Raw genomic sequence first — 55,332 nt, forward strand, 5'->3', positions numbered from 1 at the left:
CGGCCAAGGAAAGCCGAACTCCTTGCGCGTCCGTGCCTATCGGTCCGATCCGGAGGGCGGGTTGCTTGGGCCGCTAAATGCGACCCACTTCGCCGTCGGCGAAGTGCAAGGCCAGCATAGCAGGCTGCTATACTCGAACAGCGGGCGCGGTGCGGAAGTTACCAATCGTCCCCTGTTCAACCCGGTCGCCTTCGATCGCACGCGTTTCGAAGGCGATCTTCCATCCGGATGGGACGCGGAGCTTTATCGCAACGGAGAATTAATTGCATTTAGCCGTTCGACCGGATCGCAGCGCTATGCATTTGAAGACGTGCCGCTGCTCTACGGCGACAATCGGTTCGAAATCGTCACTTATGGCCCGCAGGGACAGCAGCGAAGCCGCTTGGAGTATCTAAACGTCGGGCAGGAACAGGTGCCGCCTGGCCAAACCTGGTACTGGGCGGGCATCAATCAGCCCGGCAAGGATATGCTGACCGGAATTGTTGACCGCGACGATGGAGGTGGCTCGGATCATCTGCCCGGCGATTTCAGCCGGCCGGATCTTCAGGCCGCCGTTCAGGTGGAACATGGTCTCAGCAAGCGAACGTCGGTCGGCATGCTGGCCACGATGCTGCTTGCGGGCAATGAGAAGCTGACCTTTGTCGAAGGATCGGTGCGCCAGGCAGTAGGGTCCGCCCTTGTAGAGGCGGCGGTCGCTCGCGAAGCCAAAGGCGGGATGGCAGGCCGGATCCAGGCGGTCGGCCAAATCGGCGCCTCCAGCATTAGCGCTGATGCGCTGATCGCGGAGGATTTCATCATCAACGGCAAGCGCGAACTGCGCTATCGCGACGCCCGTCTATCTCTCGATTCTCCGCTCAACATCGGCAGGCAGCAATTCTCGGCCCATGCCGACATGCGCTATATCGAACGAGGGAATTTGAAGTCGCTCAACGCCGCCGGGCGTTTGTCCACCAATTTCAATGGGTTCAACCTGGCGACCCAGGTCGACTGGCAAAATTGGATGGGCCCAAGCCGGTCCAATAAAGACCGAATTGAAGTTGGGCTGATCGGATCCGGTCGAATACGCAATGTCAGGCTTCGAGGTAAGGCCGCGTGGGAGTTTGGCGCGCGCAGTCGATTAAGGGTAGCAGAGCTCAGCGCCTATTGGTCGGCTTCCGATAAGGCGGATTGGGAAGCCGCCATCGGGTATGACGCCGAAATGGGTCGCGGTCGTGCGCGGCTGTCGCACGTGCGGCAATTCAGTAGCCTGGCCGCCGCGGCTTCGGTCGAAGCAGGGACGGACGGAAGTATTGCCGCAGGCCTGAACCTCAACTTCTCGCTCGACTCCTCACGCGGCGGATTCAAGCTCAGCAACCAGCGCCTGGCGACGACCGGAACCGTCGAAGCGCGCGTCTATCGCGATGTTAACGACAATGGGGTGCGGGATGGTTCGGAACCGTGGGAAGCAGGTGCCCTGATCACCACCGGACAGCGCGTTTCGGACGAGGAAACAGATAAAAGCGGGACCGTTCGCGTTGGCGGGTTGCAGCCCTTCCAAGCGATCGCGGTTGGAATCGACACGTCGAGCCTATCCGATCCGACACTGACGCCGAGGAAGGCGCTGCAGGTAGTTGTCCCGCGCCCGGGTGTCGCCGCTCAGCTGGAAATTGGCCTGGTCGGCGCCGGCGATGTCGAAGGTGTGCTGGTCAAGGATGACGGAAGCGGGTTCGAAGGGCTGGACATCGAGGTCGTCAACGCAGCCGGCAAGGTCATCGGCACGGCGCGAAGCGACTATGACGGCTTCTTCCTGTTCGAGCGACTTGCCTACGGCAGCTATTCGTTCCGGCTGGCCCGAGACTCTGCCGAAGCGGCCAGGGTCGAGCGCGCCATCGATGCGAGCGCAGAAATAAGTCCGGATAGGACCGTTATTCGCCTCGGTGCGATCCGCGTCCATAAATTGGCGCAGCTCGCATCCGCAGGTGGCGGCAATTCCTCCTTGGGCAGCCCTCATTAACCATAAAGTCGTGCGAGACGACTTTTGGGTTTGCGGCATAAAGCCTAGGAATTTCAGAGATATGAGCATGAAAACATGCAATTCCCGGATTGCATTGGTTTTCATGCTGGTGCGGTCGAGAAGACTCGAACTTCCACGGGCTTTCGCCCACAACGACCTCAACGTTGCGCGTCTACCAGTTCCGCCACGACCGCACTCGTGAAAAAGCAGCGCTGGGCTCAGCGCTGCCCTGGGTAGGGCGCGGCCTCTAGCAAAGCAAAACCATGGTTGCAACGCCTCATGCTGCGCGGGCGATTGGTCCATTTTGAAACATTGGTAAACAAGACGCTAACCATGGGGCACGCATCAGGATATGACGTGCTTCATGCTAGGACCGCTCGCCCTTCTCATGGCCTCGGCCGCATCCGCTTCGGCTGGTCCGCAGGCCGATGAGCGTTCCTCATCCTTTCAGCCTTCAGCGAGCGTGACCGCGCAGGCGACCGCTACCATCCGGGTGATTTCCGGTGTTCGCTTCGGGGCCGACCATCTCGACCACGACAGTCTGGGGACCAGGCGGAAGGCGCAGCTTACTGATTCCGCGGGCAACGCTCGCGACGCAGAATTGCTGGAATTTCAATAAGTTAGGTGGATTTATCCACCAAGGGTAACCGTCAGCTCGTCGCCTCCGGTAGGAACGTCGACTTCAGCGCTGTTGAAGCTGGCGCTGGTGCGCGGGGCGAGTGCCCGGGCGGGCGGCGGTATGGTCCAGCGATGAACTACTCGCTTGCTCTGCTTGTCGCGCAACTCGGCAATGATCGGCGGTACCGTCTGCTCCCGGTCGGTCGGATTGATCACGCGGCCGCTGATCGCCACCAGCTCATTCCCGCTTTGCAGTGCCTGGCGGTCGCTGGTGGTGATCATCAGCTGCAATGGGGTCGATCCGGCCTGTGCAAGGCCCGCCCGTGCCTTCCATTCCGGCGGCGCGAAGAACCAGAAGGCCGCCGCCGCGGCAACGACCAGAACCAATAAGCCGAGGATCAGGCCCCAGCGACGGGGCGACCGCCCACCCTCATCCTCAATGGGCGCGTAGGCTGCGAAATCATCTTCCTGGGTCTCTGCGACGGGTTCTGGCTCGGGCGCGGACAAGGGCACGGAGCCCTCGTCAGACGGCGACGCGCGCCATTCATCGGCGATCGCCGGAGCTTCCTCCATTGCCACTTCGTCGGGCCCCGCCGGCTCGGCGAGCGCGATGGTAGATTCCGCCGGTTCCGGCGAAACCGTGCCCCATGGAGATTCTTCTCCTTCGCTCGAAGCCGGCTGAGGCTCGGCGGCGATCGTTCCTTGCGCGGCCTCGGATTCAGGAACTTCGGCAACGGGTTGCTCGAACTGGTCGGACGCGGGCTCTGGCGGGCCGCCGAAGTCGACCATGCCGTCGCTTTCCGGCTCCCCCGTCGATGGGTCGGGGTCCTGGTGCCAACTATGCTTGCACGACGCGCAGCGCACCTGGCGGCCGCCTGGCGGGATGGCGCCATCCTTGACGACATATTTGGTGTCGCATGCGGGGCAGGTGAGGATCATTCGGGTCGGAGCCTCCCGGAAGCAGTTAACGGACTTAAGCAGCAATGGTCATGCCTTGGCAAGGCGGCCTGCGCCGTGCCACACCTGTAAGGGGTCGAAACCCGTGGGGGCAGGGAGCGAAGATTGACGGGGACTATCGTCGAATTCGACCGGGTAGGTTTGCGCTACGGAACGGGCGCCGAGGTATTGCGCGACCTCGACTTCCGCTTGAACGAAGGCGGCTTCTATTTTCTCACCGGCCCGTCGGGCGCCGGCAAGACGTCGCTTTTGAAGCTTCTCTACCTTGCCCAGCGGCCGACGCGCGGGCGGATGTCGCTGTTCGGTGACGAGCTCAGCCAAGCTTCGCGCGAGGCGCTTCCGGCCTATCGCCGGCGCATCGGGGTCGTCTTCCAGGATTTCCGGCTGGTCAGGCACTTGTCGGCATTCGACAATGTCGCCCTCCCGCTGCGCATTTCCGGTAGATCGGAGGAAGAGATCGAAGGTCCGGTGCGCGAAATGCTCGCCTGGGTCGGACTTGCCGATCGCGCCAGCGCCCGCCCGCCGACCTTGTCGGGCGGAGAGCAGCAGCGGGTGGCGATCGCCCGTGCCGTGATCGCCCATCCCGATCTCATCATCGCGGACGAACCGACGGGCAACGTCGATGCGGCCATGGCCGAACGCATCCTCCACCTGCTCACCGCCATGAACCGGCTGGGGACGACAGTCATCGTTGCGACCCACGACGTCGGCCTGATCGCGGCAACACCAGGCGCTCAGCTCATCCGGCTGGAAAAAGGCGTGCTGGTCGATCCAACCGGGGCGCTGAAGCATCCGCCGGCCATGCCCAGGGCGGGAAGGCCACTGTGAACCAGATGTTCGCAACCGACGCTGAGAAGCGGCTTATCCCGTCGAGCGGAATGCGAGGCCCCGTCCCGCTGCTGATTGCGATCATGACCTTCGTCATCGTCGTCGTTGCCGCCGCCGGCCTCGCGCTTTCCAATACATCGTCGGTGGTGAAGGCCGGCGTCGAGAATCGCTACTCGATCCAGATCGCCGACGGTTCCGCGAAAGCTCCGGCGGCAATAGCGGCGGCACGCAAGATCCCGGAGATCACGCGGGTCGAACAAGTCGCGCCGGAGGATCTGCGCCGAACCCTGGAACGGTGGCTTGGCCCATCGGCGAGCGAAGCCGACCTGCCGATGCCGGCCATTATCGATGTCGACCTTCGCACCGGCAGCGATGCAGCCAGGGCCAAGCAATCGATCGAGGCCGCCGTCCCGGGCGCGCGCTTCATCGCCCATCGCACCAGCCTCGAGCCGCTGCTGAACGCGCTTCGGGGTCTAACCCTGCTTGCATTGGGATTGGTCTTGCTGATCGCGCTGGCGAGTGCGGCAGCGATCGTGCTCGCGGCTCGCGGCGCGCTCGATACGCATCGTGGAACCATCGATGTCATGCACGGTATCGGAGCCGAAGATCAGCAGCTTGTCCGGCTGTTCGTCCGGCAGATCGCGATCGACGCACTTTCGGGCGGAGTGGCCGGCGCGGCCGCCGCTGGCCTCGTCATCGCCCTGATTGTCGGCGGTGCCGGCTACGCCACCCTGCTGTCGGGTTCACCCCCGCTCGACTGGAATGACGCGCTGCTTCTGTTGCTCCTTCCGATTGCGATTGCGCTGCTGGCGACACAGGTTGCAAGGGGCGCGCTGATGCGGGCATTGCGCGAGCGCTTATGATTGCCCGCTTCCTCGCCTTTCTAATGGTGCTTTACGCCCTCGGCTTCGCCCTGTTCGCTGTCACCCTGGGCACGCCCGCCGCTGCCGACACGCCGAAGGTAGACGCGATTGTCGTCATTACCGGCGGTAAGGGCCGGATCGAACATGCGGCCAGCCTGCTCGCCGACGGCAAGGGCAAGCGCCTTCTGATTGCCGGCGCCGATCCTTCGGTGCGCAAGGTGGACCTGGTCCGTCGCCTCGGCGGCAAGGAAAAGCTGTTCGACTGCTGCGTCGACCTCGGCTCGGAATCGGTCGATACGCGGTCCAATGCGGAAGAAGCCAATCGCTGGCTGGAGCGACGGAAGTATCGCAGCATCCGGCTGGTGACGAGCGACTGGCACATGCGGCGGGCTCGCTACGAGTTCAATCGGCAGCTAGACGCGAATATCAAGATCATCCCTGATGCCGTTAAGACAGAGCCCAATTTCATGACCCTGTTCGCCGAATATAACAAATATCTGCTTCGGCGGCTCAGCGTCTGGCTGGACATCTGATGACCTGGCTCCGTTCGCTGCTGTTCGCGCTGCTCTTCTACCCGGGCACGCTGATTTATGTCCTGACGGTGATTGCCGTCGCGCCGATCGGGGATCGGCCCGTGCAAGCGGTCGTCCATGCCTGGTCGGCCTTCCACCACTGGCTGGTCCGGAACATCGTCGGCATCCGCATGGAGTGGGACGGCGAGATTCCGGACGGCGCCTATCTCATCGCGGTAAAGCATCAATCGATGATGGAAGCGGTCGACACGCTTCACTTCGCCAATACGCCGGTCGTGGTGATGAAGCGGGAGCTTACCGTCATCCCCTTGTTCGGCTGGGTGACGCGACGTTACGGAGTGATCGGCGTCGATCGCGATGCCGGGGCGAGCGCGCTTCGAGCGATGATGGCCGAGGCGAAGGCGGCGATCGCCGGCGGCCGGCCTGTCCTCATTTTCCCGGAGGGGACGCGCGTTGCCCATGGCGAATCCCCGCCGCTGCAGCCGGGCTTTGCCGGTCTTTACCGGGCGCTAGGCCTGCCTGTCGTGCCCGTCGCGCATGACGTTGGCCGGCTGTGGCACAAGGGCTTTTTGAAGCGGTCGGGAACGGTTCACTTCAAGGTTGGGGAAGTTATCCCTGCCGGTCTGAAGCGCGACGAAATCGAGCGTCGCGTGCATGAAGCCATCAATGCCCTCAACTAGGACCGAAGGCTCGCACCCAGTTTCTCCGCCGCCGCGACAACCTTCTTCGACACTTCGGTGATCTCCGCGTCGGTGAAGCTCTTCTCGCCGGGCTGCAACGTGATCTCAACCGCAAGGCTGAGGCCCTGCTCGCCCTCATAGCGATCGAACAGCCGCGCACAGGTGATCAGCGCCTTGTCGGCACCGCGGATCGCACGGACCAGATTGTCGGCGGCCAGGTCAGCCGGAACCATGAACGCGAAATCCCGGGTGATGGCTTGCAGCAGGGGCGGCGAATAGGCCGTCCTTGCCCGCTCGGTCGCACGCGACGCCGGGATTGCATCGAGGTAGATTTCCGCCGCGACCGTGCCGGTCGGCAGGTCCAGCGCCTTGGCGACGCGCGGGTGAAGCTCGCCAAAGGCGGCAAGAATGTTCTTGCCCAGCCCAAGCGTTGCCGACCGGCCCGGGTGCCAGGTTTCGCCAGCGCCCATGGTGAGCTGCAGGTTGGCGGTTGGCGCTCCGGCCGCGTCGAGCAAGGCCAGCACCTCTGCCTTGGCGTCGAACGGGTCGAACCCGCGGGCCTTGCCGTCCTGCCAGTTGCGCGGTGTCCGGTCGCCGGCCAGCAGGATGCCGACCGTCGGCCGCTCGGCATCCGCAAGATAACGCCGTCCGACTTCGAACAGGCGGATGCTGGTCGCGCCGCGATCCGCGTTGCGCCGAACGGCTGTCGCAAGACCCGGCATCAGCGACGGGCGCATATGCTTCATTTCCTCGCTGATCGGGTTCGCAAGGACATGCGGCGCACCACCGAACAGCGCCGCCTCTTCGGCGCCGATGAAGCTCCAGGTAACGGCCTCGTCGAGGCCACGGGCGGCGGCGGCGCGGCGAACCCGGCGCTCGATCATCTGGCTGCGGGTTGCGGTCGGCCGGGCCACGCCCTCGGCGCGCGGCAGGGGGGCGGCAGGAATCGCGTCATATCCGATGATCCGGGTCACTTCCTCGACCAGGTCGGCAGTGCCCTCGATGTCGCGGCGCCAGCTCGGGACGATTGCGTCGCTGCCTTCGATACGGAATCCGAGCCGCTCCAGGATCTTCTGCTGCTCGTCGACCGGGACTTCGATGCCACCAAGCGCAGCAGTCCGGTTCGGATCAAAACGCACGCGCCGCGGCTCGACCGGCGGCTCGCCTGCACGGGTCAATCGGCTGGCCTCGCCCCCGCAAATGTCGAGGATATGACCGGTAAGGATCGCCAGCCCGTCGTCGAGGAAGGCCGGATCGACTCCACGCTCAAAGCGGCTGCGCGCATCGCTGGTCAGCTGCAGCTTCTGCCCCGTCCGCGCGATATTGTCTGGCGTGAAATAGGCGATCTCGAGGAGCGTTTCGGTAGTCGTCTCGCTGACCCCCGAATGCTCGCCGCCCATGATCCCGCCAATGTCGTGGACCTGGGCGTCGTCGGCGATCACGGTCATCGTGCCGTCGAGCTCATATTCCTTTTCGTTGAGCGCCAGCACCTTCTCGCCATCCTTGGCGCGGCGGGCACTGACGGCGCCCCGTAGCTCGCGAAGGTCATAGGCGTGCGCCGGCCGGCCAACGTCCAGCATTACATAGTTGGTGATGTCGACCAGTGCTGAAATCGGCCGCTGGCCCGCGGCTTTCAACCGCTGCTGCATCCAGTCCGGTGAGGCGCCATTAGTAAGCCCGCGTACGGTCCGGCCGTAGAATGCCGGGCATCCTTCCGGATCGTCGATGCGGATCTCGACCGGGTTGTCGAAGCTTCCCTCGATCGCCGGAATGTTGAGCGGTTTCAGTTTTCCGAGACCGGCCGCCGCGAGGTCGCGCGCGATGCCGCGAACGCCCATGCAATCCTGCCGGTTCGGGGTGATGGCAACGTCGAACACTGCGTCGTCCAGCCCGGCAAAATCGGCGAAGCTGGCTCCAACGGGCGCATCGGCGGGAAGCTCGATAATCCCGTCATGATCTTCGCCCAGCTGCAGTTCGCGCGCGGAGCACATCATACCGTTGCTTTCGACGCCGCGGATCGCCGCCTTCTTCAACGTGAAGTCGCTGCCCGGAACATATGTGCCCGGCCCCCCGAACACGCCGACCAGACCGGCCCGCGCATTGGGTGCGCCGCAAACGACCTGCAGCGCTTCGCCGTCGCCACTGTCGACGGTCAGCACCTGCAGCTTGTCGGCCTGCGGATGACGTTCCGCCGTAATGACGCGAGCAACCCGAAACGGGCGCAAGGCCTCGGCGGGGTTGTGGACGCCTTCGACCTCCAGCCCGATGCGGGTCAGCGTTTCAGCGACGGTGAGGGCATCCGCCTCGGTATCGAGATGGTCCTTCAGCCAGGACAGGGTGAACTTCATGCGCCGACTCCCCCGCTGAGCGTGGGTACGTCGAGGAAGCGGAACCCGTAATGCTTCATCCAGCGAAGGTCGCCGTCGAAGAATGCGCGCAAATCGTCCATCCCATATTTGAGCATCGCCAGCCGATCGACGCCGGTGCCGAACGCGAAACCCTGCCATTCGTCAGGATCCAGGCCGCAGGCGGCGATCACCTTGGGGTGGACCATCCCGCTGCCGAGGACCTCCATCCAGCCTTCCGATCCGCCGACGACGCGGCGGCCCTTTTCCATCGACCAGCCGACATCGACCTCGGCCGACGGTTCGGTGAAGGGGAAGTAGCTAGGACGCATCCGAAGCACGACGTCATCGCGTTCGAAGAAGGCCTTGAGGAAGGTCTCCAAGGTCCATTTGAGGTGGCCGAGCGTGATCGCCTTGTCGATCACCAGCCCCTCGATCTGGTGGAACATCGGCGTGTGCGTCGCGTCGCTGTCCGATCGATAGACGCGGCCCGGCGCGATGATCCGGATCGGGGGCTGCTTCTTCTGCATCGTCCGGATCTGGACCGGCGATGTGTGGGTGCGCAGGACCATCGGCGCGCCGTCCTCGCCCTTCTCATCCATGTAGAAAGTGTCCTGCATCGCTCGGGCAGGATGCGTCTCGGGAATGTTGAGCGCGGAGAAGTTGTGCCAGTCGTCCTCGATCTCCGGCCCCTCCGCGACCGAGAAGCCAAGGTCGGCGAAAATCTCGGTGAGTTCGTCCATCACCTGGCTGACCGGGTGGATCGAACCGCGGGGCGCTTCGGCGGACGGCAGCGACAGGTCGAGCCGCTCGGTTGCCAGCCGCCGCTCCAGCTCGGCGCCTTCCAGCGCAGCCTTCTTCGCGGCGATCGCATCCGTCACCGCTTCGCGAAGCGAGTGGATCTTCGGCGCCTCGGCAGTGCGCGTGTCCGCATCCATCTTGCCCAGCGATTTCAGCAACTGGGTGATCTCCCCAGACTTGCCGAGTGCGGCGACCCGCACGCCGTCAAGCGCGGCAAGATCGGCGGCGGCGGCGATTTCCTGGTCGAAACGGGCCTGGAGCTGCTGGACGGACACGTGAAGTTCCTTGGGATTAAACGTCGGCGGGCTTAAGCAGGATATGGGGGGCAAGCGCAAGGAGTAGCGCCATGAGCGATGGCTGGCCGGCCTTTGATGTTGAACGCGATTCCCCGACCTTCGCCTTGCTCCATCTCGCCAGCCAGATGCTCGGCAAGCTGCGCGTCGCCCATGCCCCATGGGCCAACCATGGCTGGCACGTCACTTTGGCGCCGGTGGCCGAGGGGCTGGTCATGCCGCCGATCGCGGCGGGCGGAAGGCGGTTCGAACTGGTGCTCGACCTGTGCGCCCATGCCATCGTGCTCCGGACCAGCTCGGGATCGCGCGATGCGATTCCGCTGGAAGGCACTAGCGTTTCCGGCATTCACAGCGCCCTGATCGCGATGCTCGACCGGAACGGCCTTCCGTCCAATTTCAACGGCCGCCCGAGCGAATTGCCGGACGCCCTTCCCTTTGCCGAGGATGAAGCTCCGCGCGGCTACAATCAGGATTCCGCCGAGCGGCTCCGCGATGCGCTCGCACGGGTCGTGCCGGTGTTCGAACGCTTCCGCGCGGGCTTCCTCGGCAAGGCTAGCCCGGTCCATTTCTTCTGGGGCAGCTTCGACCTGGCGGTAACGCGCTTTTCGGGCCGGGAGGCGCCGCAGCATCCCGGAGGGATTCCAGGGCTGCCCGACCGGATCACCCGCGAGGCCTATAGCCATGAAGAATCGAGCGCCGGCTTCTGGCCGGGCGGCGTTACCGCCGCGGATCCTATCTTCTACAGCTATGCCTATCCGGAGCCGAAAGGCTTCCGCACCGCTGCGGTCGATCCGGCAGCCGCGAGGTTCGACGAGACGCTTGGCGAATATGTGCTGCCCTATGACGATGTGCGGCGCTCGGCCAATCCCGAGGCGGAGCTGATGGCTTTCCTCCAGTCCAGCTACGATGTGGCCGCCAATTTGCTCCATTGGGACCGGGATGCGCTGGAGCGGGAAGTCGCCGCGCCCTAGCTGACGAACGGAAAGGGCGAGATCGTCTTTTTCGTCCGGTCGACCGCAAGCATCCGACCCGCAGGCGGGGTCGCGCGATAAGCGCAATCGATCCGTGGACAGATTGCGCAGGCGGGGCCGACCGGCGTGACCGGCGCCTTTTCCAGATCGTAGACGTCGGCGCAGCTGAGCTTGTGCGCGTGCCGGATGTCGCAGCCCAGCCCGATCGCCAGCAGGCTCGCGCCCAGCTCCGTCTTGATCGGCCGATCGATGGTCCGCGACACGGTGAAGTAGCGGTGGCCGTCCGGCGTCTCGATCAGCTGCGTGACCGCCTGCCCCGCCGTCTGGAACGCCGTGTGCAGATTCCATCGCGGGCACGTTCCGCCGAAGCGGGAGAAGGGGAAGTTCTCACCGGCGTATCGCTTGCTGATGTTCCCCGCCGGGTCGACCCGAAGCATGAAGAAGGGCACGCCGCGCGCGCCGGGGCGATTGAGCGTGGTCAGGCGGTGCGCCACCTGTTCGACATTGGCTCCATACTCCCCGCACAGCCGATCGATCGAGTAGCGATACTGCTCGGCGCTGGCGAGGAAGCGGCCATAGGGCATCATGATCGCGCCGGCCGCATAATTGGCGAGGCTCATGTGCAGCAGCTGGCGAACGCCTTCGTCCGGCGGCGCGGCCTCGGCCACGATTTTGTCGAGCACGTCAGCGAATTCGATCAGCGCCAATTGATAGGCGAGCGCGAAGGTCCGGTTTTCGGGCCGCAGCTGCGACGAGATCAGGAATTGCCGCCGGTCGGCATCGTAGAGTTGGCTGACATTGCCGAGCTCCGCCTGCGGAACGACGCGCGCGGCAATACCCCAGGCTTCCTTCAGCCGGCGCCGCATCGGCTCCGACATGGACAGCGGATCGCTTAGCGCGCCGCCCAATGTCTCGGCTGCTGCTTCAAGGTCGGGATAATGGTTGCGATGCTGCTGGATATAATCGCGGACCCAATTCTCCGGCGTCACCACCGACCGAACGTCGCCAGCGTTCGCAATCTCCGGGTTGCGGGCGGCTTCCTTCAACGCGGTATAGAGCCGCGCGATGGCATCGGCGACGGCTGGCGCATTGTTGGCAAGCTCGACCAGCTCGTAGCGCGGCACGCCGAGATCGCTGAGCAGGACATCGGAGAATATCTCGGCCAGCGCGTCAGGCCCGGTCTTCGCACTACCGCCATTGGCCGCGAAGCTGCGGACATCCACCTCATATTGCTCCGCCAGCTTCAAAAGCAGCGCGGCCGTCACGGGCCGCTGGTTGCGCTCCAGATGGTTGAGGTAGCTCGGACTAATCGCAAGGCTCAGCGCCATGTCGGTCTGCGACATTTGATGATCGCGGCGGAGGCGGCGGAGGCGGTGGCCAAGGAACAGCTTGCTGGACATTTCCGAAGGTCTGTCAATTTCGCCCAGGGATCACAAGTCAAGTTGTGACAATTCGACGCTTTTTGCCGGTGCCTCTCGGTAGCGACCTGTGTTTCTCATCCATGCATGACCTGGGTTCGCCCGCTGGAGAGATGGCATGACAAGTTTTGACCAATGCGTGATTGCACCCCCCGGACGCTTCGACGGGATCGAACGCCCCTATTCGCCCGAGGATGTGCTTCGGCTTCGCGGATCGGTTCCGATCGAGCATAGCCTGGCCCGGCGCGGCGCGCTGAAGCTGTGGGAATTGCTGAAGCGGGACGAGCCCATCCGGGCGCTGGGCGCCGTCACCGGCAACCAGGCAATGCAGATGGTGCGCGCAGGATTGCAGGCAATCTATCTCTCCGGCTGGCAGGCGGCGGCCGACGCCAACACCGCCGGCGCCATGTATCCCGACCAATCGCTCTATCCGGCCAACACGGGCCCTGAACTGGCCCGCCGCATCAATCGGAGCCTGCAACGCGCCGACCAGATCGAACATTCGGAAGGCGGCGTTCAGCGCGATTGGTTCGCGCCGATCGTCGCCGATGCCGAGGCCGGCTTCGGCGGCCCCCTCAACTGCTTCGAGATCATGAAAAGCTACATCGAGGCGGGCGTCGCCGGGGTTCATTTCGAGGATCAGCTCGCATCCGAAAAGAAATGCGGCCATTTGGGCGGCAAGGTGCTGATCCCCACCCAGGCCGCGATCCGAAACCTCGACGCGGCGCGGCTGGCGGCGGATGTCTCCGGCGTTCCGACCATCCTCGTCGCGCGGACCGATGCGGAGAGCGCGCGGCTGATCACTAGCGATGTCGACGAACGCGACCGACGCTTCCTGACCGGCGAGCGAACGCAAGAAGGCTTCTTCCGGCTGAAGGAAGGGTCCGGCCTCGATCATTGCATCGCGCGCGGCCTCGCCTTTGCGCCGCATGCCGACCTTCTCTGGTGGGAAACCAGCCATCCCGACCTGAACGATGCCCGGATCTTCGCCGAGGCAGTGCACAAGCAATATCCGGGCAAGCTGCTGGCCTATAATTGCTCGCCCAGCTTCAACTGGAAGGCCAAGCTGGACGAAGCGACGATCGCCAAGTTCCAGCGCGAACTCGGCGCGATGGGCTACAAGTTCCAGTTCGTCACCCTCGCCGGCTTCCACAGCCTCAACCATGGCATGTTCGAGCTTGCGTCCGGCTATCGCGATCGCGGCATGACCGCTTACTCCGAGCTTCAGCAGGCCGAGTTCGACAGCGAAGCAGCCGGCTACACCGCGACCCGCCACCAGCGGGAAGTCGGCACTGGCTATTTCGACGCGATCGCCACCGCCATTTCGGCCGGCCAGGCGTCGACCACCGCACTCGGCGATTCCACCGAGGCGGCGCAGTTCGCCCACGCTTAGGGAGACAGACGATGACGACACGCTATTGGGTTCTCGGCGGCGAATATCGGAACTGCCGCTTCGATGAGGTCGTGCCCGGAACCGAGGAAATCTCGGGGCCCTTCCACGATCTCCATCGCGCCCGGACCGAATGGACCCGCCTCACCTTCCGCGACCGGCTTGGCGCCACTACACGCTATGTAATCACCCAGGAGGCGATGCGCGGATGAGCAATGTTCTCGATCGGCCGGTGGCGGTTGCTTCCCATTCCCCGCTGCCCGGTGCCGACGAAATCCTGACGGACGGTGCGCTTGGCTTTATCGCGGAGCTTCACGAACGGTTCGATGACCGGCGGAAACAGCTGCTGGCTGACCGGATCGAGCGGCAGAAGCGGTTCGATCGCGGAGAGCTTCCCGATTTCCCGCCAGAAACGGCGCACATCCGCGAGTCAGATTGGAGAATCGGATCGATTCCGGCCGATCTTCAGGACCGCCAGGTCGAGATCACCGGGCCGACCAATGCCAAGATGGTCATCAACGCGCTCAACAGCGGCGCGAAGGTCTTCATGGCCGATTTCGAGGATGCGACCGCGCCCACCTGGGACGAGCTGATCCGGGGCCAGATCAACCTCAGGAACCGCTGGCTCGGCAGGCTCCGCTTCACCGACCCCGCCACGGGCAAAGACTATGCCATCGGCCCGAATCCGGCGGTGCTGATCGTCCGTCCGCGCGGTTGGCACCTCATCGAACGCCATGTCACGGTTCGGGGCGAACCGGTCTCGGGCGCCTTGTTCGATTTCGGGCTCTATGTCTGGAATTGCGCAAAGGCCGCGCTCGAGGCCGGTTCAGGACCCTATTTCTACCTTCCCAAACTCGAAAGCCGGTTTGAGGCCGCACTTTGGAGCGACGTATTCGAGTTCACAGAGGAGTGGCTCGGCCTCGACCGTGGGACGATCAAGGTAACCGTGCTGATCGAAACGCTACCGGCAGCGTTCGAGATGGACGAGATCCTTTACGAACTGCGGGAAAATATCGTCGGCCTCAACTGCGGCCGATGGGATTATATCTTCTCCTATATCAAACGCCTCGGCCGCTCTCCCGACCGGATCACGCCCGACCGGTCCGCGATGACAATGGATAAGGCGTTCCTCGCGGCCTATTCGCTGCGGCTTGTTGCGACCTGTCACCGCCGTGGCGCTTTCGCGATGGGCGGCATGTCGGCATTCATCCCGGTGAAGGGCGATGACCGCGCCAACTCGGAAGCGATCGCCAAGGTTCGCGCCGACAAATTGCGTGAAGTCGGCAACGGACATGACGGCACCTGGGTCGCTCATCCGGCACTGGTTCCCGTCGCTCTTGATGCATTCCGGGAAATGCACGGCCCCAACCAGTTGTTCTTGATTCCAGAGGAAATTCCCACGCGGCATATGATGCTCGCACTGCATCAAGGAGCACGGACCGAGGCGGGCGCCCGCGAAAATATCCGCGTCGCGGTCCAATATATCGCTGCGTGGCTTGGGGGACGCGGCGCGGTGCCGCTCTACAATCTGATGGAAGATGCGGCGACCGCCGAGATTTGCCGGGCCCAGCTTTGGCAATGGCTGAGGTTCGAAGCGCCCTTCGATGACGGCCGTCGTTTCAGCCGCGATTTATTCGAAGACTGGCTCGCCGAGGAACTGGCGGCGTTGGGTGATGTGCCGAACCTGAAAGCCGCCGCCCGGCTGCTCCATGAACTGGTCACCGACGACGAGTTCGAGGAGTTCCTGACACTCCCCGCTTACGACTTGTTGGCCTGATCGGATTCCATGATTCGGCGCCCAAACATCATCAGGATGAATACGAACCAGGCTGCCGCCGCGATGAACCCGATGACGAAAACCAATGGCCAGCGTACCCAGCCAATCGGGAGCAGCCAGGCACCATAGGTGAGGGCCGACAAGACGAAGACCATCGCGCAGATCTTGAGCCAATCGAGCAGTGGGAATCCCGGAAATCCGGTCAGTTCTTCGATCGGATCGGTCGGCAGGAACACATCGGGCCCCTGCGGATCGTAAAGGACGAGCTCATGTTTCCTGGCCAGCGCGACGATCGCCGTAATGACCGCGTCGTCGGCACCCCAGCGGACTTCAACCGAAAGTAACCGGTCAGTCTGGTAGAATGGCATCTCGGCCCAGGGATCGCCGCCCTCGACACCGCGAATTTCGCTGAGCGCCTCCGGCTTGTAGCGGCTCCGCTCCTCCTCGGACATTCGGGCGACCGTCTCTTCGTTGGAGAGGTCGCGCCACGGGTAAAGGCGTCTCAGTTCCTCGGCAACAACGGCAATGTCACCGCTCGGCTCGAACGCGCTGTCGTCTTCCGTTTCGTACCAGGCCTTGAGCAGTTGCTGCGCATCGTCGGGATCGTCGACGACCGGCGCCTTCCACAGGATCAGCGTCATGCTCATGGCGCGACGCTAGTCCGGAGCGGGCGCAACGAAAAGGGCGCCGGGATTTCTCCCGACGCCCTCCTTTGTCTCGTAAGCCGGAGTGCTTACGCCGCCTTGGGCAGCGCAGCCTTGGCTTGAGCGATGATCGCGCTGAACGCTTCCGCTTCGTGCATCGCGATGTCGGCCAGGACCTTCCGGTCGAGGTCGATGTTCGCAAGCTTCAGCGCGTGCATGAACTGACCATAGGTCAGTCCTTCGGCGCGAACCGCCGCGTTGATGCGCTGGATCCACAGGGCGCGGAAGCTCCGCTTCTTCACCTTGCGGTCGCGATAAGCGTACTGCCCGGCCTTTTCGACGGCCTGGCGGGCGATACGGATCGTGTTCTTGCGACGGCCATAATAGCCCTTCGCATTCTCGAGGATCCGCTTGTGCTTGGAGCGGGTGGTTACACCCCTCTTGACGCGTGCCATGTCTCGCTAGCTCCTTAGTTGAGGCCGTAGGGGGCCCAGAGCTTGACGCGCTGCGTATCAGCGTCGGCAAGCACTTCGGTGCCGCGGTTCTGGCGAATATATTTGGCGTTGTGGCTGATCAGCCGGTGACGCTTGCCAGCGACGCCATGCTTGATCTTGCCGGTTGCCGTGAGCTTGAAGCGCTTTTTGACGCCGCTCTTGGTCTTGAGCTTGGGCATTTTCGTCTCCTTGTTGCCCCACTGGGGCGACGTTATCGAACAGCCACGGCAGCCCTTACTGGCCGGGCCGTTCGTTTTTCCAACTATCTGGAAAGCCGGGCGCCTATAAGGGCAGGGCGCGAAGATGGCAAGGAGCGAGTCGAATGGACACGGATCTCCAGGAGCCTGATGGCGGACTGACCCCGCATCTTGCGATTGGCGGCGGCCGAGCCGCGGAAGCGGCCGAGTTCTACAAGAAAGCCTTTGGTGCCGAGGAACTGATGCGCCATCCGGCCGACGACGGGCGGCTGATGCATGTGCATCTGAAGGTCAATGGATCCTCGTTGATGATGCACGATCATTTTGCCGAACATCATAGCGGGGCGGACCTGCCAGCGCCTTGCGGGGTTATGCTCCACCTGCAGGTGAATGACGCCGACGCATGGTGGAACCGCGCTATCGCTGCCGGCGGAAATGTGGTGATGGAGCTTGCCGACCAGTTCTGGGGCGACCGCTATGGACAGCTCAGGGACCCGTTCGGTCACACATGGTCGATCGGCGCACCCAGCCAGGCGCCGCAGGAATAAGGGAGCGACAGGTTTGGTAGGCGATCCGGAAATTCAGGCATTTTTCGACGAACCGACCAATACCGTCACCTATCTCGTCTGGGACCCGGACAGCAGGCATGGCGTCGCGATCGATCCGGTGCTGGATTTCGATCCTGCAAGCGGCGTGGTCAACGACGATTCGGTCGCCGAATTGCTGGCGGCGGCCCAGGCGGAAGGCGTCACAATCGACTGGGTGCTCGAAACCCATATCCACGCCGACCATCTTTCGGGAGCGCCGCTCATCAAGGCCCGCACCGGCGCGCGAATTGCGATCGGCGAGCATGTGCGGGAGGTGCAGAACATCTTCCGCCCGATCTTCGGCGCCGCCGACGTGAAGGCCGAAGGCGGGGATTTCGACCGGTTGCTCAAGGACGGCGAGCGGATCGAAGTCGGCGGGCTGTCGATCGAGGTCATCCATACGCCGGGCCACACGCCTGCCTGCGTCAGCTATCGCATCGGCAATTCAGTATTCGTCGGCGATACCTTGTTCATGCCGGACTATGGCACGGCACGGACCGATTTTCCGGGCGGCGATGCGCGTACCCTGTACCGCTCAATCCACAGGTTGCTGGCCCTCCCGCCCGAAACCCGCTTGTTCATGTGCCACGATTACAAGGCACCAGGCCGCGACCAGTTCGCCTGGGAGACCACCGTTGCCGAAGAGCGCGCCGCTAATCGGCACGTGCATGAAGGCGTTGCGGAGGACGATTTCGTCGCCATGCGCGAGGAACGCGACCGAACCTTGTGCACGCCGCGCCTCCTGATCCCGTCTATCCAGGTCAATATGCGGGCCGGACGCTTTCCTCCGGCAGACGAGCACGGCGTTCGCTATTTGCGGGTTCCGGTAACCTTGAAGGAAGGCACGCACTCCAGGGCCATCAGCTAGCGCATCTGCGGCTATCCCCGATTGCTCATGTCACACCCGGCCACGAAATTGCCATGAGCCGGCACCAACGGCTGACATCTGGTGGCGACACCGTGTAAGCTGCGTGCGGCCGAATGAGGCCAACAGGGGGTTGAATGCGTATCGACTGCGCGATTGACGCGCCGGAAGCCGTTACCGCCGACGTGGCCATCGTCGGTTCGGGCGCCGCGGGGCAGGCAGCCGCACGCCGGCTCCTCGCTCTGGGGCACAGCGTCGTTCTTCTCGAAAGCGGCGGTTTCGACCATGACGAGGCTTCGGCGGACCTCAATCGCGGATCGATCACAGGTCAGGAATATCATCCGCTCGAACATAGCCGGCTGCGCTTCTTTGGCGGCACGACCGCGATCTGGGGAGGGCGCTGCGCCGAATTCGACGATATCGATTTCGAACGCCGAGATTGGGTGCAGTCCAGCGGCTGGCCGATCGGTCCCGACGATATCCGTACCTACCTTTGTGACGCGCGCGCCATCCTGGGCGTAGGCGGGGTCGATACGGCTCGCCTTGAAAAGCCGCAGCTTCTGCAGCGCCTGTCGAGCGAAGAACTGGCCGTGCGCTGGTGGAGCTTCGATCCCGTTTTCGATCGTTTCACCATCGACCGGGCCCGCGATCTCGATGAAGCGCCGCGTTGCACGCTGATGATCCACGCGACCGTTCGTGAGGTCATGGTTGCGGCCGACAAGGGCTCGATCGAACGGCTCGACGTGCGGACGCCGTCGGGACGTAAGATCGACGTTCGGGCACGCCACTATATTCTCGCGGCTGGCGGAATCGAAAATCCGCGCATCCTTCTCGCTTCCAATTCGATCATCCATCAGGGGGTTGGGAACGCCTATGACCTGGTCGGCCGATATTTCATGGAGCATCCGCACGCACGCGGCGGTCGCATCATCGGCAAGGCCGAATGGCGCTGGCTTTCGGCCTTCGCCAAGCGGCGGGTCAACGGGATCGAGATTTCGCCGTCCATCACCCCGGCTGAACTGCTGCAACGGCGCGAAGGCTTGCTCAATTCGGCGCTGACCGTCGCCGTGCGCCAGCCCGCCGGCGGAAGCTATTCATTCGCCAAGCGCGCCTATCTTCACGTCAAGCATCGTACCGCGCCGACCCGTACCGGGCGTTCTATGTGGAAGGCGACGAAGCAATTGGTTCGCGGTTACACGGGCCTCACCGGGCCGCTGCATCCCTGGATGATGAAGCGGCTGAACAAGCTCGACCTCGCGCTCGTCATTCGTGCCGAACAGGCGCCCAATCCCGACAGCCGTGTTCTGCTGACAGGGGATAAGGACGCCCTGGGCATGCCGCGCGTGGCCCTCGACTGGAAGCTTTCGGCGATCGACGTGGACAGCGTGGCCGGCCTGGTAGCGGCGCTCGATCGGGAATCGCGCCGTCTTGGCCTGGGCGAGGTGGAATCGGCCAGCTGGCTCGCGGATTCGGAAAAGAATTGGGTCAGCGACGAGCTGGTCAGTGCCCATCCGATCGGCGGTTTCCACCACATGGGAACCACTCGCATGTCCGCTGATCCGCGCCGGGGGGTCACGGACGGCTGGGGACGCGTCCACGGCCTGCCCAACCTGCATATCGCGGGAAGCTCATTGTTCCCGACGGGCGGCTGGGCCAATCCGACCCTCACGATACTCGCCCTTGCACTACGAACCGCGGACCGGATTTCCGGGGAGCTGCTGGCGGCCCGTCCGGGAATCGCGGCGCGGGATACCGGAACGACGCTTGGCTGAAGCTCGGCTCGGCTAGAGCCGCCGGGCCTCATGTTCAGCGATGACCGTACGGGTCACTGCTTGCATCAGGTCCTGCGACGCTCCGTCGGATTTATTGGGGACAGTCATGATCGCCATCGCATAGCCGGTCCCGTCGGGCGCGGTCAGGATGCCGATGTCGTTGATCCCGCCGACCCGGCCCTGGAAATTCTGCCCGGTGCCGGTCTTGTGGCTCCACTTCCAGCCCGGCTTCAGGGCCGCCCGGACCCGCATTGCGCCCGTCTTCGTCTGCGACATGGTCGACAATAGCCGCTGGGTGGACGCCGGCGATAGCAATTCGCCGCGCTTCAGTCGGGCAATGGCCTGCGCGACCGAATGCGGCGCTGCGCCGTCGTAAGGGTCGGCGACATAACGTTCGAACGACGCTCTTCGGACTGACGTCGGCAAGGCGCTGCGCGCCTTATAAAAGGCATCGCCGATCGAGTAGCTTTGGCTCCAGATCAGCCCCGCGATCCGCGACTGCAGCGCTCGCTCGCCTTCGTAGAAGCGGATCGATCCCAATCTCTTGGCTTCGATCATATCGCGCACCGCCTGCGGTCCGCCGACCGACCGCATCAGCTTGTCATTGGCGGTGTTGTCGCTCTCCGTGATGGCGGAAAACAGAAGTGCGCCGAGCGTCGTCGTGTGCCCGCCCTTGCCGAGAACCTTGGCCTGGATCGGCTGGTGGAAGAGCGTCAGGTCGTCACGGCCCAAGGTTACCCGATCGTTCAGGCTGACCCGGCCCTTGTCGACGGCGTCCATTGCCGTGATCGCCACCCAAAGCTTGGAGCAGCTTTGCTGGGGGAAGAGGGATGTACCGTTATAATCGGCCTGCCAGCCGCCGTTGATCGAGTAGACCGAGATGCCGGCCTTGCCGTTGAAGGCGCGGCCAAGGGTGCTCAGGCGATCGCGCAATTCGGCCGGGGCGATCCTCGGCGGCTGTTGCGCCGGAGCAATCCTCGCCGGCTGCTGTGCCGGCGCGGTCTGCGGCCTGGCTGTCGATTCCGGCAAGGGCGCGAGGGGATCCGCGGCCTTTGGCTGAGCCGGGGCCAGTCCCGCCGTCGCCGCAATTCCCGCACCCAACCACAAACGGCCAAACAGCGACGTCATGACTTCAACGGCCCCCACTAAAATCGAAATCTTGCCAATGCCTTAGTTCTGCGCTGCTGAACCAGGGCTTGCGGATTTTCAGACTCGCAAATCAGGGGAGTCTTGCCAACCCCTTCAGGCGCCGGTCGGCGAAGAAACTGCGATTGCCGGGCTGCCAAGCAAGGCGGCGGATTCGATTTCGTCGAGCGCGCGATGCGCCGCGATGTAGCGACGGGCCCGACCGATCCATGGCGCGGCGCTGGCCGATCCCGGCAAGCGCATCGTTTCCGCCAGCGCCGTATCGACCTGACCCGTCTCGAGGCGCGCCAGCGCACGGTTGTAACGGGCTTGCGGTTGGGGTGACGGCGTATCCGCCCGATGGATCGATACGATCGACCCAAGCTCGCGCCGGAATCCGTCCCACCATCCCTCTTCCGGCCCACCTCTCCGGAGCGTGGGGCCAAGCGCCTGATATTCGGAAATCAGGCTGTCGAGACGAACCGGATCGCGCGACGCGGTGACGATGGTGGCGATGGCCGCCTGATGCTGCCCGCCGAAGCGCTGCATGAGGAGCGGCTCCAGATAGCCGAGAGTAACTCCGCGATCGATCGCGCGCCGCGCTGCGAATGCGACCAGCAGCGCGTCCGCCCGACCGGCAGAACCGGCAGCGGCCTGTGCCTGTCCCTCGATCGCAGCAAGCCGGGATTCCAAGGTCGAAATTCTGGCCGCATCGGCCGCCGTCAGCGTTTCGGCCGGTGCCGCGGGCTGGATCGTCGAGGCCGGCTGGCGAACGACCTGCAGCGGCTTACCGGGACCAACCCCGAAAAAGCGCGCGCCGGCATCCCAGCGCGACAGGCCCCAGGTCGCGAGTGCCGCTCCAACCAGCAGCAACAGCAAGCCCCACGCGAAGCGCGCCGTCCAGGAGCTACCTTGTCGATATTGGCCAGCCGTCATCGGCCGGATTTGTGGCACAGGCTGGCGGCAAGGGCCAGCAGGCTCTTGTCGCTCGGCTCGGCGGCGACTGAAATCCCCGCCCAGCCGTGCCCGCACGCCGCGGCGGCCGCATCGCTGATCGCCGCAATGACGGCCGTGCCGCGCTCATTGGCCAGTTCGGCCAGCCTCGCTCCGGCGCGTGGACTATGTACGGCGACAACCAGCCCGTCGAGCGGGGGCAGGCCGGGATCCGCGACCGCTACCGAACGGTAGACGATGCGGCGATCGATGCGCGGATCGTCATCGGGACGATGATCCTCGCCTGCCAGATGAAGAAGTCGAAGCGAGGGGTCCAAATTCGCGAGCAAATCCGTCACATTCCCGGTGCCGATCGAATTCACGCCAAGGCCGGCGTCCCGGGCGGCGGCGGCCGTTGATTGGCCCACGGCATGGACCGGTAACGCTGTCAGCCTTTCCAGCTTCGGCCCCGCATGGCGTACGGCGTTGGCGCTGGTCAGCAGCAGTGCATCATATTGCGCTGGATCGGGCACATCCCAGTCTCGTCGCTCCACTTGAAACAGCGGGCAGCGGATCACGTCGAGGCCAAGTGCATAGGCTCGCTCCGCGCTTGCCGATAGGCCCGGCTCGGGCCGTAGAAGCAGAAGCTTCCTCACCCGCCCTCGAACAGTCTGCGGATCGAGGCGGGCGCCTCGGCCAGCATCTGGCGGGCAAGCAATGCGGGCGCTTCCAGGTTGCCTGCCGCGAACCGGATGGCCCTCGCCAGATGCTCACCGCCGTCCTCGCTTAGAAGTTCGCAGGCAAAATCGATTTCTTTGCCATCGACCCTGGCGCTTGCCGCGATCGGTGAATGGCATGTCCCGCCCAGCGCGCGAGTGAACGCACGCTCGGCCAGCACCGCCAGATGCGTTTCGGCGTGGTCGATTGCTCGCAGGAGTTCGGCGGTGCGAAGGTCGTCCGATCGGCACTCGATCCCGATCGCGCCCTGCGCCGGTGCGGGGAGCATTTCGTCGAGCTCGATTGGAGATCCGACATCGGCCCGGCCCAACCGGTCCAGCCCCGCAGCCGCCAGCAATGTCGCGTCGACGTCGCCCGCCGCCAACTTCGCCAGCCTGGTATCGACATTGCCGCGAATCGAATGAATCTGCAGATCGGGCCTCAGCCGTTGGAGCTGGGCGGCGCGGCGCGGCGAGCTGGTGCCGACGCGCGCACCCGCGGAAAGGGCGGCGATCGAATCTGCGCCGATCAGCCGGTCCCTGATGTCGGCCCGGGGAAGCATTGCCGCGATCGCCAGCGTTTCGGGGCGCTCGCTTTCGACATCCTTCATCGAATGGACGGAGCAGTGGGTTTCGCCCGCCAGCAGGGCAAGGTCCAGCTCCTTGGTCCACAAGGCCTTGCCGCCGACTTCGGCCAGCGGCCGATCCTGGATCCGATCGCCGCTGGTCTTCACCGCCTTGATTTCTACGCTGCCTTCCGGCCAGCCATGCGCCTTCTCCAGCGCGGTTGCGACCATATGCGCCTGGGCCAGGGCAAGCGGCGACCCTCGGGTCCCGATCGTGAATGGAGTTTCGGTCATTGCTCACGCGCTAGCGCAAAGGCGGGGTTTCAGGCAAAGGCTCGCTTGAATGGCACTCATCCTGGCCCTTGAATCGTCCTGTGACGACAGCGCCGCCGCCCTGGTCGGAAGCGACCGGCAAATATTGGCGCAGGCGGTGGTCGGCCAGAACGACGCGCACCGCCCGTTCGGCGGCGTGGTCCCTGAAATCGCCGCAAGAGCCCATGTCGAGATCCTCCCCGGACTGGTCCGCCAAGTGCTGCACGAAGCCGATGTCAGCATCGGCGAGGTCGATGCTGTCGCCGCGACGGCAGGGCCCGGGCTGATCGGCGGTGTGATGGTCGGCCTGCTGGTCGGGAAGGGACTGGCGCTATCCGCCGACAAGCCGCTGATCGCCGTCAACCATCTTGAAGGCCATGCGCTGAGCCCGCGCCTCGTCGATGTGAAGCTCGGCTTCCCCTATCTTCTCCTGCTCGCCAGTGGCGGTCATTGCCAGCTGCTCGAGGTACGCGGAGTCGGCGACTATCGGCGCCTTGCGACGACCATCGACGACGCGGCTGGGGAAGCGTTCGACAAGGCGGCGAAGCTGCTAGAGCTCGGCTATCCCGGCGGCCCCGCGATCGAGGAGCTGGCGAAGGATGGCGACCCTACCGCTGTGCCGCTTCCTCGCCCTTTGGTCGGGACCAAGGAGCCGCATTTCAGCTTCGCGGGCCTGAAGGGCGCCGTGCAGCGTGCAGTGACGAGCGGCGAGCATCGGGCCGAGGACATTGCCGCCAGTTTCCAGCAGGCCGTCGTCGATTGTTTCGTGGACCGCACGAAGCGCGCGCTTGAGAAGTCGGACGCACCTAGCCTGGTCGTCGCCGGCGGGGTCGCCGCCAACGCGTCGGTCCGATCGGGCCTCAAGCAGCTCGCGCAGGATTTCGACCGCCGATTTTCAGTGCCGCCGGGCTGGCTCTGTACCGACAATGCGGCAATGATCGGCTGGGCGGGTGCGGAACGGCTCGCGGCCGGCCTGGTCGACGAATTGGATGCTCCGGCGCGGGCGCGCTGGCCGCTCGATCCGACGGGCGAGAAAGTCAGGGGGGCGGGCGTCAAGGCATGACCATCGAGAAGCTGGCGGTAATTGGCGGCGGCGCCTGGGGGACGGCACTCGCGCAAGTCGCGGCCCAAGGCGGCCGCGAGACGATGCTTTGGGCGCTCGAAGATGACGTCGTGACGGCGGTCAACCGCATTCATGAAAACCCGATCTATCTAAAGGGCATCAAACTGGATCCGGCGATCCGAGCGACCAGCAATTTCTCCGACCTTGCCTCGGCGGATGCCTGGCTGGTGGTTACCCCTGCGCAGCATATGCGCGCGGTGCTGAAGCGCTCGCCTTGTCCCAACATGCCGCTCGTCCTCTGCTCCAAGGGGATTGAGGAGGGCAGCGGCAAGCTTCTCCATGAAGTGGCGCATGAAGTCTGCCCGACCTCTCCGGTCGCTGTCCTCTCCGGACCGACCTTCGCTCATGAAGTGGCGACGGGCCTGCCGACGGCGGTGACCCTCGCGTGCGAGGACAAGGAAGTTGGCGATGCCATCCGCCGGCGCATCAACCTGCCGGCGTTCCGTACCTATTTGACCGACGACGTGGCTGGCGCCGAAGTTGGCGGCGCGGTCAAGAACGTACTCGCGATCGCCTGTGGCGTCGCCGAAGGGCGGGGCCTCGGCCAGAACGCCCGGGCTGCGTTGATTGCGCGCGGCTTTGCCGAAATGATCCGGTTCGGTGTGGCCATGGGCGGTCGCCGCGAGACGTTGGCCGGCCTCTCCGGCCTCGGCGATCTTGTCCTCACCTGCTCCTCGACGAGCAGCCGCAACTTCTCGCTCGGAGTGGCCATCGGGCAGGGCCAGAATATCGCGGACCTGATGCGTGACCGTCGCACGGTGGCGGAAGGGGCGCATACAGCCCCCGTCCTGAATCGGATCGCCATCGAACGCGGAATCGACATGCCGCTCGTTGGTGCTGTCCTCGACCTGCTCGAAGGCAGGGTGAAGATCGGCGAGCTTCTGGAAACCCTGCTCAGCCGTCCTCCGGGCGACGAGGAAGACTAGAAGTCGATCGCGATGCCCTTCTTCTCCCAGTCGCCGTAGCGCGTGGGATCGGGCTTTTCCTCTTCACCCGCCGGGCTGGTCGCGTCCACGGCGCCAGGCTTTGGCACCGGGGGTGATTTGGTGAGATAGGCCGGGGCCTTCACATGCTTTGGCCGTTTCATGCCCGTCAAATGATGCCTAAAGGGCCCAATGCCAAGTCCAGCCAGAAATTCTGAAGAAGGGGTTGAAGCCCGGAAGGTCGCTCTCCGGATGCTGGACGCCGTTCTTCGCCGCGGCCAGACCATGGACAATGCCGCACAGGCCGCTCGCGGACTTCCGCCCGCCGATGCCGCCCTGGCAAGCGCCATTGCCGGGGAAACCCTGCGCCGCTTGCCCGACCTCGACGAGTTGATCGACGGCGCGACACGGCAACCATTACCCGATGACAGCAAGTCGCGAATGGTTCTGCGACTTGCGCTTGCGCAGAAGATTGGCCTCAGCACGCCCGACCATGCGGTGGTTGCGACCGCTCTCCCGCTGGTAGACGGCGGTCCGCGACGGCTGGTTCACGGCGTACTCGGGACCTTGCTTCGCAAAGGCTTGCCGGCGATCGACGCGCCGCGCCTGCCGGAAGAGGTAGAGCGGCGCTGGCGGGATGCCTGGGGCGATGACGTCGTGACGGCGGCCAGGCGGGCGATTGCGCATCGACCGCCATTGGATCTCAGCTTCGCCAATGGTGAGGCCTGCGCGAGCTATTCCGACGGCATTTCGCTTGCCCCGCGCCATCGGCGCCTGGACGGCGGGGGAGCGGTGACGGAATTGCCTGGCTTCGGACAGGGCCAATGGTGGATCCAGGATCTTGCAGCATCGCTTCCCGCAAGGCTCATTCCATCTGAAGCGGTCGCCGTTCTCGATGCTTGTGCCGCACCGGGCGGGAAGACCATGCAGCTTGCTGCTGCCGGGCACAGGGTGGCCGCCCTGGACCGTTCGGAAAGTCGTCTGGCCCGACTTTCGGACAATCTAAAGCGTACCGGGCTTCATGCGGAAACGGTCGCCGCCGACGCGTTGGAATGGATACCGGAGACCTTATATGACGCCGTCCTGCTGGATGCGCCTTGCTCGGCGACCGGAACGTTTCGCCGCCATCCTGAAGTCCTTTACCGTGCCCGCCCCGAAATCATCGAACAGAGCGCCGAACTTCAGGAACGTCTGCTGTCCCGGACAGCGGACTGGGTTCGGCCCGGCGGAAGCCTGGTCTACGCCGTCTGCAGCCTTGAACCGCAAGAGGGCGAGTTTCGAATCGAGCAATTCCTCGCGCAGCGACCAGATTATCGGCTTGAACCTGCAACAACTGACGTAGCGGGCGTCGCTCCACATGCGCGTGGATGGGTAAGGGTGCTACCCGGAATGTTGGAGGCTGAGGGCGGCCTCGACGGCTTCTTTACCGCGCACCTTGTCCGAAGCGCCGCATAAGGGCTAATGGCCCCATGGCCCGCCCGCTCATCTCTCCGTCCATCCTGTCCGCCGATTTCGCCAAGCTTGGCGAAGAAGTCCGCGCCATCGACGCCGCCGGCGCCGACTGGATCCATATCGATGTGATGGACGGGCATTTCGTTCCGAACCTGACGATCGGACCGGGCGTCGTGAAAGCACTGCGCCCGCACAGCGCCAAGCCGTTCGATGTCCACCTGATGATTTCGCCGGTCGACAATTTCCTCGATGCCTTTGCGGAGGCGGGCGCGGATATCATTACCGTTCACCCGGAAGCCGGGCCGCACCTCCACCGCACGATCCAGCGGATCAAGTCGCTCGGCAAGAAGGCCGGCGTTTCGCTCAATCCGGCCACGCCCGCCAAGATGCTCGACTATGTCCTCGACGAAATCGACCTTGTCCTTGTGATGAGCGTCAATCCGGGTTTCGGCGGCCAGAAATTCATCGCTTCCCAGCTGAAGAAGATCGAGGCGATCGCCAACCGCGTCGCCAAGCTGGACCTGGTCGTCGATATCGAGGTCGACGGCGGGATCGACGCAGCAACAGCGCCGCAGGCGATCGATGCCGGCGCAACGGTGCTGGTCGCCGGAACCGCGGCGTTTCGCGGCGGGCCGGACCAATATGCCGCCAATATCGCGGCCCTTAGAGGAGGCGCATGAGCGACGATCGGCTTGGCCGTCTCGCCAAAGGCTCCCTCCTTTCGCGCATGTTCGGCCAGGGCCGGCAGCCGCTTCGGCTGGTCGCCGTGCCTCGAGACCATGTCGTCGGGGATCGGACCCGGGGCGATACGCTGCTCGCCGGCCGGCTGACCTTTGGGTCGGAGGAGGTTCTCCTCGCCGACATGAACTTCGGCGAGCTGGGTGGACGCTCGAAGCTGGCGCGCGAGGTGCAGGGCTTCTCCTGGCTCCGCGACCTCGCCGCTTCGGCCAGCCGCGAAAAAGGCGCCCGGCTGGCGGAGGCCATCGCCGGACGCTGGCTGATCGCCCACGGGAGCAGGGTCGACGAGGCCTGGGCACCCGAGCTGTGGGGCGAGCGCATACTCTATTGGACGGCCTATGCGCCCTACATCCTTTCCAGCCGAGACTCCGGCTATCGGTCGGCACTGCTCAATACCTTGGCGAGAGGAGCGCGGCATCTCGATAGCTCGGCCGACAAGGCTGCCCCAGGGCTTCCACGCATCACCGCATGGGCCGGCGCACTCGTTGCCTCGTTGACCGTGCAGGGGGCGATTTCCAGATTATCCCGTTCCGAATCCGGGCTGCTCCGCGCACTCGCCGGCGCCCAATTCGAGGATGGCGGACTGATGAGCCGCTGCCCGCAGGAACAGCAGCTGCTGGTCGACCGCCTCGGTCTGGTCCGTGCCGCCTATTTCGCCGCCAAGCAGACCCAGCCTGACGCGCTGGAAAATGCCGCCGCCGCCGCACTCGCGGCACTTCATGGCGTCACAATGGGCGATCATGGGTTCAGCAGCTGGCAGGGCGGGAATCCGGGCGATCCCACTCGACTGGCGGCCATGGTCGAAGGCTGCGGGCTTCGCGCGCGGCCGCTACGGCAGGCGCGGGGATGGGGCTATCAGCGCCTTTCAGCCTTGGGCACGATCATCGTCGTCGACGCGGCGCCCCCGCCGCCGGCGAAGGTTGCTTCGACGGGCTGTGCCTCGACCCTCGCGATGGAAATGAGCGATGGCGGGCAGCGACTGGTCGTCAATTGCGGTGGCCCGGGCCTCGCGCCCTCTTCGCTGTCGCCGGAACTGGTGCAGGCGCTGCGCTCGACCGCCGCCCATTCAACCTTGATCCTGAGCGACGCCAATTCCACCGCCATCCTTCCCGACGGCAGTCTCGGCAAGGGCGTGACGGATGTGGAGATCGCGCGCAGCGAGGATAATGACTGTTCGCGGCTGGAATCCAGCCATGACGGCTATGTCAAAGGCTTCGGCCTGGTCCACCAGCGCCGCCTGAGCCTCGGCAACGACGGCAAGGAAGTGCGCGGGGAGGATCGCCTGATCCCGCGCGGCCGCAAGAAGATCCGCGAATCCGCGCCCTTCGCCATTCGCTTCCATCTCGCTCCCGGCGTTGAGCCGACGGTCACCGCCGACGGCATGGGCGCGATTTTGAGATCCACCGGCGCCCCGCCGTGGAATTTCCGTTGCCGTGGCGCGATGCTTCAGGTTGAGGAAAGCCTGTTCATCGACGGCCGTGGCCAAATAATCCCAACGGTTCAGCTGGTAGTGGTCGGCGAAATCTCCGCGGTCGGTGGTGAAATCGCCTGGCAGTTCCGGCGCTCAAGTTAGAAACAAGAGGAACAACATGACTGGTATCGTGCCCATCAAGCGGGCGCTCATTTCGCTTTCCGACAAGGATGGGCTCGACGCGCTGGCGCAGGGCCTTGCCAAGGCCGGCGTCGAACTGGTTTCGACCGGCGGGACGGCGGCGAAGCTGCGCGAACTCGGCCATACGGTGCGCGATATCAGCGATCTCACCGGCTTTCCGGAGATGATGGACGGCCGGGTGAAGACGCTCCACCCCAATGTCCACGGAGGGCTGCTGGCGGTCCGCGACAATCAGGATCATGTCGCAGCGATGGAGGCGCATGGGATCGGCGCGATCGATCTGGTCGTGGTCAATCTCTACCCGTTCGAAGCGACGGTCGCGAAGGGTGCACCGCGCGACGAGATCATCGAGAATATCGACATCGGCGGGCCGTCGATGGTGCGATCGGCAGCCAAGAACCATGAATTCGTCGCCATCGTCACCGACCCGGCGGACTATGAAGAGCTGCTCGGCCAGATCGACGGGCAGGGCGGCACCGATCTCGCCTTCCGTCGCAAGCTCGCGGCCAAGGCCTATGCGCGGACCGCCGCCTATGACTCGATGATCGCCAGCTGGTTCGCATTCGCAGACCAGGGCGTGGCCTATCCCGACACGCGCTTCATCGTCGGCAAGAAGTCGCAGGAGCTGCGCTACGGCGAGAATCCGCATCAGAAGGCGGCTCTGTATCTGCCGCTCGGGCCTTCGACACCCGGCGTCGCCCAGGCGCGCCAGGTGCAGGGCAAGGAGCTCAGCTACAATAATTTGAATGACGCCAATGCGGCACTGGAGCTTGCCGCCGAGTTCCGCGAAGGTCCGCCGACCGTGGTGATCGTGAAGCACGCCAATCCCTGCGGCGTCGCAAGCGGCGACAGCCTGCTCGACGCGTGGAAACAGGCGCTAGCGTGCGACAGCGTGTCGGCCTTCGGCGGGATCGTGGCGGTCAATCGCAAGCTCGACGGCGCGACTGCCGAGGCGATTTGCGACATCTTCACCGAAGTGGTGGTTGCGCCCGACGCCGACGAGGCGGCCGTCGCGACCTTCGCCCGCAAAAAGAACCTCCGCCTCCTGTTGACCGGCGGCCTGCCCGACCCGGCGCGCGGCGGGCAGACTGTGGCGGTGATCGCCGGCGGACTGCTCCTGCAGGATCGCGACAATGGCATGCTCGACGCGGCCATGTTGAAGACTGTCACCAAGCGCGCTCCGACCCAGCAGGAACTCAGGGACTGCCTGTTCGCCTGGACGGTGGCCAAGCATGTGAAGTCTAACGCCATCGTCTACGCTAAGGATGGCGCCACTGCGGGTATTGGCGCAGGCCAGATGAACCGCCGCGATTCAGCTCGCATCGCCGCCATCAAGGCGCGCGAAGCGGCCGAGACCTATGGCTGGGCCGAACCGCGCACCGTCGGCTCGGCGGTCGCGTCGGATGCCTTCTTCCCCTTCGCCGATGGGTTGCTCGCTGCCGTCGAAGCTGGCGCGACGGCTGTAATCCAACCGGGTGGCTCGATCCGCGATGACGAGGTCATCGCCGCGGCCGATGAGGCCGGCCTCGCGATGGTCTTCACCGGGATGCGGCATTTTCGTCATTGAGCTACCGAGCGCAGCGCAGGGATTGCGAAGCAATCGTTAGCAGCGCGAAGAGCTAGCGAAATGCGGACGGCCTGCGCGGCTCGCCGCGACAGGACCGACGGCGCGTGATTCACTCACACGCCTTAACCCCGGGGAATTAACTCGGCGCCTCCGGACTCGTCCCAGGCTCGGGCAGCTGGAGCTCTTCGATATCTTCCTTCTTCATCCGGAACAGCTCGCGATCCTCGGGCCCGAAGCCCTTGAGCCAGAGCACCGCGCCAAATGCCCCGAGGATCGCCGGGATTCCGAACAACAGTTCTGCCCACTCCGGAAAGCGGATGACGATCTGGCCGACCACCATCGCCGCTGCGGCGGCCCAGATCAGCGGCCAACGCCAGCCGCTCACCGGATGCCCGAGAATGCTTGAAAGCAGGCGCGATTTGGCGATCGATGCGAAGCCGAGCGCCAAGACCAATGCCAGTGCTGGACCCGTCGCCTGATACATGACTGGCCATCCCAGCTTGCGCATCAGCAGGATGAGGCCAATTGCGAGGCCCGCTTCCAGCACGATCATCGCCAGGCTGATCATCATGTTCCGGTGGCGCGCGCAGTAGATCAGCGCCGCTTCGCTGACCGCGGCGGTCGCTGCGACGACTTCCGCACCGAGCAGGAAGCCGAGTGCCACGGTGCCGGCGACGAATCCCGCACCGACCAGCCCCATGACCGCCTCGCCGGTAATTCCAAGCGCAAGCGCCACTGCGCCCTGCGCGCCGATCACCCAGAAGCCGACCTGGCGAACCTGCTTGGCGACCGCCGCCTTGTCGTTCTCCGCGAGGTTGCGGCTAATGACCGGGCCAAGGATCGGGTCGAAGCTGGTCTTGAGCTTGGCGGGAAGCGAGGCAACGTTCTGCGCGACATAGTAAATGCCGACGATTTCCGGCCGGAAGAACAGGCCGAGCACCGCGATGTCGATGCGACGAGAACCCCATTCCACTGCGTCGGCTGCCGCGACCGGCAGGCTGCGGCGGGCCAGGCGCCACAGGGTGCCGGGATCGGGCCGCCATTCGTGCGGCAGGCCATAGCTTTTCAGGAACGGGATGATCGAAGCGATCAGGGCCGCGATCATCGACATTGCGTAGGCGATGATCAGCCCGTCGCGCGTCGAAATGAAGGCCCAGGCAAAGGCCGCGATGGAAATCGTCCATGGCTCGACGATCGCCCGCGCCCGCACCGTTGCAGCGACGTCATGGCGATACGCTAGCGCCGCGAGGCAGATATCGGACCATGCGAGCGCGAAGACGGTGATCGGCAGCGCCCATTCCAGCCCGTTGATCTCGCTGTTCGGGAACATGGCCTGCGGGAACAGCGCCAGGATGGTCATGGCAATGGCCGATCCGATGGCCGCTACCAGCAACGCATCCGCGACAACGCAAACGTGCGGCTTGTCGGTCTTCGCCAATTGCTGCGCCAATCCGCGCTTCAGGCCCAGCGTTGCAAGCTGCGCCGCGAACTCGACGATCAGGACGGCATAGGCGAAGCGGCCCAGCTCCTCCGCGCCATAGATTCGGCCGGCGATGAACAGGAAGGGCAGGCGCGCGAGTAGGCGCAGGATGAAGCCGAAGAAGTTGATCCGCCCGCCACGCGCCAGCGCGGCGAGATCGGCCGAAGGGGCCGTGGCGGTCGCACTGGTGTCACTCAATGGGCGGCGCCCCAGTTCGGGCCCCAACCCACTTCGACATCGAGCGGAACGTCGAGCTTCAGCGCCGGCTCGGCGGCATTGGCCATCACCTTGCGGACCACTGATGCCGCGGCTTCTTCCTTGCCCTCGGGCACTTCGAACACCAGTTCGTCGTGAACCTGCAAAAGCATGCGGACATCGTCGAGGCCCGCCTCGAGGAGCGCATCGTCCATCCGGTTCATGGCCCGCTTGATCAGATCCGCGCTGGTCCCCTGGATCGGTGCATTGATCGCCGCCCGTTCTGCCCCGGCGCGGAACGACGGATTGGGGGCGCGGATGTTGGGGAAATGGGTCTTTCGGCCGAACAAGGTGCGGGTGAAGCCATTCTCCCGGACAAAGGCCAAGGTCTCGTCGATATAGGCGCGGATTCCCGGGAAACGGGTGAAATAGCGGTCAATGATCGCCTTGCCCTCATCCTTGGGCACGCCCAGCCGGCCCGCCAGACCCCAGCTCGAAATTCCGTAAAGGATGGCGAAGTTGACCGTCTTGGCCTTTCCGCGCGTATCGCGGTCGACGGTCCCGAACAATTCCTCCGCGGTCATCGCATGGATGTCCTCGCCCTTGGCGAAGGCCTCCTTCAGTTGCGGGACATCAGCCATGTGCGCCGCCAGCCGTAGCTCGATCTGGCTATAGTCGGCACTCATCAGCACATGGCCGGGCTCGGCGACGAAGGCATCGCGGATCTGCCGGCCGATCTCGGTCCGGATCGGGATGTTCTGCAGATTGGGCTCGGTCGATGCGAGCCGCCCGGTCTGGGCGCCTGAAAGACTGTAACTGGTGTGTACCCGCTTGGTCTGGGCGTTGATCTGCGCCTGGAGAGCGTCGGTGTAAGTGGACTTGAGCTTGGTCAGCTGACGCCAGTCGAGCACCAGCCGGGCGACGTCCACGCCCTCCCCCGCGAGGCGCTCCAGCTCGTTGACGTCGGTCGAATATTGGCCGCTCTTGCCCTTGCGTCCGCCTTGCAGGCCAAGCCGGTCGAACAGCACCTGGCCAAGCTGCTGCGGAGAGCCGATCGTGAAGGGCCCATTGGCCGCCTCGTAGACGCGCTGCTCCAGCGCCGCGATCTCGGTCGCGAAGGTGCCCGACAGCTTGGCGAGATAGTCGCGGTCGACTTTGATCCCTCGCCGCTCCATCTTACCGACGGTCGCCACGAGCGGCCGATCGACCATCTGGTAGACCCGGGTCAACCCTTCCTCGGTCAGCCGCGGCTTCAGCCGAAGCCACAGGCGAAGGCAGATATCGGCATCTTCGGCGGCATACTCCGTCGCCGCGTCCAGAGGCACCTTGTCGAAGCTGATCTGCTTGGCGCCGACCCCGCACACGGATTTGAAGCTGATGCACTCATGCTCGAAATGGGCCTGCGCCAGTTCGTCGAGCCCATGGTTCGACCGCCCCGCGTCGAGGTCGAAGCTCATCACCAAGGTGTCGTCATAGGGGGCGACATCGATGCCCGCCTTGGCGAACATCACCCAATCATATTTCAGGTTGTGGGCGATTTTCAGGACCGCCGGATCCTCGAACAACGGCTTCAGCTTGCCCAACACCAGATCGGCCGGAAGCTGCTTTGGCGCGTCGCTCAGCAAATCGCCGCCGACATGGCCGATCGGAATATAGCAGGCCTTGTTGGGCTGGGTCGCAAGGCTGACCCCGGCCAGCTTCGCGGTGATATTGTCGAGATTGTCGGTTTCCGTGTCGATCGCGACATATCCCTGGGCCTTCGCCTCGGCGATCCAGCGGTCGAGCGCCTCCTCCGTTACCACCGCCTCATATTGGGTGCGGTCGACGGTGATCTTTTCCTTCTCCGCCGGCTTCGCTGAAGGCGCAGGGCGCGACGCCATGACGTCAATCGGACGGGCGCCTCCGCTCGACGCACCGCCGTCCTTGCCGACCCGGTTGAGCAGCGACTTGAAGCCCTGGTCCTCGAGGAATTCCCTGAGCGGCTCGGGCGGAATGCCCTTCAGCGCCAGATCCTCGAGCGGCTCCGGAAGGGGGCTGTCGCATACCAGCTCGACCAGCCGTCTCGAGAGCCGCGCCATTTCCGCATGCTCGATGAGGTTCTGCTTCAGCTTTGGCTTGGTGATCTCGTGGGTCGAGGCCAGGACCGTTTCCAGATCGCCATATTGCTGGATCAGCTGGGTCGCGGTCTTGGGACCGATGCCGGGGACGCCCGGCACATTGTCGACGCTGTCGCCCATGAGCGCGAGGACGTCGCCGACCTTCTCCGGTCCGACACCGAACTTTTCCAGCACCTCGGTGACGCCGATCCGCCGGTCGTTCATCGTGTCCAGCATGTCGACTTTGCCTTCGTCGACCAGTTGCATCAGGTCCTTGTCGCTACTGACGATCGTCACCTTCCATCCGGCGCGAACGGCGGCATAGGTGTAGCAGGCGATGATATCGTCGGCTTCCAGCCCATTTTCCTCGATGCACGGGATGGAAAATGCGCGCGTCGCGACCCGGATCAGCGGGAATTGCGGGATCAGATCCTCGGGTGGCGGCGGCCGGTTCGCCTTGTACTGGTCGTACATCTTGTTGCGATGGGTTTCCTCGGACGCGTCGAGGATTACCGCCATATGGGTCGGGCCATCCGCCTTGTTGAGCCCGTCCGCGAGCTTCCACAGCATGGCGGTGTAGCCGTAGACGGCGCCGGCGGGGGTGCCATGGCGGTTGGTCAGCGGCGGAAGCCGGTGATAGGCGCGAAAGATGTAGCTCGACCCGTCGACGAGATAGAGGTGGTTCTGCTCTGCCATGTGGGGCATTGCTCTAGCAGGGTGAGCGCGCGATGCCAGCCTTGAGAGGGGAACGAGAAATGGCGGAAAAGTTCGAGCGGCATCGGCAGCCCTGGACCAGTGACGAGATCCAGAAGCTGCACCGGCTGGCGGCCAAGGGAATGGGACTCAAGGCAATCAGCAAGGCACTGACGCGGAGCGAGGAGTCAATCCAGGCCCGCGCGAAGCAGGACGGGCTGAAGATCAGCAAGCTGCGCTAAAGGGCCTGGATTTAGCGCTAGGCAGCCGTGATCTCTTCGAGCCTGGCCCTGATCCGGCGATATGACGGCGAAAAGGTGAGCAGCAAACGGTGCCGCAAGCTTGCCATCAGCGAATATGCAACGGACATGGGTTCCCCTCCCATCCATACGCAATCCCCGATTCCAGCAGGCAAAACAGCAATCGTTACGCCAGTCAATCGATCTTTGAATCTATCCCCAGAATTCTCAGCCCTGTTGCCGGACGGACTCACCGGAATCGGCAAATTCTGGGGGTAATTGCGCAGGCAGCCGTTTGATGACAAATTAAATGCTTCCGCGCCCGTCACAATTCTCAGGGAAGGACGGCATTGGGGGGGACCGCGTTGCAGCCAGTTCGGCTCGTGCTGTTATTGCTCGTTGGCCCACGCGAAGGCGAGAACGACTTCCTGGAGTTCCCGTCGGTCGAGGAAGCCGTTGCCTATGCGCGCGAGCTTTACGGCGAGCGGCGCTTCCAGCTTGAAGGCATAGAAGACCGGAGCGGGCGCTCGGTGGTCTGCTATGACGATCTGCACGACCGGTGCCGCGCACCCGACCGATTCCAGGAACGCCGATTCGGCTGATTTTCCTTCAAGGAATCAGGACGGTATCCACGGCTTCACTGGCCATTTCGGGGTAATCCAGCGTGTAATGCAGTCCACGGCTTTCATGCCGGTTCAGCGCCGACCGGACGATGAGGTCGGCGACTTCCAAGAGGTTCCGGAGCTCGATGAGGTCGGGCGTCACCCGGAAGTGGCGGTAATAGTCGCCGACTTCCTGCCGAAGCATGTCGATCCGACGCTTGGCCCGTTCCAGCCGCTTCGTGGTTCGGACGATGCCGACGAAATTCCACATGAAGCGGCGGATCTCGCCCCAGCATTGCTGGATCACCACGTCCTCGTCGCTGTCGGCAACCCGGCTTTCGTCCCAGGCGCGGATCGGCGGCGGTTCATGATGGTCGGGCCAATGGTCGAGGATATGCTTCGCGGCGCTTTCGCCGAACACCAGGCATTCCAGCAGCGAGTTGGACGCAAGGCGATTGGCGCCATGCAGGCCCGACTGAGTGACTTCGCCGGCGGCATATAGGCAGGGCGCGTCGGTCTTGCCGTCACTGTCCACTACCACGCCGCCACAAGTGTAATGCTGCGCCGGGACCACCGGGATCGGCTGTTTGGTGATGTCGATCCCGAGGCCAATCAGCTTTTCGTAGATGTTGGGGAAGTGCGCCTTCACGAACTCGGGATCGCGATGGCTGATGTCGAGATGGACATAGTCCAGGCCGTCGCGCTTGATCTCATGGTCGATCGCCCGGGCAACCACGTCGCGCGGCGCAAGCTCGGCCCGCTCGTCATAATCCGGCATGAAGCGATGGCCGGTTTCGGGATGCTTCAGCAAGCCGCCCTCGCCGCGGACCGCCTCGGTGATCAGGAAATTCTTGACCTCCAGATTATAGAGGCAGGTCGGATGGAACTGCATGAATTCCATGTTCGAAACGCGGCACCCCGCGCGCCACGCCATGGCGATTCCGTCGCCGGTCGCGCCGCGCGGCGCGGTTGAGAAAAGATAGGTTCGACCCGCCCCGCCTGTCGCAAGCACAGTCGCTCGCGCCGTCAGCGTATCAACGGATTCCGTGGCGCGGTTGAAGGCATAGAGGCCGTGGACGGCACCGCTGGTCGAAAATTCCTCGGCATGGCGGCCGGTGATGAGGTCGATCGCCACCATGTCGGGAATAAGGGTGATGTTCGGGTTGGCGGCCGCGGCCTTTTCCAGCGCTTGCTGGATTGCCCAGCCGGTTGCATCGGCGACATGGACGATGCGCCGATGGCTATGCCCGCCCTCCTTGGTCAGGTGGAGGGTGCCGTTCTCGGTGGCGAACGGAACGCCCAGCTCCTCCAGCCGGGCAATCGCCGCCGGCGCTTCGCTAACCACATGCTCTACGATGGCGAGATTGTTGAGCCCCGCTCCAGCGATCATCGTGTCCCGGACATGGGCCTCGAAGCTGTCCCCTTCCTCGAGGACAGCAGCGATGCCTCCCTGGGCCCAGCCGGTGGCACCGTCGCTCAAGCGGCCCTTGGCGATGACGCCGACCTTCAGCGACGTAGCAAGGTGCAGCGCAGCGGTGAGGCCGGCTGCGCCGGAGCCGACGACAAGGACATCGAAGCTCCGCGCGCTCAAGCCGCAGCCTCGCGAGTGAGACTCAGGAATACATCCTCAAGGTCCGGGTCGCGGGTCGATACGTCGACGATCCCGAAGCCCCTGCTTTGCAGCGCATCGAGCACTTGCCCGGCGTTCACCTTGTCCTTGCGATAGGTGATTTCGATCGTCCTCGGCCCCGTAACGTCGATCTTTTCGAAGACAGTAGCGTCGGGAATGCCGTCAATGTCGCGATCAACTTCCACGACCACGGCCTTGTCCTGCGCCTTCGCAACCAGCGCTCGGGTCGGCTCATTTGCGATGAGCTTGCCATGGTTGATGATCGCGATCCGGTCGCACAGCTGCTCGGCTTCTTCGAGATAGTGGGTGGTCAGCACCACCGTGACGCCCTGCTTGTTGAGGCCCCGGACATAGTCCCACAGCTGCTGGCGAAGTTCGATATCGACGCCGGCGGTCGGTTCGTCGAGGACCAGGATGGGCGGCGAATGGACCATCGCCTTCGCTACCAGCAGCCGCCGCTTCATTCCCCCGGACAAGGTCCGTGCATAGGCATTCGCCTTGTCGGTGAGGTGCACCGCGGCCAGCAGCGCGTCGGTGATCCGCTCCGACTTCCGGACGCCGTACAACCCGGCCTGGATCTCAAGCGCCTCGCGGGGCGTGAAGAAGGGGTCGAACAATATTTCCTGGGGGACGATCCCGATCGACCGCTTTGCATTGCGGGGATGCTCTTCGATGTCAAAGCCCCAGATTTCAGCCGTCCCGCCGCTTTTCACGACCAGGCCGGCCAGGATGTTGATCAGCGTCGATTTGCCCGCTCCATTGGGTCCGAGCAGGCCGAAAATCTGGCCGCGCGGCACGTCGAAGCTGACCCCGTCCAACGCGCGCTTCGGCTCGCTCCCCTTGGACCGGTAGGTCTTGCACAGGTCCCTGATGCGGATTGCGGGCTCGATCATGCCGATTCGCATAGCGGGGCGTCGGTTATTGCGAAAGCGGAAGCCGTGAATGATGCATCACCGCCAGATAAGAGCCCACTCTTGTTGAAGCGGCGGGACGTGGTTGCTAGGGGCATCCCATGCAACCGCATCCTGAAGTCTTTCGGACCAAGCATCACCGGGTCCATTGCGACGGCTCCGGCCAGGTCGACGCCGCGCTCGGCCATCCCCGCGTCTATTACCAGATCGACGACGAGGTCGGCTTCGTCGACTGCGGCTATTGCGATCGCCGCTTCGTCCTTGAAGGCGGCCCCGCAGACAATATCTCAGGCTCGTGAATCCCCGCGACCTACTCTACCGCAGCCTCGATCCCGCCCAGGCGGCCGCGCTCGCCGCGCGCCACTTGTCGGCGCATGACGATGGCGAGCTTTATCTTCAGCATAAGGTCACCGAAGCGTTCGGCTTCGACGACGGCCGGCTGAAGACCGCCGACTTCAACACGGCTTCGGGATTTGGCTTGCGGGGGGTCACCGGCGAAACCACCGCCTTCGCCCACGCAAATGAAATCAGCGCGGCCGCGATCGAGCGGGCCGCCCAGACGCTGAAGCTGCTCGATGCCGCAAAGGGTCTTGCTGCCACCCCGCCGCCTCGGACCAACCGTTCAATGTACGGTTCTGAAGATCCGTTGTCGGCGCTTCCCTTCGCGAAGAAGGTCGAACTCTGCCAGGCGATCGATGCCGCCGCCCGCGCCCGCGATCCGCGTGTTGCGCAGGTCAGCGTTGCGCTGTCGGGAAGCTGGTCGGTAGTCGAGATCGTCCGGGCCGACGGCTTCGTCGCGACTGACGTCCGGCCTTTGGTCCGTCTCAACGTTTCCATCGTCGCCAAGCAGGGCGATCGGCGCGAGACAGGAAGCTTCGGACTCGGCGGTCGCTACCTTTACGACCACCTGTTCGAACCGGCGACCTGGAACCGCGCGATCGACGAGGCGCTTCGCCAAGCGCTGGTCAATCTCGAAAGCGTGCCTGCGCCGGCGGGGGAAATGCCGGTGGTGCTGGGCCCCGGCTGGTGCGGTGTGCTGCTTCACGAAGCGGTCGGCCATGGCCTAGAAGGCGATTTCAACCGCAAGGGCACATCCGCCTTTTCCGGCCGGATTGGGGAGCGGGTCGCGGCGCCCGGCGTGACGGTAGTCGACGAAGGCGCGATCGAGAATCGCCGTGGATCGCTAAGCATCGACGATGAGGGCACGCCCACGTCGCGCACCGTGCTGATCGAGGACGGTATCCTGAAAGGCTATCTGCAGGACCGCCTCAATGCCCGCCTCATGGGCATGGAGCCGACCGGCAACGGCCGGCGCGAAAGCTTTGCCCACGCGCCGATGCCGCGCATGACCAATACCTTCATGCTTGGCGGCCAGGATGATCCGGGTGAACTGATCACCCGCGTCAAGGACGGCATTTTCGCCAAGAGCTTCGGCGGCGGCCAGGTCGACATCACCAGCGGCAAGTTCGTCTTTTCCTGCACCGAGGCCTATCGCATCGAGGGCGGAAAGCTGGGCGCCCCGATCAAGGGCGCGACATTGATCGGCGACGGGCCGAGCGTGCTCACCCGGGTCAAGGGCATCGGCAACGATATGGCGCTCGACGAAGGCGTCGGCATTTGCGGCAAGGGTGGCCAGTCAGTGCCGGCCGGCGTTGGCCAGCCGACCTTGCTGATCGACGGGCTGACCGTTGGCGGGACGGCTGCTTGAGTCTTATAGAACTGGCCGGCTACGGAACCCGGGTCGAAGCGGAGTTGGCTCGCCTTGCACTCGACGCAGAGGGAATCGAAGCGGTCATCTTCGACGCGGAAACCAACAGCTTCTTCGGCGGCGGCGGACTTATTTCGGTCAGGCTGATGGTGATCGAAGAGGATTACGACGAGGCCGCCGAAATCCTGAAAGCGGACCGAAAGGCTTAATCCCGCAGCAGGTGAGCTACCGGGCCAAGGTCGAAACCGGCCTGGCTTGCGCAGCGGTCCAGCTCTTCACGAGAAACCCCGTCTTCGCTCCTGGCGATTGCCCACGCCAGCGTAGAGCGATTTCCAGATCGACAGAAGGCGAACAGCTTGCCGTCACCGGCCGAATGGATTGCCTCGCGCATCGCTTCGACGTCGGACGGTCCCATGCCGCGCGCAATCGGGACGTGGCGGTAATCGATGCCGGCTGCCTTTGCCGCCGCTTCGATGTCCTCACCCTCGGGTTGGCCGACATCTTCATTGTCCGGGCGATTATTGACGATCAGCGTGACGCCCAGCTCCTTCAGGGTCTGAACCTCGTCCGGATGGATCTGCCCCGACACATAGGTCTTTTCGTCAAGCTGCCGGTGCATCTTCGACCTCCTTGGCCCGGGCGATCGCATCGAGCAGCGACTCACCATGGCGTTCAAGCTTTGTATCGCCGATCCCTTCGATCGTCGAAAGCTCCGACAGGGATGCGGGTTTTCGGGCCGCGACCTCGCGCAATGTCGAGTCGTGGAAGATAACGTAAGGCGGGACGCCCTGCTCCTTCGCCCGCTCACGCCGCCAGTCGCGTAAGGCTTCGAACAGCGGGTCGTGCGGATAATCCGCCTGCCCGCGCTTCCGCCGCACCCGCTTTGGCGGGACGGCGATCACCAGGCTCTGTTCGCCCTTCAGGATCGGCTTGGCGCCGGGCCCGAAGCTCAGCCCGCCATATTCGTCGGCCCGAAGCGCGTCGCGGGCCAGCAGCGATCGCGCCACCGGCTTCACCAGTGCCAGCTCTTCCGCATCCATGATCCCGAATACGGACAGGCGGTCGTGCCCGAATTGCCGGACCTTCTCATTGTCGTTGCCGCCCAGCACCGCCTCCAGATGCGCCACGCCGAACCGCATCTCGGTTCGGAAGGCGGCGCTAAGCAGCTTCTGCGCCACGGTGGTCACATCGATCGTCGCTGGCGGCTCCAGGCAATTGTCGCAATTGCCGCAACGCTCCGGCGGCTCCTCGCCGAAATGGCGGAGCAGGATCGCGCGCCGACAGGTCGCGGCCTCGACGAAGGCGGCAAGCATGTTCAACCGCTCGCGCTCCTGCGGCCGCCGCTCCGGCTCGACTTCCGTCTCGATCCTGCGGCGGGCTCTCGCGAAATCGTCCGCGCCCCAGAACAGCCAGGCCTCGGCCGGATCGCCGTCGCGCCCGGCACGGCCGGTTTCCTGATAGTAAGCCTCGATCGACTTGGACACGCCCGCATGGGCGACGAACCGTACGTCGGGCTTGTCGATGCCCATCCCGAAGGCGATGGTCGCGGCCATCACCATTTCCTCGCTGGCGACGAAAGCCGACTGGTTGCGGCTCCTGACCTTCGGCTCGAGCCCCGCATGATAGGGCAGCACACGGCGCCCCGGCGCATCAAGCTGCTCGGCCAGCTTCTCCGCGGCGTTGCGGCTCGGCACATAGACGATGCCCGGCCCCGGCTGGTCCTTCATCAAAGCGCCGACCTGCCGCGCCGCTCCGTCGCGCGGCCGTACGTGATACCGGATGTTGGGCCGGTCGAAGCCGGCAACGATCAGCCCGTCCGCTCCAATCCCAAGCTGAACCAAAATGTCGGCCCGCGTCCTTTTGTCGGCAGTCGCTGTCAGCGCCAGCCGAGGCACCTCGCGGTGCTGGTCGAGCAGTGGCAGGAGCAGGCGATAATCGGGCCGGAAATCATGGCCCCATTCGGAAACGCAATGCGCCTCGTCGATCGCGAACAGGGCGATATCGGCTTCCTGCAACAAGCGAGAAAAGCCCTCGGTGGTCGCCCGCTCGGGCGCGACATAGAGCAGGTCGAGCTTCCCATCGCGAAGCGCGTCGCGGATGGCGCGCGGGTCTTCGCTGGCGCTGGTGAGGGCAGCGGCGTTGATTCCGAAGCTTTCGGCACTCCTAACCTGGTCCTGCATCAGCGCGATCAGCGGAGAAATGACGATCGCCGTTCCATGCCGCGCAAGCGCCGGCAGCTGGTAGCAGAGCGACTTGCCCGCCCCGGTGGGCATCACCGCCAAGGTGTGGTGGCCTTCCAGGGCGCGCGCCACGACCTGCTCCTGCACGCCGCGAAAATGGGAAAAGCCGAAACGGTCGTGGAGAAGCTGATGCACACTGGTCACAGCCGCACCATTGCCGCGCCTTGGGCACTGCGCAAGCTTGCGCTTTGACTCCCGGGCCTGCCATGGACGGGTGCAATGACGGTGCGCGTAGACATGGGCGTCGACGGGAAGGGCGACGCCATCCCGATCGATCTTGAGGAGCTTCTGGCCACCCGTCTGCTCGTGCAGGGCAATTCGGGCAGCGGAAAATCGCACCTGCTCCGCCGCCTCCTCGAAAAAAGTGCAGGGCAGGTTCAGCAGGTCGTAATCGATCCCGAGGGCGATTTCGTCACCCTCGCCGACCGCTACGGCCATGTGCCGGTCGAGGCCGCCGACCATAGCGAGCGCGACATCGCCCGCCTTGCCGCCCGCATCCGCGAGCACCGCGCCTCGGTAGTCCTCAGCCTCGAAGGGCTGGAGGCGGAAGGGCAGATGCGCTGCGCCGCCGCCTTCCTGTCGGCGCTGTTCGAAGCTCCGCGCGATCATTGGTATCCGGCGCTGGTGGTGGTCGACGAGGCACAGCTGTTCGCGCCGGCGGGGGGCGGCGAAGTCGCCGAGGAGGTGCGCCGCGCCTCCCTGTCGGCGATGACCAACCTGATGTGCCGCGGCCGCAAACGCGGCCTTGCCGGTGTCATCGCCACGCAACGCCTTGCCAAGCTCGCCAAGAATGTCGCCGCCGAAGCGTCCAACTTCCTCATGGGCCGGACCTTCCTCGACATCGACATGGCCCGTGCCGCCGACCTGCTCGGGATGGAGCGCCGCCAGGCTGAGGCGATCCGGGATCTTCCGCGCGGCACCTTCCTCGCGCTTGGCCCGGCCATCTCGCGCCGGCCCATTGCCGTAGCCATCGGCGAAGTCGAAACCCGCGCCCGCTCGATGAGCCCCAAGCTGGTGCCGCTCCCCGAAGCGCTGAGCGAAGGCCTGCAGGATCTCCTCTTCGCACCGGGAGACGACGCCCCAACCGTTATCCGGGCCTTGAGCCGGGATCCGCCTTCCTTACCTTCGGAAGCGTTGCTCCAGGCCATGGCGGCAAGTGTTCCGGCCCTGCCGTCCATGCCAGCCAAGACCGACGAGGAATCAGCCGAAATCATCGCCGATGTCCTTCGTGCCATCGTCGACGACCCCGATAGCGGCGCCCGCTCCGGCTCGATCCTGTTCCAGGACTTCACCGTCCGTTGCCGTATGGCCGGGATTCCTCGCCCGCCGCTCGATCTGGCCGAATTCACGCGCCGGCTGTCGATGGCGCGCGCCGGAATCTTCGACACCGCCGACGACAGCTGGGCGTCAGCGCTGGAGGCTGCGCGCAGCTTGCCAGATGATATGCTCGGTCCGTTCCTGCTCGTGGCCCGCGCCGCGCGCGAAGGTGCGCCATGCCCATCCGACGAAGCAATCGCCGCCAGCTACGGCACCGCCTCGCTCGGACGCGCTCGGCGCCTGCTTCAATATATCGAAAGCCGGGAGCTGATCGTCAGCCGCGTCGATCTATCCGGCAAGCGCTCGATCGCCATTCCCCGCCTTGGCTGGAGCACGGCCGCAGCCTAGCATCGGCGTTTCGGTCCATTTGACGGAGGAAGCAGTGAAGCCGGTTCGACTGATCGGATTGCCGACGGATTCCCATTCGTCATTCCTGCGCGGACCGGCACAGGCCCCCGATGCGATCCGGGCGGCGCTCTCGTCCGACCATGGAAACATGGCGACGGAGTCAGGCGCGGAGCTCGGCCTCGACATCGCGCTCGAAGATCTGGGCAATCTGCAGCTCGAAGAGTCAGCGGGCGATTTCGATCGTATCCGTAAGGCCGCGTCGGCTGCCGCCAGCGCAGGCGCCACGCCCGTCTTTCTCGGCGGCGATCATATGGTCACCAACCCGATCGTCGCGGGCCTCGCCGAAATATATGGGCCCGTGAACATCCTTCACTTCGACGCCCATCCCGACCTCTACGACGATTTCGAAGGTGATCCCTTGAGCCATGCTTCGCCCTTCGCCAGGATCATGGAACGGGGTCAGGCAACTCGCCTCGTCCAGGTCGGCATCCGAACCCTCAACACACACTGCCGACAGCAGGCGGGGCGGTTCGGCGTCGAAATCGTCGAGATGCGCAACTTCGCGGCGGATAGCGTGCCGATCCCTTCCGCGCCACTTTACGTCAGCATCGATCTGGACGCGCTCGACCCGGCCTTTGCGCCGGGGGTTTCGCACCATGAGCCGGGCGGGCTTTCGGTTCGCGACATTCTTTCGGTACTTCACAGAATCGAGGGGCCGATCGTCGGCGCGGATGTGGTCGAATATAATCCGACCCGCGACATCAACGGCATGACCGCCGTCGTGGCTGCGAAGTTTGCGAAGGAATTGGCTGCCATCGCCGCGCGCTGAACGAACCGTCAGAACTTGATCTTAATCCGCGCCATCAGCCTGTTCGACGTGAAGCCGCCAACGTTTGCGCTTTCGGTTTCGGCGCCCACTGCCACTCCGTCGGCGATCGCGATTTCGGCCTTTGGAACTTGCGTCGCCGGGGCAGGCGCCGGCTGCTTGAGCCGGTAAGGACTATAACTGTCCGGGCGAGCGCAGACCACGATTTCCTCGCTGGTCGATTTTTGAGCGGCGCAGGGCTGAGGGATGGTGAGGTCGATCCGCTCGGGCGGACGCGATGTAACGGCTTGAGCCAAGACAGCGAGAACAAGCGACATCGGACGCTCCACTTCCACGCCAAAGCTGTCCCAATCATCTGGGTTTGGCAACCGCTTCGCTGCTGGCCCTATCGCTCGGCGCCGTTTGCGAGTAGGCGCCTCGGCCATGCAACAATCCAATATTCACCCCGCCCTCGCGGAAGCGTTGGCCGCGCGCGGCTATGATACGCTGACCTCGGTCCAGTCGGCCGTCGTCGCGGGCGAAGCCGATGGCCGAGACCTGATCGTGTCGGCGAAGACCGGCTCCGGAAAGACCGTCGCATTCGGCCTCGCCATCGCCGGCCAGATGCTGGAAGGCGATCGCGCACCCTGGACCCGCGAACCGCTCGGCCTTGTCGTCGCCCCGACCCGCGAACTGGCCATCCAGGTCAGCAAGGAGCTGGAATGGCTCTACGCTCCGGCCGGTGCCCGCATCGTCACTTGCGTCGGCGGCATGGACCCGATGAAGGAACGCCGCGCGCTTCAGGGTGGCGCGCATATCGTCGTCGGAACGCCGGGCAGGCTTCGCGATCATCTGGAACGGGGCGCGCTCGACTTGTCCGCGCTTCGGGTCGTCGTCCTCGACGAAGCCGACGAGATGCTCGACATGGGTTTCCGCGAAGAACTTGAGGAAATCCTCGACGCGACTCCCGACGATCGCCGGACCTTGCTCTTCTCGGCGACCATGCCGCGGCCGATCGTCGCGCTTGCCAAGCGCTATCAGCGGGATGCGATGCGTATCGAGACGATCGGCGATCGGGAAGCGCACGCCGACATCAGCTATCAGGCGGTCGCGGTTTCGCCGACCGATATCGAACATGCGGTGGTCAACGTCCTTCGCTTCCATGAGGCGGAAACGGCAATCCTGTTCTGCGCGACCCGTGACGCCGTGCGGCGCCTCCACGCCAGCCTCACCGAGCGCGGATTCCAGGCCGTCGCTTTGTCCGGTGAGCATAGCCAGTCGGAGCGGAACAATGCGCTTCAGGCATTGCGCGACAAGCGCGCCCGCGTCTGCGTCGCGACCGACGTCGCCGCGCGCGGCATCGACCTCCCGTCAGTCTCGCTTGTCATCCATGTCGAGCTTCCGCGCGATGCCGAGACGCTGCAGCATCGGTCGGGCCGCACGGGCCGCGCCGGGCGCAAGGGCATCGCCGTGTTGCTCGTTCCTTTCCGCCGCCGCCGAAACGTCGAAACGCTGCTTCGCAATGCGCGCATCCAGGCCGAATGGATCGACGCACCAATCCCGGAGCAGATCCGTATCCGGGACCGCGAGCGGTTGCTGGAATCCGTCACCGCGCCGATCGAATTGGACGAGGAAGATCAGCTGCTGGCGGGGCAGTTGATGGAGAAGCTGTCGCCCGAAGCCATCGCGGCCGCGCTGGTACAATCGCTCCGGACCGACCTTCCGTCGCCCGAAGATATTCTTGGGTCGGGAGCACGCGAAGAGCGCGGCGAACCCGGGCCGCGCGCGGGCTTCGAAGGCTCGACCTGGTTCATGATCAATGCCGGCCGCCGCCACAACGCCGACCCGCGCTGGCTGCTGCCGCTGATCTGCCGCTACGGGCACGTCAATCGCAAGGAAATCGGCGCGATCCGTGTTGCCGCCAACGAAAGCTATTTCGAAGTGACAGAGCGCGCTGCGCCCGGCTTCATCAAGGCGCTCCGCCGCGCGACGATCGCGCCGGAAGATCAGGGGATGGTGATCGAGCAGGCCCAGCCGCGCGATGCTCCGCCGGCGCAGCGTCCGAAACATTCGGCCTTTATCAAGCCGCGCGGCGGGCCGATGGGACGGCGGAAGAAGGGCGCGAAGTAAGCGCCCTATTCAGCGATTTCTTCCAGCTCGCGTTCCGCTGCCTGCCGAGCCCAAAGCTCGGCATAGAGGCCACCCTTGGCCAGCAGCTCGGTATGAGTGCCGCGCTCGGCCACCCGGCCGGCGTCCAGCACGACGATCTGGTCGGCCCCGACCACCGTCGACAGGCGATGGGCAATGACGATGGTGGTGCGGTTTCGCGCCACGTCATTGAGCGTCGCCTGGATCGCCTCTTCGGTCCGGCTGTCGAGCGCGGACGTGGCCTCGTCCAAAATCAGAATCGGCGGGTCCTTCAACAGGGTGCGCGCAATCGCGACCCGCTGCTTCTCGCCACCGCTGAGCTTCAAGCCGCGCTCGCCGACCATCGATTCATAGCCCTGCGGCAAGGCGGCGATAAAATGGTCGATCGCAGCACCCTTGGCCGCTGATTCGACGTCGGCTTCGGTCGCTCCTTCCCGGCCGTAGCCGATATTGTACCCAATGGTGTCGTTGAACAGCACCGTGTCCTGCGGGACGATCCCGATCGCGGTACGAAGGCTGTCCTGCTTTACCTGCGCGATATCCTGCCCATCGATCGTGATGCGACCGGCCGTCGGGTCGTAGAAGCGGTAGAGCAGCCGGGCGAGCGTCGACTTGCCGGCGCCCGACGGGCCGACCACGGCCAGGCTGGTCCCGGCCGGAACGTCCAGCGTCACGCCTTTCAGGATGATCCGCTCGGGCTCGTAACCGAACGCGACCTCCTCGAACCGTACATGGCCGTCCGCGACTGCCAGCACGGGTGCATTGGGCACGTCGACGACTTCGGCGGGCGTATCGGTCAGGTCGAACATGGCCTCCATGTCGATCAGCCCCTGGCGGATCGAGCGGTACACCCAGCCCAGCATGTCGAGCGGCCGGAACAGCTGCATCAGAAGCGAATTGACCAGCACGACGTCGCCCGGCGTGAAGCGGCCCTGGCTCCAGCCCCAGACGGTAAAGCCCATGGCCCCCGCCATCATCACATTGGTGATGAAGCTCTGGCCGATGTTGAGCCAGGCCAGCGAGGTCTCGTTCTTGACGGCGGCGCGCGCGAACTTCTCGACCGCTTCGTCGTAACGCCGGGCCTCGCGCTCCTCGGCCCCGAAATATTTGACCGTCTCATAGTTCAGCAGGCTGTCGACGGCTCGGCCGATCGCCTTGTTGTCGACCTCGTTCATCTCGCGCTGGAGATGCGTGCGCCAGTCGGTCACTTTGCGCGTGAAGATGATGTAGGCCGCGACCATCACGAGCGTCGCGGCAACCAGTCCCGGACCGAACTTCAGGTAGAAGATGATGCAGATGGCGGTCAGTTCGAGGACTGTCGGGGCGATATTGAACAGCAGGAAATAGAGCATCATGTCGATGCTCTTGGTCCCGCGCTCGACAATCTTGGTGAGACTTCCGGTCCGCCGCTCGAGGTGGAAGCGGAGGCTCAGTGAATGGACATGACGGAACACCCGGGCCGACAGGCGCCGCGCTGCATTCTGTCCAACCTTTTCGAACAGGGCATTGCGAAGATTGTCGGCCAGCACCCCGCCGAACCGGGCGCCGGCATAGGCCACAACCAGCATCAGCGCGGCGGTCCAGGCCGCCGCCTCTCCGCTCATCGCATCGACTACCGCCTTATAGGCGAATGGCATTGCAAGTGTGATCGCCTTGCCGGCGAGGACCAGCACGACCGCCAGAACGACGCGAAGCCGCAAGGCAGCATCGTCCTTCGGCCACAGCATCGGCAGGAATCGCCATAGGACCGAGAAGCCGCCCTTCGGCTTTTCCAACTCTGGGGCGGCGCTGCTCATCGCCTGATCACTTAGGAAGCCGCTGCAGTGTCCGCAACGGATGCGACGAACCGATTGGAACAACGGGCATTTTCAGGCCGTTATCAAGGCCATTCCTGACGGAGAGTTTATCATGGGTCCCGGTTTCTACGTCATCGCCATTCTCGGTTGCGCCGACGGCTCTGCCGGATGCACGCCGGTGGCGACGTTGCCGACCCGCTACGAGAGCCGCGATGCCTGCCAGGCCGGTACGGAACTGGCACTGGGCGCGAGCGGCGATTTCGATTTCCCGACCTTGCTCGCCCAATGCCGCCCGGGAAAGGCGCCGTCCGCCGAACATAGTGGCGATCGCGTTCCGGACGGCGCGCGGCGAGGCTGAGTCGTGCCCTCTACCGACACCGAACCGATGATCCATGAGGATGAACTCCCCGGGGAGGAAGGCAGCCTCAAGCCGAAGCCCGAATGGGAACCGCGATATCCAGGCTGCGGGCGGTTGGACGGCAAGGTCGCCATTGTTACCGGAGCTGACAGCGGGATTGGGCGTGCGGTCGCTGCACTCTATGCACGCGAAGGTGCGGACGTCGCAATTTTCTACCTCTGCGAGCATGAGGACGCCGAAAAGACCAAGGCCATTGTCGAAGGCGAAGGACGCCGCGCAATCCTCGTCCCGGGCGATCTAGGCGATCCGAATTTCGCGCCGCGCGCCGTCCAGAAGGTAATCGATACGTTCGACCGGCTGGACATCCTGGTCAACAATGCGGGCGAGCAGCATGCCGACAAGGATATTCGCGACATCACCGACGAGCAGTTGCGCCGCACCTTCCAGACCAACATATTCTCGATGTTTTACCTGGTACAGGCCGCGCTGCCGCACCTGAAAGACGGTGCCTCGATCATCAATTGCACCTCGATCACCATGTATAAGGGAAGCCCCGAGCTCCTCGACTATTCGGCGACGAAGGGTGCCATCACGGCCTTTACCCGCTCCCTGTCGCAAAGCCTGATCGAGAAGGGCATTCGCGTGAACGGCGTGGCGCCCGGCCCGATCTGGACTCCGCTCAATCCGTCCGGCGGCCAGAAGCCCGAGGATATTCCGAAGTTTGGCAAGAACACGCCAATGGGTCGTCCGGGCTAGCCCAATGAAGTGGCGCCCAGCTTCCTGTTCCTTGCCTGCGATGATTCCAGCTACATGGCCGGCCAGGTCTTGCACCCCAATGGGGGAACGGTCGTCAACGGCTGACGGGACTTGTCCACAATCGGACAGCGTGAACAACCAATCCGGACATCGCCGCCCAAGCGGACCGATATTTCCCGGCCGAGGTGGTAATTTCCACCAATGCTAGGTGGGAATTCCCGCCAAATTATAATAATTTCTTATCAGCACTATTGAAAAACAACGATATTTTCCAATTGGCACGCTCCCTGCAATAGGTGTGGAGAGCCCGATCAAGGGTTCGAAAAAGGGAGTATTTGAAATGACCTTCTCGTTCGTTGACAGCCGGCAGATCGCTACCAGCCTCGCCGCCGCTCTGATTACGTCGCTTCTGTTCGTTTCGGCCGCCACCTCGCTGCCGATCGCCTAAGACTGAACTCAATCGAAGAAAGACAAGGCCATGAATGATCGCTTTGTCATCAACCGCAACCGCGCCAAGGTCATGGGCGTGTGCGCCGGCCTCGCCGACTGGCTGAACGTAGACGTTCTCGTCGTCCGCCTCGGCGTCGTCATCGCCACGCTGATGACCGGCCCGGTTGCAATTTTGATCTATATCCTGACCGGTTGGCTGGCGAACGAGGACCGCTAAGCGGCTTTCGCCAGCCAACGCTCCATCTGTTCTTTAGGGGCCCGCTGTGGCACCATTGCCATTCGACCATGTTTCGACCTCAAGGAGTCGGCGATGGAACGGCATGGAGACGAAGTACATCTCAATGAAACCGAGGCAACCGGCGGCGTAAAAGCGCAAGGAGTGCGCTATGTGCTGGGCTTCTCGCTGCTGCTGGTCGTGATCGCCATGTCCGCAATCTGGATCCTGGGATCCGTCCTCCGCTAACTCGCTCCGTCACCGCTGGACAATCAGGCATTTCGCCGGGCATCCCTATGTCCATGGGGGGACATCGGCTCAACTGGCTTGAACGGCTGATTCACTGGATTCTTCTGCGATGGTTCGTCCGCAATGGATGGACGGTTAGTGGAACGCTTCCGCCCGATCTCAAGATCGTGATCATGGGCGCATCCCACACCAGCAACTGGGACTTTCTCGTTTTCCTTGGGGCAGTCCATTCGCTGAACCGCAAGGTTCATTTCATCGGCAAACACAGCCTTTTTCGATGGCCGCTGGGCGGTTTCATGCACGCCCTGGGTGGCATCCCGGTCGATCGCGGCTCACGGCAAGACCTCGTGAGCCAGGTCGTCGCGCAATTCGACGCGCATGACGAATTCATCCTTGTCGTCGCCCCCGAAGGGACGCGTTCGAGGACGAAAGAATGGAAAACGGGATTCTACCAGATCGCACTGAAGGCGGGGGCGCCGATCGTCCCCGCCGGCCCGGATTTCCCTTCGAAACGTGCCGTATTCGGCGCCGCGATCCGGCCGACCGGCAATTACGCCGAAGACATGAAGCCGGCCTTCCACTTCTTCCGGACGATCGTGCCGCGCCACCCGGAGCGTTCCGATTTTCCGGACGGCTTCTAGTCGAACAATTCCTCGAGGAAGCTCTTCCTGCGCTTGTGGGGCTTGCCGTGATAGTCGTGCCCATAATTCTGCTGAGGCGGCTGCGCACCCCAAGGCTGACCTTGCGGCTCGCGTGATACCGGCGCGGCCTGTTCGACTGCACCGCTCCGCTCGATGATCTTGTCGAGCTCGCCACGATCCAGCCATACGCCCCGGCAGCTCGGGCAATAGTCAATCTCGATGCCCTGACGCTCGCTCATCACCAGAGTGGCGCCGTCGATGGGGCAAGCCATGGGTCCGTTACTGGGCATCAATCTCTCCTGATCGGTACGTTCCTATCGGGTTCGCGGCGGATCCAACGGCTGGCAAGGACAATTCGACCAACCGAGCGGACCGGCCGCTGCTTGCAGGACGTGATAGGTAAGGCCTAGTGTCGCCGCGAGGCAGAGGGAGTCGATCGATGAAGCGCTACATCCCATTCCTGGTTGCGGCTTTCATGTCGGCGCAACCCGCTTCGGCGGCATTGCCGGTTGGGGCCACGGCCCCCGATTTCCAGACGACGGGAGCACTCGCCGGTAAGCCGTTCAAGCTGCACCTCAAGGATCAGCTGCGCCACGGTCCGTTGGTTCTATACTTCTATCCCAAGGCCTTCACCCAAGGCTGCACATTCGAAGCAAAGGCATTTGCCGATGCGATGCCGGAATTTCGCAAGGCAGGGGCCAGGGTCGTCGGCATGAGCGCCGATGATCTGGAAACGCTGAAGCGCTTCTCGACCGAAGCATGCCGCAGCGCCTTTCCCGTGGCGACAGCCTCGGCGCAGACCATCAAGGCCTATGATGTGGTGTTGAAGCAGAAGCCGGAACTTACCGACCGCACCAGCTATGTCATCGATCGCAAGGGCAAGATCGTCATGGTCCATTCCGAACTCGACTGGAAGGATCATGTGGCAAAAACGCTTGCAGCCGTCAGGTCGTTAAAGCGCTAGATTCTGGCGAATCGCCACTCTTGAACCTGTTGCCGCCAGTACGGCTGCTCGCCGCCAATCAATCGCTTCGTCGATAACTACGGTTAACCGGATCGGCAAAATGGGACTCGGACCGGAACAATCTTTGTTTCGAGTCGTTTCCGCAACGAACCGCAGAAATGCGCTGGAATCCGTAGGCAGAGTTGATTTGCGTTAACCATCTAAGCACTTCAATAGCCACCATTTTCTGGGTTAATTTGACCCACCCGCCATTAACCACTTCCGTTAATGGGCAAATGGAGTCACCTTCATGACGATGATTTATCGGGGAGGGGTGCCTCGTGGCTAAGCAATTGATTGGAGCGGCGATTGTCGGCGCCTGTTTGGCGGCCGCGACGCCTGCCTGGGCGGACAGCGTCGAAGCTGCGGCAACGCCGACGACCGCTTCCGCTTCGGATAAGTATAGCCCGGTTGTTATCAACAAGCGGGGAATGCAGCTGAGGAAGTCCAGCCGTCCCCTTTCGTTGGACGCGCCTTCCAGTCCGGATGTCTTCGGTACGGTTGCTTTGAACGCCGGCGTGACCTTCTACGACGCGCGCTTTCGCCGCGTCGCATCAACCGACAACAAGGACCCCCTTGTCTTGAGCCTCGCACAGGCCGCTGTCGGTCTCGATCCCGTTGCAAAGCTCCAGATGGTCCAGCAGGAAGTCAATCAGCGCGTGCGCTGGATGCACGATCTCGACAATATGGGCGTTGCCGATTTCTGGGCCAACGCTGGAGAAACTTTGCGCCGCGGTAGTGGAGACAGCGAAGATATCGCGATTGCCAAAATGCAGGTGTTGAAGGCTGCCGGATTCAGCCCGAAGGACCTCTACATCAGCATCGGAAAGCATAATGTGCGCGGGGCACATGTCATATTGCTGGCTCGAGCCGCAGGACGCTTCTACGTGCTCGACGACACGCTGCAGAATATAACCACGCCCGCAGAGCATGCCCGGTTCACGCCGGTCATGACCCTGGGCCAAGGTGCCAGCTGGATTCACGGCAAGCGGGTTGCTGGCCCGCGGGTCGCAAGCACGTCCGGTACGACGAAGACTGCCGCAAAATAATCGCTTACGCTGGCCTTCAGGCAAGCATGACCGCCGATCCGTTCAAGCTGGGCCGCTTCATCGCTGCGCATTCCGGCGGCGTCTACGAACAGGCGCTTGCCGAACTGAGCGCTGGGCGCAAGACCAGCCACTGGATGTGGTTTGTCTTTCCGCAACATCGCAATCTCGGCCGTAGTTCCACCGCCCAATTCTACGGCCTTGGCGGCGTTGAAGAAGCGGCAGCCTATTCGGATCACCCCTTGCTTGGCGAGCGCTTGCGCCAATGCTGCCGAGCTATTCTGCCGCATCTTCATGTTCGGCCCGCCGAAGAGATCCTTGGACCGATCGACGCTTTGAAGCTCCGGTCCTCGATGGAGATTTTCGCGGCGGCAGTTCCCGCGGATGCGCTGTTCAAAGAGGTTATGGACGCGATCCGCTAGCTCGTTGACCTAGCCTTGCGGTGTCCTGCGAGCGACGACCTTGATTTCAACCAGGCCCCCATCCGGGACGAGCCTGTCGATATCAATCGCCGTCCACGCGGGAAACGGTTCTCTGATGTAGCGGTCCTTGACCTTGCGAAACCCTTCGAATTGGGCGGGCAGGTCGGTGTGGAACGTGGTGATGTCGACCACGCCGTCGAAGCTCGATCCGGAACGTTTCAGCACATCGCCCAGCATCCTGAAGGCCTGGTCATAGGCTTTGTCCGCATCCGCCATGGACTCGCCGGGGCGTAGCCCTGCGACCACGCCTGACAGCCACACCCGGTCGCCGTCGATCACCGCTTCGGCGAAGCCCCACTCGTTGAAGAACTTCCGCACTTCGGGACGGTTCGGGACGACGACATTCTGCGGCTGCCGAGCGAAGGGGGCCGCGCCGTTGGCGGCCGCTGGCTGGGTTGCGGCCTGCGCCGCGACGGCAAAGATACTCAGACTCAACATGCTGCGCTCCCGATGGATTTGGCGGCCGATGCACGATCGGGCTCTGATTAGCTCGCCCGGTTCGACCGAGGTTCGGGGAACGTCGACGGGTCGACAAACGGCAGCCACCGTGGACAGGCCGAGCCTGCGATGGCAGGCTTGGGCCATGTCACGAGCGTTTCAAAGCTTCCAGGAATTCTGGCCATTCTATCTTCGTGAGCATTCGAAACCCAAAACGCGGCTACTTCATTATATTGGCACCAGCATCGTGGTTGCGCTCGCCGTCTTAGCGCTCCTGTCCGGCCGGTTGCTCCTGCTGTTAGCCATACCGCTGGCGGGATACGGCTTTGCCTGGTTCGCGCATTTCCGGGTGGAGCGAAATCGGCCTGCTACCTTCACCTATCCCCTCTGGTCG

General features: G+C 64.0%; 56 protein-coding genes, 1 tRNA gene and 1 pseudogene (2 of these 58 running past the window's edge). 35 read left to right on the forward strand and 23 right to left on the reverse strand.

Translation table 11 applies throughout. The features are described from left to right. Window positions 1-1,993, forward strand: partial view of an MSCRAMM family protein gene (locus LZ496_RS08510; protein ID WP_249904205.1) — the 3' portion only. It extends 737 nt beyond the left edge of the window; the window shows 1,993 of its 2,730 coding nt (coding positions 738-2,730); the start codon falls outside the window, past its left edge; its stop codon occupies window positions 1,991-1,993. A 107-nt stretch (window positions 1,994-2,100) separates the two neighbouring features. Here the strand turns inward: LZ496_RS08510 and LZ496_RS08515 are convergent. Together LZ496_RS08515 and LZ496_RS08520 are read right to left on the reverse strand one after the other, a co-directional pair. Continuing rightward, window positions 2,101-2,187 (reverse strand) — tRNA-Leu (locus tag LZ496_RS08515). 436 nt (window positions 2,188-2,623) lie between these two features. Next, the gene (locus LZ496_RS08520; RefSeq protein WP_249904206.1) at window positions 2,624-3,550 is read right to left on the reverse strand and encodes a zinc-ribbon domain-containing protein; all 927 of its coding nucleotides are present in this window, start codon (window positions 3,548-3,550) and stop codon (window positions 2,624-2,626) included. Between the two features lie 123 nt (window positions 3,551-3,673). Here LZ496_RS08520 and ftsE point away from each other — a divergent pair, with 123 nt between their 5' ends. The 4 genes from ftsE to LZ496_RS08540 are packed head-to-tail and all read left to right on the forward strand — an operon-like array spanning window position 3,674 to window position 6,472. Then, a complete protein-coding gene (gene ftsE, locus LZ496_RS08525; RefSeq protein WP_249904207.1) occupies window positions 3,674-4,396 on the forward strand; it encodes a cell division ATP-binding protein FtsE in 723 nt (240 codons plus the stop codon). A gap of 5 nt (window positions 4,397-4,401) precedes the next feature. Continuing rightward, window positions 4,402-5,259 carry an FtsX-like permease family protein gene (locus tag LZ496_RS08530; protein ID WP_366516733.1) on the forward strand — a complete coding sequence of 286 codons (858 nt, stop codon included), beginning with the start codon at window positions 4,402-4,404 and terminating at the stop codon, window positions 5,257-5,259. Next, window positions 5,256-5,792, forward strand: coding sequence for a YdcF family protein (locus tag LZ496_RS08535; protein WP_249904209.1), 537 nt, complete (start codon window positions 5,256-5,258; stop codon window positions 5,790-5,792). The genes LZ496_RS08530 and LZ496_RS08535 overlap by 4 nt, the downstream gene beginning before the upstream one ends. Then, window positions 5,792-6,472 carry a lysophospholipid acyltransferase family protein gene (locus LZ496_RS08540; protein ID WP_366516713.1) on the forward strand — a complete coding sequence of 227 codons (681 nt, stop codon included), beginning with the start codon at window positions 5,792-5,794 and terminating at the stop codon, window positions 6,470-6,472. The genes LZ496_RS08535 and LZ496_RS08540 overlap by 1 nt, the downstream gene beginning before the upstream one ends. Here LZ496_RS08540 and pheT read toward each other — a convergent pair. Both pheT and pheS read right to left on the reverse strand, forming a co-directional pair. Next, window positions 6,469-8,820, reverse strand: coding sequence for a phenylalanine--tRNA ligase subunit beta (gene pheT / locus LZ496_RS08545; protein ID WP_249904210.1), 2,352 nt, complete (start codon window positions 8,818-8,820; stop codon window positions 6,469-6,471). The two genes, LZ496_RS08540 and pheT, sit on opposite strands and share 4 nt — an antisense overlap. After that, a complete protein-coding gene (pheS, locus tag LZ496_RS08550; protein WP_249904211.1) occupies window positions 8,817-9,893 on the reverse strand; it encodes a phenylalanine--tRNA ligase subunit alpha in 1,077 nt (358 codons plus the stop codon). Before pheS ends, pheT begins: the two co-directional genes overlap by 4 nt. A gap of 71 nt (window positions 9,894-9,964) precedes the next feature. On the opposite strand from pheS, the gene LZ496_RS08555 reads away from it, so the two are divergent. Then, a complete protein-coding gene (locus LZ496_RS08555) occupies window positions 9,965-10,882 on the forward strand; it encodes a DUF5996 family protein (RefSeq protein ID WP_249904212.1) in 918 nt (305 codons plus the stop codon). On the opposite strand, the gene LZ496_RS08560 is transcribed toward LZ496_RS08555, so the two are convergent. Further along, entirely contained in the window at window positions 10,879-12,282 is a 1,404-nt protein-coding gene (locus LZ496_RS08560; protein ID WP_249904213.1) for a helix-turn-helix domain-containing protein, read from the reverse strand. The two genes, LZ496_RS08555 and LZ496_RS08560, sit on opposite strands and share 4 nt — an antisense overlap. A gap of 136 nt (window positions 12,283-12,418) precedes the next feature. Between LZ496_RS08560 and aceA the strand changes: the two genes are divergently transcribed. Genes aceA through aceB form a run of 3 tightly spaced genes read left to right on the forward strand, consistent with a single transcriptional unit; the run spans window position 12,419 to window position 15,467 of the window. Continuing rightward, window positions 12,419-13,693, forward strand: coding sequence for an isocitrate lyase (gene aceA / locus LZ496_RS08565; RefSeq protein WP_249904214.1), 1,275 nt, complete (start codon window positions 12,419-12,421; stop codon window positions 13,691-13,693). Window positions 13,694-13,704: 11 nt separating this feature from the next. Continuing rightward, entirely contained in the window at window positions 13,705-13,902 is a 198-nt protein-coding gene (locus tag LZ496_RS08570) for a DUF4170 domain-containing protein (protein ID WP_249904215.1), read from the forward strand. Beyond that, entirely contained in the window at window positions 13,899-15,467 is a 1,569-nt protein-coding gene (gene aceB / locus LZ496_RS08575; protein WP_249904216.1) for a malate synthase A, read from the forward strand. The genes LZ496_RS08570 and aceB overlap by 4 nt, the downstream gene beginning before the upstream one ends. Here the strand turns inward: aceB and LZ496_RS08580 are convergent. From LZ496_RS08580 to rpmI, 3 genes are all read right to left on the reverse strand, one after another. Then, window positions 15,449-16,114, reverse strand: a complete 666-nt coding sequence (locus LZ496_RS08580; protein WP_249904217.1) for a hypothetical protein — start codon at window positions 16,112-16,114, stop codon at window positions 15,449-15,451. The two genes, aceB and LZ496_RS08580, sit on opposite strands and share 19 nt — an antisense overlap. Before the next feature lie 86 nt (window positions 16,115-16,200). Next, window positions 16,201-16,566 (reverse strand): 50S ribosomal protein L20, encoded by a 366-nt coding sequence (rplT, locus tag LZ496_RS08585; protein ID WP_249904218.1) that lies wholly within the window; start codon window positions 16,564-16,566, stop codon window positions 16,201-16,203. A 14-nt stretch (window positions 16,567-16,580) separates the two neighbouring features. Next, window positions 16,581-16,784: a 50S ribosomal protein L35 gene (gene rpmI, locus LZ496_RS08590; RefSeq protein WP_187541903.1), complete on the reverse strand. Its 204-nt coding sequence runs from the start codon at window positions 16,782-16,784 to the stop codon at window positions 16,581-16,583. 143 nt (window positions 16,785-16,927) lie between these two features. Here rpmI and LZ496_RS08595 point away from each other — a divergent pair, with 143 nt between their 5' ends. The 3 genes from LZ496_RS08595 to LZ496_RS08605 all read left to right on the forward strand — a co-directional run bounded on the left by LZ496_RS08595 (window position 16,928) and on the right by LZ496_RS08605 (window position 20,026). Further along, complete coding sequence (locus tag LZ496_RS08595) at window positions 16,928-17,350, forward strand: VOC family protein (protein WP_249904219.1); 423 nt, start codon at window positions 16,928-16,930, stop codon at window positions 17,348-17,350. Between the two features lie 13 nt (window positions 17,351-17,363). Further along, window positions 17,364-18,257, forward strand: a complete 894-nt coding sequence (locus LZ496_RS08600; protein WP_249904220.1) for an MBL fold metallo-hydrolase — start codon at window positions 17,364-17,366, stop codon at window positions 18,255-18,257. A gap of 134 nt (window positions 18,258-18,391) precedes the next feature. Beyond that, window positions 18,392-20,026: an FAD-dependent oxidoreductase gene (locus LZ496_RS08605; protein ID WP_249904221.1), complete on the forward strand. Its 1,635-nt coding sequence runs from the start codon at window positions 18,392-18,394 to the stop codon at window positions 20,024-20,026. A gap of 12 nt (window positions 20,027-20,038) precedes the next feature. Here the strand turns inward: LZ496_RS08605 and LZ496_RS08610 are convergent, their stop codons facing one another. The 4 genes from LZ496_RS08610 to hemC all read right to left on the reverse strand — a co-directional run bounded on the left by LZ496_RS08610 (window position 20,039) and on the right by hemC (window position 23,660). Continuing rightward, window positions 20,039-21,154: a serine hydrolase gene (locus LZ496_RS08610; protein ID WP_249904222.1), complete on the reverse strand. Its 1,116-nt coding sequence runs from the start codon at window positions 21,152-21,154 to the stop codon at window positions 20,039-20,041. Between the two features lie 114 nt (window positions 21,155-21,268). Further along, entirely contained in the window at window positions 21,269-22,087 is an 819-nt protein-coding gene (locus LZ496_RS08615; RefSeq protein ID WP_249904223.1) for a hypothetical protein, read from the reverse strand. Next, window positions 22,084-22,740, reverse strand: a complete 657-nt coding sequence (locus LZ496_RS08620) for a uroporphyrinogen-III synthase (RefSeq protein WP_249904224.1) — start codon at window positions 22,738-22,740, stop codon at window positions 22,084-22,086. Before LZ496_RS08620 ends, LZ496_RS08615 begins: the two co-directional genes overlap by 4 nt. Next, window positions 22,737-23,660 carry a hydroxymethylbilane synthase gene (hemC, locus tag LZ496_RS08625; RefSeq protein ID WP_249904225.1) on the reverse strand — a complete coding sequence of 308 codons (924 nt, stop codon included), beginning with the start codon at window positions 23,658-23,660 and terminating at the stop codon, window positions 22,737-22,739. Before hemC ends, LZ496_RS08620 begins: the two co-directional genes overlap by 4 nt. Before the next feature lie 49 nt (window positions 23,661-23,709). Between hemC and tsaD the strand changes: the two genes are divergently transcribed. Both tsaD and LZ496_RS08635 read left to right on the forward strand, forming a co-directional pair. Beyond that, on the forward strand, window positions 23,710-24,741 hold the full coding sequence (tsaD, locus tag LZ496_RS08630) for a tRNA (adenosine(37)-N6)-threonylcarbamoyltransferase complex transferase subunit TsaD (RefSeq protein WP_249904226.1): 1,032 nt from the start codon (window positions 23,710-23,712) through the stop codon (window positions 24,739-24,741). Beyond that, window positions 24,738-25,727 carry an NAD(P)H-dependent glycerol-3-phosphate dehydrogenase gene (locus LZ496_RS08635; RefSeq protein WP_249904227.1) on the forward strand — a complete coding sequence of 330 codons (990 nt, stop codon included), beginning with the start codon at window positions 24,738-24,740 and terminating at the stop codon, window positions 25,725-25,727. The genes tsaD and LZ496_RS08635 overlap by 4 nt, the downstream gene beginning before the upstream one ends. On the opposite strand, the gene LZ496_RS08640 is transcribed toward LZ496_RS08635, so the two are convergent. Then, on the reverse strand, window positions 25,724-25,888 hold the full coding sequence (locus tag LZ496_RS08640) for a DUF1674 domain-containing protein (protein WP_249904228.1): 165 nt from the start codon (window positions 25,886-25,888) through the stop codon (window positions 25,724-25,726). The genes LZ496_RS08635 and LZ496_RS08640 overlap by 4 nt on opposite strands. A gap of 28 nt (window positions 25,889-25,916) precedes the next feature. Between LZ496_RS08640 and LZ496_RS08645 the strand changes: the two genes are divergently transcribed. From LZ496_RS08645 to purH, 4 genes are read left to right on the forward strand one after another with little or no spacing between them, the layout of a single operon-like run. Continuing rightward, window positions 25,917-27,179 (forward strand): RsmB/NOP family class I SAM-dependent RNA methyltransferase, encoded by a 1,263-nt coding sequence (locus tag LZ496_RS08645; RefSeq protein ID WP_249904229.1) that lies wholly within the window; start codon window positions 25,917-25,919, stop codon window positions 27,177-27,179. Between the two features lie 14 nt (window positions 27,180-27,193). Then, window positions 27,194-27,856 (forward strand): ribulose-phosphate 3-epimerase, encoded by a 663-nt coding sequence (gene rpe, locus LZ496_RS08650; RefSeq protein WP_249904230.1) that lies wholly within the window; start codon window positions 27,194-27,196, stop codon window positions 27,854-27,856. Further along, window positions 27,853-29,487: a heparinase II/III family protein gene (locus LZ496_RS08655; RefSeq protein WP_249904231.1), complete on the forward strand. Its 1,635-nt coding sequence runs from the start codon at window positions 27,853-27,855 to the stop codon at window positions 29,485-29,487. Before rpe ends, LZ496_RS08655 begins: the two co-directional genes overlap by 4 nt. Window positions 29,488-29,503: 16 nt before the next feature. Beyond that, entirely contained in the window at window positions 29,504-31,093 is a 1,590-nt protein-coding gene (gene purH, locus LZ496_RS08660) for a bifunctional phosphoribosylaminoimidazolecarboxamide formyltransferase/IMP cyclohydrolase (RefSeq protein ID WP_249904232.1), read from the forward strand. A gap of 136 nt (window positions 31,094-31,229) precedes the next feature. Here the strand turns inward: purH and LZ496_RS08665 are convergent, their stop codons facing one another. Beyond that, the gene (locus LZ496_RS08665) at window positions 31,230-32,771 is read right to left on the reverse strand and encodes a lipopolysaccharide biosynthesis protein (RefSeq protein ID WP_249904233.1); all 1,542 of its coding nucleotides are present in this window, start codon (window positions 32,769-32,771) and stop codon (window positions 31,230-31,232) included. Continuing rightward, the gene (gene polA / locus LZ496_RS08670; protein WP_249904234.1) at window positions 32,768-35,560 is read right to left on the reverse strand and encodes a DNA polymerase I; all 2,793 of its coding nucleotides are present in this window, start codon (window positions 35,558-35,560) and stop codon (window positions 32,768-32,770) included. Before polA ends, LZ496_RS08665 begins: the two co-directional genes overlap by 4 nt. Window positions 35,561-35,619: 59 nt before the next feature. Between polA and LZ496_RS08675 the strand changes: the two genes are divergently transcribed. Next, entirely contained in the window at window positions 35,620-35,799 is a 180-nt protein-coding gene (locus tag LZ496_RS08675; RefSeq protein ID WP_249904235.1) for a hypothetical protein, read from the forward strand. A gap of 362 nt (window positions 35,800-36,161) precedes the next feature. After that, window positions 36,162-36,398, forward strand: coding sequence for a hypothetical protein (locus LZ496_RS08680; RefSeq protein WP_249904236.1), 237 nt, complete (start codon window positions 36,162-36,164; stop codon window positions 36,396-36,398). A 7-nt stretch (window positions 36,399-36,405) separates the two neighbouring features. On the opposite strand, the gene nadB is transcribed toward LZ496_RS08680, so the two are convergent. Beyond that, a complete protein-coding gene (gene nadB, locus LZ496_RS08685; protein WP_249904237.1) occupies window positions 36,406-37,989 on the reverse strand; it encodes an L-aspartate oxidase in 1,584 nt (527 codons plus the stop codon). Next, window positions 37,986-38,921: an ABC transporter ATP-binding protein gene (locus LZ496_RS08690; RefSeq protein ID WP_249904238.1), complete on the reverse strand. Its 936-nt coding sequence runs from the start codon at window positions 38,919-38,921 to the stop codon at window positions 37,986-37,988. Before LZ496_RS08690 ends, nadB begins: the two co-directional genes overlap by 4 nt. Before the next feature lie 119 nt (window positions 38,922-39,040). Here LZ496_RS08690 and LZ496_RS08695 point away from each other — a divergent pair, with 119 nt between their 5' ends. The 3 genes from LZ496_RS08695 to LZ496_RS08705 are packed head-to-tail and all read left to right on the forward strand — an operon-like array spanning window position 39,041 to window position 40,856. Beyond that, on the forward strand, window positions 39,041-39,238 hold the full coding sequence (locus LZ496_RS08695) for a zinc-finger domain-containing protein (RefSeq protein WP_249904239.1): 198 nt from the start codon (window positions 39,041-39,043) through the stop codon (window positions 39,236-39,238). Then, the gene (tldD, locus tag LZ496_RS08700) at window positions 39,235-40,647 is read left to right on the forward strand and encodes a metalloprotease TldD (RefSeq protein ID WP_249904240.1); all 1,413 of its coding nucleotides are present in this window, start codon (window positions 39,235-39,237) and stop codon (window positions 40,645-40,647) included. Before LZ496_RS08695 ends, tldD begins: the two co-directional genes overlap by 4 nt. After that, the gene (locus LZ496_RS08705; RefSeq protein ID WP_249904241.1) at window positions 40,644-40,856 is read left to right on the forward strand and encodes a putative signal transducing protein; all 213 of its coding nucleotides are present in this window, start codon (window positions 40,644-40,646) and stop codon (window positions 40,854-40,856) included. Before tldD ends, LZ496_RS08705 begins: the two co-directional genes overlap by 4 nt. Here the strand turns inward: LZ496_RS08705 and LZ496_RS08710 are convergent. Together LZ496_RS08710 and recQ are read right to left on the reverse strand one after the other, a co-directional pair. Next, complete coding sequence (locus LZ496_RS08710; RefSeq protein WP_249904242.1) at window positions 40,853-41,266, reverse strand: protein tyrosine phosphatase family protein; 414 nt, start codon at window positions 41,264-41,266, stop codon at window positions 40,853-40,855. The genes LZ496_RS08705 and LZ496_RS08710 overlap by 4 nt on opposite strands. Continuing rightward, window positions 41,250-43,031: a DNA helicase RecQ gene (gene recQ, locus LZ496_RS08715; RefSeq protein ID WP_249904244.1), complete on the reverse strand. Its 1,782-nt coding sequence runs from the start codon at window positions 43,029-43,031 to the stop codon at window positions 41,250-41,252. The genes LZ496_RS08710 and recQ overlap by 17 nt, the downstream gene beginning before the upstream one ends. Before the next feature lie 75 nt (window positions 43,032-43,106). On the opposite strand from recQ, the gene LZ496_RS08720 reads away from it, so the two are divergent. Together LZ496_RS08720 and LZ496_RS08725 are read left to right on the forward strand one after the other, a co-directional pair. Next, complete coding sequence (locus LZ496_RS08720; protein WP_249904245.1) at window positions 43,107-44,552, forward strand: ATP-binding protein; 1,446 nt, start codon at window positions 43,107-43,109, stop codon at window positions 44,550-44,552. A 34-nt stretch (window positions 44,553-44,586) separates the two neighbouring features. Then, the gene (locus LZ496_RS08725) at window positions 44,587-45,381 is read left to right on the forward strand and encodes an agmatinase family protein (RefSeq protein ID WP_249904246.1); all 795 of its coding nucleotides are present in this window, start codon (window positions 44,587-44,589) and stop codon (window positions 45,379-45,381) included. 8 nt (window positions 45,382-45,389) lie between these two features. Here the strand turns inward: LZ496_RS08725 and LZ496_RS08730 are convergent, their stop codons facing one another. Then, on the reverse strand, window positions 45,390-45,695 hold the full coding sequence (locus LZ496_RS08730; protein WP_249904247.1) for a hypothetical protein: 306 nt from the start codon (window positions 45,693-45,695) through the stop codon (window positions 45,390-45,392). Between the two features lie 106 nt (window positions 45,696-45,801). Here LZ496_RS08730 and LZ496_RS08735 point away from each other — a divergent pair, with 106 nt between their 5' ends. Next, on the forward strand, window positions 45,802-47,487 hold the full coding sequence (locus LZ496_RS08735) for a DEAD/DEAH box helicase (protein ID WP_249904248.1): 1,686 nt from the start codon (window positions 45,802-45,804) through the stop codon (window positions 47,485-47,487). A 5-nt stretch (window positions 47,488-47,492) separates the two neighbouring features. Here the strand turns inward: LZ496_RS08735 and LZ496_RS08740 are convergent, their stop codons facing one another. Beyond that, window positions 47,493-49,301 (reverse strand): ABCB family ABC transporter ATP-binding protein/permease, encoded by a 1,809-nt coding sequence (locus LZ496_RS08740; protein ID WP_249904249.1) that lies wholly within the window; start codon window positions 49,299-49,301, stop codon window positions 47,493-47,495. Between the two features lie 112 nt (window positions 49,302-49,413). On the opposite strand from LZ496_RS08740, the gene LZ496_RS08745 reads away from it, so the two are divergent. The 5 genes and pseudogenes from LZ496_RS08745 (at window position 49,414) to LZ496_RS08765 (ending at window position 51,969) form a co-directional block, all read left to right on the forward strand. Continuing rightward, on the forward strand, window positions 49,414-49,659 hold the full coding sequence (locus tag LZ496_RS08745) for a hypothetical protein (RefSeq protein ID WP_249904250.1): 246 nt from the start codon (window positions 49,414-49,416) through the stop codon (window positions 49,657-49,659). Window positions 49,660-49,686: 27 nt separating this feature from the next. Then, window positions 49,687-50,520 (forward strand): annotated as a pseudogene (locus LZ496_RS08750) (SDR family oxidoreductase). Window positions 50,521-50,893: 373 nt separating this feature from the next. Then, window positions 50,894-51,082 (forward strand): PspC domain-containing protein, encoded by a 189-nt coding sequence (locus tag LZ496_RS08755; RefSeq protein ID WP_249904251.1) that lies wholly within the window; start codon window positions 50,894-50,896, stop codon window positions 51,080-51,082. 93 nt (window positions 51,083-51,175) lie between these two features. Further along, window positions 51,176-51,328, forward strand: coding sequence for a hypothetical protein (locus LZ496_RS08760; protein ID WP_249904252.1), 153 nt, complete (start codon window positions 51,176-51,178; stop codon window positions 51,326-51,328). 53 nt (window positions 51,329-51,381) lie between these two features. After that, window positions 51,382-51,969 (forward strand): lysophospholipid acyltransferase family protein, encoded by a 588-nt coding sequence (locus LZ496_RS08765; RefSeq protein WP_249904253.1) that lies wholly within the window; start codon window positions 51,382-51,384, stop codon window positions 51,967-51,969. Here LZ496_RS08765 and LZ496_RS08770 read toward each other — a convergent pair. Further along, window positions 51,966-52,259 carry a TFIIB-type zinc ribbon-containing protein gene (locus LZ496_RS08770; protein WP_249904254.1) on the reverse strand — a complete coding sequence of 98 codons (294 nt, stop codon included), beginning with the start codon at window positions 52,257-52,259 and terminating at the stop codon, window positions 51,966-51,968. The two genes, LZ496_RS08765 and LZ496_RS08770, sit on opposite strands and share 4 nt — an antisense overlap. 149 nt (window positions 52,260-52,408) lie before the next feature. Between LZ496_RS08770 and LZ496_RS08775 the strand changes: the two genes are divergently transcribed. The 3 genes from LZ496_RS08775 (at window position 52,409) to LZ496_RS08785 (ending at window position 54,440) form a co-directional block, all read left to right on the forward strand. Further along, complete coding sequence (locus LZ496_RS08775; protein WP_249904255.1) at window positions 52,409-52,933, forward strand: peroxiredoxin; 525 nt, start codon at window positions 52,409-52,411, stop codon at window positions 52,931-52,933. A gap of 320 nt (window positions 52,934-53,253) precedes the next feature. Beyond that, window positions 53,254-54,021, forward strand: a complete 768-nt coding sequence (locus LZ496_RS08780; protein ID WP_249904256.1) for a transglutaminase-like cysteine peptidase — start codon at window positions 53,254-53,256, stop codon at window positions 54,019-54,021. Between the two features lie 26 nt (window positions 54,022-54,047). Next, a complete protein-coding gene (locus LZ496_RS08785; RefSeq protein WP_249904257.1) occupies window positions 54,048-54,440 on the forward strand; it encodes a DUF1810 domain-containing protein in 393 nt (130 codons plus the stop codon). Between the two features lie 9 nt (window positions 54,441-54,449). On the opposite strand, the gene LZ496_RS08790 is transcribed toward LZ496_RS08785, so the two are convergent. After that, on the reverse strand, window positions 54,450-54,938 hold the full coding sequence (locus LZ496_RS08790; protein WP_249904258.1) for a RidA family protein: 489 nt from the start codon (window positions 54,936-54,938) through the stop codon (window positions 54,450-54,452). A gap of 145 nt (window positions 54,939-55,083) precedes the next feature. On the opposite strand from LZ496_RS08790, the gene LZ496_RS08795 reads away from it, so the two are divergent. Next, window positions 55,084-55,332 carry the 5' portion of an Mpo1-like protein gene (locus tag LZ496_RS08795; RefSeq protein ID WP_249904259.1) on the forward strand. The gene runs 84 nt beyond the window's last position, so only the first 249 of its 333 coding nucleotides appear in the window; its start codon is at window positions 55,084-55,086; its stop codon lies beyond the right edge, outside the window.

The organism is Sphingomonas caseinilytica (genome assembly GCF_023516455.1).
In the GTDB taxonomy this organism is placed as follows: domain Bacteria; phylum Pseudomonadota; class Alphaproteobacteria; order Sphingomonadales; family Sphingomonadaceae; genus Sphingomicrobium; species Sphingomicrobium caseinilyticum.

Bases quoted from the DNA above. Each gene is read 5' to 3' on its own strand.
- LZ496_RS08520 (WP_249904206.1), bottom strand. From the start codon at position 3,550: ATGATCCTCACCTGCCCCGCATGCGACACCAAATATGTCGTCAAGGAT.
- LZ496_RS08530 (WP_366516733.1), top strand. From the start codon at position 4,402: ATGTTCGCAACCGACGCTGAGAAGCGGCTTATCCCGTCGAGCGGAATG.
- LZ496_RS08535 (WP_249904209.1), top strand. From the start codon at position 5,256: ATGATTGCCCGCTTCCTCGCCTTTCTAATGGTGCTTTACGCCCTCGGC.
- LZ496_RS08540 (WP_366516713.1), top strand. From the start codon at position 5,792: ATGACCTGGCTCCGTTCGCTGCTGTTCGCGCTGCTCTTCTACCCGGGC.
- pheT (WP_249904210.1), bottom strand. From the start codon at position 8,820: ATGAAGTTCACCCTGTCCTGGCTGAAGGACCATCTCGATACCGAGGCG.
- LZ496_RS08555 (WP_249904212.1), top strand. From the start codon at position 9,965: ATGAGCGATGGCTGGCCGGCCTTTGATGTTGAACGCGATTCCCCGACC.
- LZ496_RS08560 (WP_249904213.1), bottom strand. From the start codon at position 12,282: ATGTCCAGCAAGCTGTTCCTTGGCCACCGCCTCCGCCGCCTCCGCCGC.
- aceA (WP_249904214.1), top strand. From the start codon at position 12,419: ATGACAAGTTTTGACCAATGCGTGATTGCACCCCCCGGACGCTTCGAC.
- LZ496_RS08570 (WP_249904215.1), top strand. From the start codon at position 13,705: ATGACGACACGCTATTGGGTTCTCGGCGGCGAATATCGGAACTGCCGC.
- aceB (WP_249904216.1), top strand. From the start codon at position 13,899: ATGAGCAATGTTCTCGATCGGCCGGTGGCGGTTGCTTCCCATTCCCCG.
- LZ496_RS08580 (WP_249904217.1), bottom strand. From the start codon at position 16,114: ATGAGCATGACGCTGATCCTGTGGAAGGCGCCGGTCGTCGACGATCCC.
- rplT (WP_249904218.1), bottom strand. From the start codon at position 16,566: ATGGCACGCGTCAAGAGGGGTGTAACCACCCGCTCCAAGCACAAGCGG.
- rpmI (WP_187541903.1), bottom strand. From the start codon at position 16,784: ATGCCCAAGCTCAAGACCAAGAGCGGCGTCAAAAAGCGCTTCAAGCTC.
- LZ496_RS08595 (WP_249904219.1), top strand. From the start codon at position 16,928: ATGGACACGGATCTCCAGGAGCCTGATGGCGGACTGACCCCGCATCTT.
- LZ496_RS08605 (WP_249904221.1), top strand. From the start codon at position 18,392: ATGCGTATCGACTGCGCGATTGACGCGCCGGAAGCCGTTACCGCCGAC.
- LZ496_RS08610 (WP_249904222.1), bottom strand. From the start codon at position 21,154: ATGACGTCGCTGTTTGGCCGTTTGTGGTTGGGTGCGGGAATTGCGGCG.
- LZ496_RS08615 (WP_249904223.1), bottom strand. From the start codon at position 22,087: ATGACGGCTGGCCAATATCGACAAGGTAGCTCCTGGACGGCGCGCTTC.
- hemC (WP_249904225.1), bottom strand. From the start codon at position 23,660: ATGACCGAAACTCCATTCACGATCGGGACCCGAGGGTCGCCGCTTGCC.
- tsaD (WP_249904226.1), top strand. From the start codon at position 23,710: ATGGCACTCATCCTGGCCCTTGAATCGTCCTGTGACGACAGCGCCGCC.
- LZ496_RS08635 (WP_249904227.1), top strand. From the start codon at position 24,738: ATGACCATCGAGAAGCTGGCGGTAATTGGCGGCGGCGCCTGGGGGACG.
- LZ496_RS08640 (WP_249904228.1), bottom strand. From the start codon at position 25,888: ATGAAACGGCCAAAGCATGTGAAGGCCCCGGCCTATCTCACCAAATCA.
- LZ496_RS08645 (WP_249904229.1), top strand. From the start codon at position 25,917: ATGCCAAGTCCAGCCAGAAATTCTGAAGAAGGGGTTGAAGCCCGGAAG.
- rpe (WP_249904230.1), top strand. From the start codon at position 27,194: ATGGCCCGCCCGCTCATCTCTCCGTCCATCCTGTCCGCCGATTTCGCC.
- LZ496_RS08655 (WP_249904231.1), top strand. From the start codon at position 27,853: ATGAGCGACGATCGGCTTGGCCGTCTCGCCAAAGGCTCCCTCCTTTCG.
- purH (WP_249904232.1), top strand. From the start codon at position 29,504: ATGACTGGTATCGTGCCCATCAAGCGGGCGCTCATTTCGCTTTCCGAC.
- polA (WP_249904234.1), bottom strand. From the start codon at position 35,560: ATGGCAGAGCAGAACCACCTCTATCTCGTCGACGGGTCGAGCTACATC.
- LZ496_RS08675 (WP_249904235.1), top strand. From the start codon at position 35,620: ATGGCGGAAAAGTTCGAGCGGCATCGGCAGCCCTGGACCAGTGACGAG.
- LZ496_RS08690 (WP_249904238.1), bottom strand. From the start codon at position 38,921: ATGATCGAGCCCGCAATCCGCATCAGGGACCTGTGCAAGACCTACCGG.
- LZ496_RS08695 (WP_249904239.1), top strand. From the start codon at position 39,041: ATGCAACCGCATCCTGAAGTCTTTCGGACCAAGCATCACCGGGTCCAT.
- LZ496_RS08710 (WP_249904242.1), bottom strand. From the start codon at position 41,266: ATGCACCGGCAGCTTGACGAAAAGACCTATGTGTCGGGGCAGATCCAT.
- LZ496_RS08720 (WP_249904245.1), top strand. From the start codon at position 43,107: ATGACGGTGCGCGTAGACATGGGCGTCGACGGGAAGGGCGACGCCATC.
- LZ496_RS08730 (WP_249904247.1), bottom strand. From the start codon at position 45,695: ATGTCGCTTGTTCTCGCTGTCTTGGCTCAAGCCGTTACATCGCGTCCG.
- LZ496_RS08735 (WP_249904248.1), top strand. From the start codon at position 45,802: ATGCAACAATCCAATATTCACCCCGCCCTCGCGGAAGCGTTGGCCGCG.
- LZ496_RS08740 (WP_249904249.1), bottom strand. From the start codon at position 49,301: ATGAGCAGCGCCGCCCCAGAGTTGGAAAAGCCGAAGGGCGGCTTCTCG.
- LZ496_RS08745 (WP_249904250.1), top strand. From the start codon at position 49,414: ATGGGTCCCGGTTTCTACGTCATCGCCATTCTCGGTTGCGCCGACGGC.
- LZ496_RS08755 (WP_249904251.1), top strand. From the start codon at position 50,894: ATGAATGATCGCTTTGTCATCAACCGCAACCGCGCCAAGGTCATGGGC.
- LZ496_RS08760 (WP_249904252.1), top strand. From the start codon at position 51,176: ATGGAACGGCATGGAGACGAAGTACATCTCAATGAAACCGAGGCAACC.
- LZ496_RS08765 (WP_249904253.1), top strand. From the start codon at position 51,382: ATGGGGGGACATCGGCTCAACTGGCTTGAACGGCTGATTCACTGGATT.
- LZ496_RS08770 (WP_249904254.1), bottom strand. From the start codon at position 52,259: ATGCCCAGTAACGGACCCATGGCTTGCCCCATCGACGGCGCCACTCTG.
- LZ496_RS08775 (WP_249904255.1), top strand. From the start codon at position 52,409: ATGAAGCGCTACATCCCATTCCTGGTTGCGGCTTTCATGTCGGCGCAA.
- LZ496_RS08785 (WP_249904257.1), top strand. From the start codon at position 54,048: ATGACCGCCGATCCGTTCAAGCTGGGCCGCTTCATCGCTGCGCATTCC.
- LZ496_RS08790 (WP_249904258.1), bottom strand. From the start codon at position 54,938: ATGTTGAGTCTGAGTATCTTTGCCGTCGCGGCGCAGGCCGCAACCCAG.